We start from the raw sequence: 57,671 nt of genomic DNA, 5'->3' as shown, positions 1-57,671 counted from the left end.
GTCGCCACAACGCCGGGAGGATGATTGCTGATGACTTCTCCCATCGGGAGAAGGTGCCCCGAAGGGGCGGATGAGGGTACGGGGCGAAGCCACAGGCCATGTCTGAAGACAGTGCGTACACGTGTTAGCCAATTGGCATCGCTGAACTCGACCCAGCAACTGGGAGTAGGCGTCGCCGCTCCGTACCCTCACCCCAACTCATCTCCCGCAGGGAGAGGGGCTCAAGCTGCCCTTCTCCCATCGGGAGAAGGTGCCCCGAAGGGGCGGATGAGGGTACGGGGCGAAGCCACAGGCCATGTCTGAAGACAGTGCGTACACGTGTTAGCCAAATGGCAACGCTGAACTCGACCCAGCAAATGGGAGTAGGCGTCGCCGCTCCGTACCCTCACCCCAACTCATCTCCCGCAGGAGAGGGGCGATAAACCTCACGCCCCCTGCAGCGCCTGCTCCAGATCCGCCAGCAAGTCATCGATGTGCTCGATGCCGATCGACAGCCGCACAGTGTCCTCGCTCACCCCTGCATGTTCCAGTTCGGCCGGGCCCAGCTGCCGATGCGTGGTGGACGCCGGGTGCGTCGCCAGCGATTTGGCATCGCCGATATTCACCAGCCGCGTAAACAACTGCAGGGCGTCCAGAAAACGCGCCCCGGCCGCACGCCCGCCGGGCAAGCCAAAGGTGAGCACGCCGGAGCCGTGGCCGCCCAGATATTTCTGCGCCAGCGCATGCTCGGGGTGATCCGGCAGCGCGGCATAGTTGACCCAGGCAACGCGTGCGTGGTGCTGTAGATAGCTTGCAATGGCCAAGGTATTGGCGTTGATGCGCTCCATGCGCAGCGGCAATGTTTCGATACCTTGCAAGATCAGAAACGCATTGAACGGCGACAGCGCCGCACCAGTATTACGCAGCGGCACCACCCGCGCACGCCCGATATACGCTGCCTCGCCCAACGCTTCGGTATAGACCACGCCGTGATAGCTCACATCCGGCTCGTTGAGGCGCGGAAAACGCGCCTTGTGCGCCGCCCACGGAAAGCGCCCGCTGTCCACGATCGCCCCACCGATGCTGTTGCCGTGCCCGCCTAAATACTTGGTCAGCGAATGCACCACGATGTCGGCACCGAAGTCGATCGGCCGCAGCAGCGACGGCGTGGCCACGGTGTTGTCCACGATCAGCGGCACGCCGTGCGCATGCGCCACGGCCGCCACCGCTTCGATATCGGTGATGTTGCCTCGCGGGTTGCCGATCGACTCGACGAACACTGCCTTGGTGCGTTCGTCGATCAACCCGGCGAACGCTTGCGGGTCGCGGTAATCGGCAAAGCGCGTGCTGATGCCGAACTGCGGCAGCGTATGCGCGAACAGATTGTAGGTGCCGCCATACAACGCACTGGAGGACACGATGTTGTCGCCCACCTCGGCGATGGTCTGGATCGCATAGGTCACTGCCGCCTGCCCCGACGCCAGCGCCAACGCGCCGATGCCGCCTTCCAGCGCGGCGACACGCTGTTCCAGCACATCGTTGGTCGGATTCATGATGCGGCTGTAGATGTTGCCGGGCACCTTCAGGTCGAACAGGTCCGCGCCATGCTGGGTATTGTCGAAGGCGTAGGCAACGGTCTGGTAGATCGGCACCGCCACCGCGCGCGTGGTCGGGTCGGGACGATACCCCCCGTGTACGGCGATGGTTTCGGGCTTCCACTGCGGATCGGTCATGGCACGGCTCGCTATCGGACGGAAGCAGCGACGATAGCGAAGACGCGCAAGCAGCGTGCTAACCGCGCGTTATCAGCTCATGCCAAAGCGTTGCCTGGTCGGCTTGTCGGTGCTTTGCGTCCGCGGTGGAACCAAACGCACGATTCGCATATGTACCTTTTAGCAAGCAAACGCCATGCTCCGGGGCCACGAGGCAGGCAGCGGGCGGAGCGCCGCAAGCTGCTGCGGCACGCCCTGGTCAAGGACGTGCCACAGAGCCCATCGAGCCGTTTGATCAGCCCTTGCCGAACTCCAACCGGCCACCCTGTGCACGCACACGCACGGTGTCGCCACTGAGGTACTGCCCCGACAGGATCTGCTGGGCCAGCGGGTTTTCCACCTGCGACTGGATCGCACGCTTGAGCGGGCGGGCGCCGTAGACGGGGTCGAAGCCGACATTGCCGAGCAACTCCAGCGCCGCATCGTCCAGGTCCAGCTTGAGGCCGCGCTCGGCCAGGCGCTTTTCCAACCCATGCAGCTGGATGCGCGCGATCGACTTGATCTGCGCCTTGTCCAGCGGGTGGAACACCACGATGTCGTCCAGCCGGTTGATGAACTCCGGGCGGAAGTGCGCCTGCACCACGCCCATCACCGCCGCCTTCATCTGCGTATAGGCCTCGGCGCTGCCGTCGCCGGACAGCTCCTGGATCTGGTGCGAGCCCAGGTTGGAGGTCATCACGATCACGGTATTGCGGAAGTCCACCGTGCGGCCCTGGCCATCGGTGAGGCGGCCATCGTCGAGCACCTGCAGCAGGATGTTGAAGACATCGGCATGCGCCTTTTCCACCTCGTCCAGCAGGATCAGCGAATACGGGCGACGGCGCACCGCTTCAGTGAGGTAGCCGCCCTCTTCATAGCCCACATAGCCCGGAGGCGCACCGATCAAGCGCGACACCGAGTGCTTTTCCATGAACTCGCTCATGTCGATGCGGATCATCGCTTCGGTGCTGTCGAACAGGAAGTCCGCCAGCGCCTTGCACAACTCGGTCTTGCCCACGCCGGTCGGCCCCAGGAACAGGAACGAGCCACTCGGGCGATTGGGATCGGACAGGCCCGCACGCGAGCGGCGCACCGCGTCGGAGACGACCTTGATGGCCTCGTTCTGGCCAACCACGCGCTGGTGCAGCTCGTCTTCCATGCGCAACAACTTGTCGCGCTCGCCCTCGAGCATCTTGTTGACCGGAATGCCGGTCCAGCGCGACACCACTTCGGCAATTTCTTCGGCCGTGACGCGGTCCTGCACCAGCTTGAAGTCGTGATGTTCGACCTCGTTGGCCAGCGCCATCTGCTTTTCCAGCTGCGGCAGCACGCCGTACTGGATCTCGCTCATCTTGGCGTAGTCCTGGCGCCGTTGTGCGGCTTCCAGCTCCAGCTTGGCGTGCTCGATCTGCTCCTTGACCTTGGTGGTGCCCTGCAGCGCGGCTTTTTCCGACTTCCACAATTCGTTGAGGTCGTAGAACTCGCGTTCGAGCTTGTCGATATCGGTTTCCAGATCGGCCAGACGCTGACGCGAGGCGTCGTCCTTTTCCTTCTTCAGCATCTCGCGCTGGATCTTGAGCTGGATCAGGCGGCGCTCCAGGCGATCGAGCTCTTCCGGCTTGGAGTCGATCTCCATGCGGATGCGCGATGCGGCTTCGTCCATCAAGTCGATGGCCTTGTCCGGCAGCTGGCGGTCGGTGATGTAGCGGTTGGACAGCGTGGCCGCCGCCACGATCGCCGGGTCGGTGATTTCGACCCCGTGGTGCACGGCGTAGCGCTCTTTGAGGCCACGCAGGATGGCGATGGTGTCTTCCACCGTCGGCTCGCCCACGAACACTTTCTGGAAACGCCGCTCCAGCGCCGCGTCCTTTTCGATGTATTTGCGGTATTCGTCCAGCGTGGTGGCGCCGATGCAATGCAGCTCGCCGCGCGCCAGCGCCGGCTTGAGCATGTTGCCGGCATCCATCGCACCATCGGCTTTGCCTGCGCCCACCATGGTGTGCAGCTCATCGATGAACAGGATGATCTGGCCTTCGTTCTTGGACAGGTCGCTGAGCACCGCCTTCAGGCGTTCTTCGAATTCGCCACGGAATTTGGCACCGGCAATCAGCGCACCCATGTCCAGCGACAGCACGCGCTTGCCGCGCAGGCCTTCGGGCACTTCGCCATTGATGATGCGCTGGGCCAGGCCTTCGACAATGGCGGTCTTGCCCACACCGGGTTCGCCGATCAGCACCGGGTTGTTCTTGGTGCGGCGCTGCAACACTTGAATGGTGCGGCGGATTTCTTCGTCGCGGCCGATCACCGGATCGAGCTTGCCGCTCTCCGCACGCGCGGTCAGGTCGATGGTGTATTTTTCCAGCGCCTGGCGCTGTTCCTCGGCGTTTTCCGATTGCACGGTTTCGCCGCCGCGCAGCCTGTCGATAGCCGCTTCGATCTTCTTCTTGTCGCCACCGGCCGCGCGCAACGCTACGCCCAGCGGGCTGGCATCGTCGGCGGCGGCCAGCACGAACCATTCGCTGGCGATGAAGGCATCGCCATGTTGCTGGGCCAGCTTGTCGGTCTGGTTGAGCAGGCGATTGAGATCGTTGCCGATCGACAGGTTGCCTTCCTGCCCGGAGACCTTGGGCAGCGTGTCCAGCGCCTCGCCAAGACGCTCGCGCAGCAGCGGCACGTTGACGCCGGCCTGCGACAGCAGCGGGCGCGTGCTGCCGCCGCTCTGCTCGAGCAGCGCCGCCAGCACGTGCACCGGTTCGATGATGTTGTGGTCGCGGCCCACAGCCAGCGACTGCGCGTCGGCCAGCGCCTGCTGGAACCGCGAGGTGAGCTTGTCCATCCGCATGGGAAATCCTCTGAACAGGTGGCCGGCGACGCCGGCGATACCGTGCAGATGCGGTTGCCGAGCGGGGTTTCAAGGCTTACCGGTGCCGAAGCCGGGCAGCGGACACGCCAGTGCCGCCCCAGCAAGCGTTACGAAGGCGGTGCGCGCAGACGCTTTCGGCCGCGCTGACGCCTCGGCGACATCGTGGGTGACCAGCACCAGGGTGAAGCCATGCTGCCGCCAGAGCTGCACGATCAGCTGCTGCATTTCGATACGGGTCAATGCATCCAGCGCCCCCAAACGGTTCGTCCAGCAGCAACAGCCGCGGCCGATGCACCAACGCGCGGGCCAGCGCCACGCGCCGACGTAGGTGGCAGGTCGCGATGCGGTCACTCGGCCGCACTGCACGCTATGCAATCGGGCGTTGACCGCGAAGCCGGCTCAAGCGCCACTGGCGATACGGCATGCCGTTTACCAGCGACACGAGCATCAAACACCCAGTGTTCAGGTGGTTAGTCGATCGCGACTTGCATCGCATGCAATGGCTGCCTATGCGCGCTCTCCACGGCGCGCTGCACAAGCATGGCACACACGGCGATAATGCACGGATGGATGCGCCCAACCCCTGGTACCTCTATCTGCTGCAGTGCCGGAACGGCAGCTATTACGCCGGGATCACCAACGATCTGGAACGGCGTTTCCAGGCGCATCTGCGTGGCACCGGTGCACGCTACACGCGGGCCAATCCGCCGCTGCATATCCTGGCGAGCCACCCCTACCCGGACCGCGCCAGCGCCTCGCGTGCGGAGTGCGTACTCAAGCGCCAGCCGCGTGCACGCAAGCTGGCATGGTTGCTGGCGCAGCCGCCATGCAGCGCCGGGTCACACCCTGCTGACACCCCGATCACGCCCGCCTAGCCGCCCGCTTTCTATGCTGTGACGCCATTGGGCGACCGGAGCAGCGCATGCATCATCAGCTCTATTACTGGACCGGCCTGCAAGGCCGCGGCGAGTTTGTGCGCCTGGCACTGGAATATGCAGGCGCCAGCTACACCGACGTGGCGCGCGTTGACGGCGACGAGGCAATGAACACGTTTCTGGAAGGCCAGCACGCTGGCGCGCAGCCGTTCGCGCCGCCGTTTTTGCGTGCGGGCGATGTGGTGGTCGCGCAGGTCGCAGCGATCCTGCACTTCATCGGCCCGCAATTGCGGCTGGTACCCGATGACGAAGCATCACGTTTGCAGGCACTGCAGTTGCAACTGACCATTGCCGACCTGGTGGCCGAAGTGCACGACGCCCATCACCCGATCGCCACTGGCCTGTATTACGAAGACCAACAGGCCGAAGCGGCCAAACGTGCGCAGGATCTGCGCGACAACCGCCTGCCCAAATTTCTGGGTTATTTCGAGCAGGTGCTGCAACAGGCCGGCGGCACGCATGTCCTTGGCACGCATTCGTATGTGGACCTTTCGCTGTTTCAGCTGGTCAGCGGATTGGACTACATGTTCCCCAAACGCATGGCGACGCTATCGAAGGACGTGCCAGGATTGAAGGCCTTGCAGCAGCGCGTGGCCGAGCGCCCGCGGATCGCAGCGTATCTGGCATCGGAGCGCCGGGTGGCGTTCAACACCAACGGTATTTTTCGCCACTATCCGGAGTTGGATGCGGCCTGAGCAGCGCGGCCGGCCTCAGACGATACGCCTCGATTGGTCCTTTGCGGGACTACGGTCGCCAGGGTCTAGGTTGCGAATCGTTCTTGCCGCACATTGGGTGCTGCCGTGAACTGCACGCGATGTTGGCCACGCCCCTGCGCTTCCAGACATCCAACATCCAAGGCCGCACACACGTGCGGCCTTCATCATGGCCATCGCTCGAAAACACCCGCCTCACCGGCCCTGCAACAACGCCGTGCGAATGCGCTGCAACTGCGCCTTCACGGCCGCGGCCTGGCTTGGCCCCAATCGCAGCAGCGCTTTTTGCCCGACCGATGCAGACTCCAGCGCCGGATCTACGAAAAGATAACGGCCACGCGCATCGCGCACCACGGCGATGGGCTGGCCCGGCTCGGGCGTCCGCAACAGATGGTCGACCACATCGATCACGCGGTCGTTGAAGTAACGGTCCGGCGCGCCCAGGTTGGCATACGCCTGCTGAAACAACGGGTAGAAGCGTACATAGCTGCGCACCATGGCCTGCGCGTCCACGCCGGTAAATGCGGCGACATACGGCGCGTAGCGTGCTGCATTGGCCTGGTCGATCACGCTGCGATCAGCTGCGCTGGAGACCTGTAATTCGCCTGGTAGCGGCTGCAGTACCGACGCGCGACGGCTGATGCTGGGCTGGGTGAGGTTATCGATCATCACCACCACGCGTTCGATCAGATGCGTCCGCAGCACGATCGACAGCGCGTCGTCGTGGCGTACCAGCGCCAGCAGCGCCTGCCACGCGGCATCGTCGCTCTGTGCCAATGCAGGAATCGCAGCGTCCGCGGCATCGGCCGATAACGTCTGCACCGGGTGGCGCGGTTCGGCGGGCGGCGGCGGCGATGGAGCGACAGCGGCAGCCACCGCGCTTGCGGTCCGGCTGATCGGCGCAGGCATTACGCCAGGTGGATCGGATGGCCCGCGGAAGAGCCACCAGGCAGCGCCGGCAATCAGCGGCACTGCCAACAGCCACGGCCAGCGCGACGACTTCGTTTGCATCATGGAACTCCTGACATCGACAACATCCACGGTGTGACCATGAGATGGTGCGGTGGTTCCATCGATGCGACACCGCAGCGTATTCATTGACCGCGCATGACGACCCAATACGGCGTTAGGCAAGTAATACGCGCCAATTCGGCACAAGCCGGCTGACCAGCGCGGGGACATCCGGCCCTCACGCGCCCGTATCGCCGCCTGCTCACCTCATCCGTAACGAACCACTGCCGCTTCAAACGAAGCGGCACTGCAGGCTCGCTCAATTGTCGAAGCCCAACCGCGCATTCACCCACGCCGCCACGATTGCGGCTGCGGCTTGATCGGCCTGTGTTGCAGGCAAGTGCTTTTCGCGTACCAGCCACGCGGCCGTGTCCGCACGCACCTTGGGCAACAGCGTGCGCACCGCCTTGCGGTCTGCGGCTGGCCACTGGCTGTCATCGCCACTCCAGGCCGCAACTGCCTTGTCCGGGTCATTGCCGTAGCGCTTGCGCAGGGCCGGCTGCAGATACAGCAGCGGCGACACCGATGCGCGCAGCGCAATGATTTTCCACTCGGCGTAGCTGGCATAGCGCATGGTGCCGGCGTCCTTGCTCAAGGCCTCGATCAAGGAATCGAACCCCTTGTCCAGCTGCTTCCAGCTGGACAGCGCGAATAGCCCGCCCGGCGGTTCGCAGATCGGCGCAAACCCGTCGCGGGTCGAGCCGTACAAAGGGCCGAATGCGTCATAGGCCGGCTCGCCCACCGCCGCGAAGATGAAGCAGTGCACGTAAGGCCGGTGATCGCTGTTGTCGCGCTCGATCCACATGCGTAGCAGGGTCAATACACGCTCCTGCTGTGGCGTGGCTGGCGAGCCGGCAGCGTCATCGAGCAACGATGCCGCAAAATCGTCGGCCTTGCGCAATGCCTTGCGCGCACTGTCGAAGCGCGCAGTTGCCACTGCGGCCTCCACACCGGCAGCAGGGACGAACTGATGCAGATACGCCAGCCATGCCGATGCCAGCGGCGTGTCGTAGCCCTGCAGCTGCCGCGCGGCCTCGGCAGGACTTGCAGGGATGCGGGCGACGATGCGGTCCTGCGTCTGTTGCTGCGCCGTGAGCGCCTTGGCCAGGACCTCGGCCCTGGTGGTGAGGCTGCGCTGCAGGCACTCGTCCGGCTTGGCATCCTGCGCGCAGGCATTGCGCTGGCGCAGCCAGGCGCGCTGTTGCTCGCGCAGGCTGGCCACTGTCGCGCGTGGCGCGGTATGCATCAACGCCTGGTAGCTCTCGTCCAGCTGCTCGTCCAGCAGACCAAGCGCCGGCACCGCGCACACCCGTTTTTCAACGGGCGTCGTCGCCTGCTTGCAGTCGAACGAGGCCGCCCACGCACCGCCGGTGCTCAGCACCAGCGCACCGCCAAGCATCAGCCCAACTGCATGCACCCGATGACTCATTGCACTGCCTGCTTGCGTGCCGGCAGCAGCGACAACAACAGCAAGGTCACCGCCAGCGCCACATAGGCGCCGACGAACTGCCAGCTGATCACCCGCGCCAGGCCTTGCAGCGACCACGGCAGATAGATGCCGCCACGCGGGTCCACCGAATGGATCAAACCGAACAGGGTCAGCCCCGCCGCCACCAGCAAGAACACTGCGCCGCGTCGCAGCCGGCCATCGATCATCGCCGTCACCGTGGCGATCCACAGCATCGCGGTGATGATGAACCCATTGCCCAGTGCGAAGATCACTGCCAGCTCCGGCAGCCCATGGCCATCCAGCTTGGTGGTCAGCGCCACCAGTTGCTCTGGCGCGATCCAGCCCGGCGCCTTGATGGTCAGCAGGTACGCAACCGACGGCAAAAAGCCCAGCACCATCGCGCCGGCGTGCTGTTTGGGCGTGGCCTGAAATGCCTGCGTGGTGATGTCGATCGAGACATACACAATGATCGGCGCCAGCACTGCCAGCGGTAGCCATTGCACCAGCCCGCTGATCACCCCGAGCATGCCACCAATACCGATGAACACCCCCGTCAGCAGCGTGTAGCCGGAGCGCGCGCCCATGTGCTTGTACGCAGGCTGGCCGATGTAGGGCGTGGTCTGCGCCACACCGCCGCAGACGCCGGCCACCAGCGTGGCCAGGGCCTCCACCAGCAGGATGTCGCGGGTGCGGTAATCGTCGCCGGCTGCGCGCGCGCTTTCGCTGACGTTGATGCCGCCCACCACCATCAACAAGCCGAACGGCAACAGCAACGGCAGGTAGGCCACCGTCGCCGGCAAGCCTTCAATAAAGCCCAGGTTCGGCAGCGGCAGCACGATTTGCGGCGGATTCCACGCTGGCACGGCAAAACCGGGCGCACCCAATCCGGCCAGGCCGAGCCCGTAATACAGCGCGGTACCGATCACGAACGCCACCAGCACACCGGGCAACTTGGTCGGCAGGCGGCCCTTGGCCAGCAGCACGTACAGCAACAGGCCCAGGGTGACGAAGCCGGCCACCGGCGAGCGCAGGGTTTCCAGCAGCGGCAACAGGCCCATCAGCACCAGCGCGATGCCGGCGATCGAACCGAGCAAGGCCGCACGCGGCAGCGCGCGCGTCACTGCTTCGCCCACGAACGACAGCACCAGCTTGAGCAGGCCCATCACCACCAACGCAGCCATGCCCAGTTTCCAGGTGGCGATCGCTGCCGTCTGCGGGTCCAGCCCCTGCGCCTTGAAACCGGCAAACGCCGGGCCGAGCACCAGCAGCGCCATGCCGATGCTGGTGGGCGCATCCAGACCCAGCGGCATGGCGGTGACGTCGTCGCGCCCGGTCCGTGCGGCCAGCCGCCGCGCCATCAAGGTATAGAGCAGATTGCCCACCAGCACGCCGAACGCGGTGCCCGGGAACATGCGCCCGAACACCACTTCGGACGGGAACTGGAAGATGCCGACCAAGGCCATCGCGATGAAGCCGAGGATGGAAAGATTGTCGACCACCAGGCCGAAGAAGCCATTGAGATCGCCAGCGACGAACCAGCGCGGCGAGGCCGCAGGACGCGAAGAAGGAGCCGACATGAGAACCAGGAGGCGTGGGGGTCGGCCGATGGTAGCCGCTGCACCGCGGGCGCGACAGCGGCGCGGTGGATCAGAGCGTGTCGTTGCGCGATGGCATCGGGCTGCCCGCTGGCAGACGGCTCGGTCACGCTGCCACGCGCTACTTCATCGCCGCATCGACATCGATCCAGCCCACGCTCTCGCTGCGCCCGGCGCTGCGATACCGCACCTGCAGCCGCGCCCCATCCGCGCTGACGTCCAGTGCATCGGCCCGATCGCCGCGCACCAGATAGCGCTTGGTGGCAGTCGCCGTAGGCGTGGCGTACAACGGCAGGCGGGCCACCCGCACGTGCAACTGCACCGGCATCGGTGCCTCCAGCGTCGTGCCGATCTCGCTGGCCACCTTGACGCCGCGCGGGTCGTAGGTTGGCCACACCGACACCGGCATGCCATCGTCGCTCCCCGTGTCCAGCAGCGACTGGATCTGCGGCGACTCGATCCGCTGCTGCGTCCGGGCCACATACAACCGCCCATCGGACGTGTAGCGATACACATCTGCGTACCACATCGGCCCGCTGCGGCAGGAACTGATCAAGCTGCGCTGCCGTGTGTCCGTGACCAGGTTGAAAAACCCCTCGCACTGCACCGCCGGGCGCGTGGGCGCGGTCAGCGCACGAAAACGGCGTTGCGCCGGGTCGAATACAAACACCAGCACCGCCTCGTTGACCTGGCCGAGCATCGCCGACACCGCAAGATCCGGGTGCCCGTCGAAATTGTAGTCATCGCTGCGCAGCTGCGCGCCGCCTTCGCCATCGTCCACAGTTGCGTCCAACCACTGCTCGGCACCGCCTGGGGCCAGCACCACATGCAGGCGCTGGCCGACCAGGGTTGCGGTCGCCTGCGTCTTCGCATCCAGCGTCAATCGCACACGCGTGTCGTCTGCAGCGGCGGCGAACGACAGCCCGACCAACACGGCAAACAGCAGCGCGCGTGTGCTGCGCAGGGGTAAAGAGTGGAAAGAGGTCAAGCGCATGCGGATTCGACCCGAAACGGTGGGCAAGTGGTCGCGAACGCGGGTTGTCTGCACACGCAATGCGCGCAAAAGGCGGGTTACGCGCAGCATCCGCAGATCGCAGCGGACGACAGCATCGGATTCGGTGAAAGCACCGGCCTGGCAGTGGTCAAGCCCACACCACTGCTCAGAACGACACCTCGACCGCCTGCCGCGACCACAACACCGACTGGTGTCCGGTCGCCTGCTTCCAGGCCAGCCGGATCGCCTCGATATCGTTACGCCGCTGCGGGGTGTCTTCGTGCAGGATCACCAGCACCTTGGTACCCAACCGGTTCGGCTCCTTGGCACCACGGAACAACCACTGGCCGTAGGCATCGAACACGGTCAGCCCATCCGGAAAGCGCGGGGTCACTTCCTTGTCCAGAAACGCACGCCACTGGGTTTCGTCGATGGTGCGGGTCTGCGGGCGATCGGCCGGGCCGGTTTCTTCGCCCACGCCGAAATACAGCTCGCTGCGCACCCACCCACGCGCCGCCGCTGGCCGCGCCGCATCGCCCTGCAGGCTGGCTGTGGTCGAGGTCGGCGTGCCGCCGGGCGTGGTGGCGCAGGCAGACAACGCCAGCATGGCGGCAAGCAGGCAGGACGGCAGCAACTTCATCGACTTCTCCACAACGGGTCTGGGATAGGACAGGGCAGGAACCGGGCTGACCCAGGCTCATGCACGGCAGATATCAGCTCATGCCGGCGTGCGCGCACTGCGCCATCTCGCGCCGGCCTGAACAACGCGATAATATCTCTCTATCCGGATGAATGTGGACAATCCGACCCCTTTGCGCCCCTGCCCGGCCGGATGCCAACCGCGCGGCGCGTGTCGTTCGCAGTTGCAGGAGACCAGCATGACCCGCCCCACCCTTTCGGTTATCGGCCTGGCCATCGCCGCCGCGCTTAGCGCCAACGCGCAGGCCCAGCAGGCCGACCCCGGCGCCACCACCCTGGACACCGTGATCGTTACCGGCACCCGCGCCAGCGACCGCACCGTGCTGGAATCGACCGTGCCGGTGGACGTGCTTACCGCCGAAGACATCCGCAAGGCGGGCGTGGTCAATGGCGAACTGGGCAGCGCGCTGCAGGCGCTGCTGCCCTCGTTCAATTTCCCGCGCCAGTCCAACTCCGGCGGCGCCGACCACATCCGCGCCGCGCAATTGCGCGGACTCTCGCCCGATCAGGTCCTGGTGCTGGTCAACGGCAAGCGCCGTCACACCTCGGCGCTGGTCAATACCGACAGCAAGATCGGCAAGGGCACCACGCCGGTGGATTTCAATTCCATCCCGATCAACGCGATCAAGCGCATTGAGGTGCTGCGCGACGGCGCCGGCGCGCAATACGGCTCCGACGCCATTGCCGGCGTGATCAACGTGATCCTGGACGACAACCCCGAGCGCGGCGAACTGGAAGCCAGCTTCGGTGCGTACAACACCGATGTGGAGCCGATCAACCGCCGCGTCACCGACGGCCAGACCAGCTATGCCAGCGCCAAGGTCGGCTCGCTGCTGGGCGATGACGGCGGCTTTTTCAAGGTGGGCCTGGAGCTGAAGAACCGTGAAGCCACCAACCGCGCCGGCTTCGACCAGATTCCCGCATTCGAAGAACAGACCCCGGCCAATCTGGCCCTGGCCGGCCGGCGCAACTACGTACTCGGCGATGGCGCCACCAAGGGCCTGAACGCCTGGCTCAACACCAAGATTCCCTTCAGCGCCAACGGCGAGTTCTACGCCTTCGGCACCTACAACCAGCGCGACACCGAAGGCGCCAATTACTTCCGTTACCCCGATAGCAGCGCCAACTGGCGCGAGATCTACCCCAACGGCTACCGCCCGATTTCCGAAGGCGAAAACCGCGACCTGCAGATCGTTGCCGGCGCCCGTGGGCAGTGGGGCAACTGGGACTACGACGCCAGCGTCAACTACGGCCGCAACGACTTCACCTACCGGCTGCGCAACTCGCTCAATGCATCGCTCGGTCCGGGCAGCACCACTGCGTTCAAGACCGGCGATTTCGCTTTCGCACAGACCGTGGGCAACGTCGATCTGACCCGCGTCTTCGATGTCGCCGGCGCCACCCACACCTTCGGCACCGGCGCCGAGTTCCGCCGCGAGCAATACCGCACCCATGCCGGCGACCCGGCCAGCTACGCCGCCGGCCCGTTCACCGACCGCCCCACCGGCTCGCAGGCCGGCGGCGGGCTCACTCCCCAGGACGAAGCCGACCTGTCGCGCAACGTGGCCAGCGCCTACGCCAGCGTGTCCAGCCAGTTTGGCGACAAGTTCTCCACCGACCTGGCTGGCCGCTACGAGCATTACCAGGACTTCGGCAGCCAATGGACCGGCAAGCTGGCGGCGCGGTATGCGTTCGCCCCGGCGTTCGCGCTGCGCGGGGCGGTCTCCAATAACGTACGCGCGCCCTCGCTCAGCCAGATCGGCTACGAAGCCACCTCCACCGGCTACGACGCCGCCGGCCGCCTCACCCAGGGTCGCCTGCTGTCGGTCAACAACCCCATTGCCCGCGGGCTCGGCGCCACCGACCTGAAGCCGGAAAAATCGCTCAATTACAGCCTGGGCTTCACCAGCAGGCTGGGCGATCACTTCGACCTGTCATTGGACTTCTTCCAGATCGATATCGACGACCGCATCGCCTTGTCCGAGGACATCACAGGCGATGCGCTGACCAGCTTCGTGCAGCAGAACTTCGGCGTCACCGGCGTGCAGAGCGCCAGCTATTTCCTCAACGCCGCCGACACCCGTACCCGCGGCGCCGAGCTGGTCGCCAACTGGCGCCAGTACGCCTTCGGTGGCGACCTGCTGCTCACCGGCACCTACAGCTACGCCAAGACCGAACTGGAAAACATCATCGCCACCCCGGCGCAGCTGCTCGCCTTGAACCCGGAGTACGTGCTGTTCGGCGTGGAAGAAAGCAACACGCTCACCGACGCCGCACCGCGCACGCGCGCCGCGCTTGCCGCCAACTGGAGCAACGAGCACTGGAACCTGCAGACGCGCGTCAACCGCTACGGCAGCGCGACGCGCGTGTTCGATTTCGGCGGCGGCTTCGTGCCGCGCCAGACCTATGGCGCCGAATGGCAGCTGGACCTGGAAGCCGAATATCACTTGGGCACGCAGTGGACGCTGGCCATCGGCGGGCAGAACATCCTGGACAACTATTCGGACCGCTCCATCGACGATATCGCCTACTTCGGCAACCTGCCCTACGACGTGCTGTCGCCGATCGGCAGTAATGGCGCGTATTGGTATGGGCGGGTGCGGTATTCGTTCTGAGCAACAGCGAAGCGTTCCAAAGCCCCTCTCCTGCGGGGAGAGAAGGCACGGCTTGCGCGCCACTGGCGCGCGTGCCTTGGAGCGCCCGCGCCGCCAGCGCGGACCGGGGCGCGGAGCGGGGGTTGGGGTGAGGGTACGGAGCGAAGCCCTCGTGGCGTTCCAACTGCACGAGGCTTCGCTCGTACCCTCATCCGCCCCTATGGGGCACCTTCTCCCGACGGGAGAAGGACAGGCAGTCGTACGTGCCTGACCAGTACTCCCCGGCACTGCATAACCTGAATATCACACTGCCTTGCGCACACTAGCGCGATGGCAGACGTGCACTCCCCCCTTCCGTCGCCGCCATTGCTGGACGATGCCTGCGCATTGTTTCTGGACGTGGACGGTACCCTCATCGACTTTGCCGACAGCCCCGAGGCTGTGCGGCTCCTGCCCGAGGTCCGCGCGACCATCGAGCAACTGAGCGATCGCCTCAACGGCGCGGTGGCGCTGGTCAGCGGCAGGCCGCTGTCGCAACTGGACGCCTTGTTCGCGCCGCTGCGGCTGCCCGCCGCCGGCCTGCACGGACACGAATTGCGCAGCGACATCGCCGCACGCGCCGCCATGCCGCAGGACACCTCCGAATTTCTGCACGGCCTGCACCAACGCGCCGCCGCACTCACGCATCGACACCCGGGCGTGCTGGTCGAAGACAAGGGCGTCAGCGTCGCGCTGCACTGGCGCGCGCAGCCGCAGGCCGGCCCCGAGGTCCTCGCGTTCGCGCAGCAGGAGATCGCCCAGCTGTCCGGCTACCGGCTGCAGCCTGGCGACCACGTGGTCGAATTCGTGCCCGAAGGCAGCAACAAGGGCCTGGCGGTCGAGCAGCTGATGCAGCACGGCGCCTTCGCCGGCCGCACGCCGGTGTTCGTGGGCGACGATCTCACCGACGAATTCGGCTTCGACGCGGCCAACCGGCTTGGCGGCTGGAGCGTACTGGTGGGCGATCGCCCGCAGACCAGCGCGCGCTTCCGCGTCGATGGCACCGCCGACGTACACGCGTGGTTGCAGCGCAACGCACGCCACCGCTGACCACAGCGCACCTTCTCTCTTCAACAGGATCCTTTGCACTCCATGACCGAGCCAAACCTGGATCTGGGCGTCATCGGCAATTGCAGCTTCGGTGCATTGGTCGATCGGCAGGCACGTGTGGTGTGGAGTTGCCTGCCGGCCTTCGACGGCGACCCGGCCTTTTGCACACTGCTTTCTCCCAAAACCGAAGGCGGCGATTTTGCCGTGGAACTGGAAGACTTCGTCAGCAGCGAGCAGCACTACCTGCCCAATACCGCGGTGCTGCGTACCGTCTTGCGCGATAGCCACGGCGGCGAAGTGGAAGTCATCGACTTCGCACCGCGCTGGCGTAACAACGGGCGTTTCTATCGGCCGGTGAGCATCATCCGGCAGATTCGCCCGCTGGCCGGCAACCCGCGCATCATTGTGCGCGCACGCCCGCTGGCCGACTGGGGCGGCCGCACGCCGGACACCACCTGGGGCAGCAACCACATCCGCTGGATGTTGCCGGAATTCGCCCTGCGCCTGACCACCGATGTGCCGGTACGGTTCGTGCGCGATGGTTTGCCGTTCGTGCTCAGCCACCCCGTCAGCCTGGTGCTGGGCGTGGATGAATCGCTGACCCGTTCGCTCACCGGCTATGTGCAGGAGGCGCAGGAACGCACTGAAGAATACTGGCGCGAATGGGTGCGCTATCTGTCCATTCCGCTGGACTGGCAGGAAGCGGTGATCCGCAGCGCAATCACGCTGAAGTTGTGCCAGTACGAAGACAGCGGCGCGATCATCGCCGCCATGACCACTTCGATTCCGGAGGCGCCGAATACGCCGCGCAACTGGGATTACCGGTATTGCTGGCTACGCGATGCCGCCTTCGTGGTGCGTGCGCTCAATCGCCTGGGCGCCACCCGCACGATGGAGCAGTTCATCGGCTATATCTTCAACATCGCCACCGCCGACGGCACCATGCAGCCGCTGTACGGCATCGGCTTCGAGTCGCAGCTGGAAGAACACGAAGTCGACACCATGGACGGCTACCGCGGCATGGGCCCGGTGCGGCGCGGCAATCTGGCCTGGATCCAGCAGCAGCACGATGTCTATGGCAGCGTGGTGCTGGCTTCGACACAGTTATTCTTCGACCTGCGTTTGAAGGACCAGGGCGATGCCGACACCTTCCGCCGGCTCGAGCCGCTGGGCGAGCGCGCTTACGCATTGCACAACGTGCCCGATGCTGGCCTGTGGGAGTTCCGCGGACGCGCCGAAGTGCACACCTATACCGCCGCGATGTGCTGGGCCGCCTGCGACCGCCTGTCCAAGATCGCCGATCGGCTGGTGCTGCCCGAGCGCGTGACGTACTGGCGCGAACGTGCCCACAGCATCCGCGAGCGGGTGCTGACCGAAGCCTGGAGCGATGAACACGGCCATTTCACCGACACGCTCGGTGGCCATCGGCTGGATGCATCGTTGCTGCTGCTGGCCGACATCGGCATCGTGGCCAACGACGACAGCCGCTTCGTGCGCACGGTCGAAGCGGTCGGCCGCGTGCTCAAGCATGGCGACGCACTGTACCGCTACATCGCACCGGATGACTTCGGTGAGCCGGAAACCAGCTTCACCATCTGCACGTTCTGGTACATCGATGCGCTGGCCGCGATCGGGCGCAAGGACGAGGCACGTGAATTGTTCGAGCGCATCCTTGCGCGCCGCAATCACCTGGGCTTGCTCTCGGAAGATTTATCGTTTGAAGACGGCGAAGCCTGGGGCAATTTTCCCCAGACCTATTCGCACGTTGGTTTGATCATCGCAGCGATGCGCTTGTCGCGGAGCTGGCAGGAGGCGTCATGAGTCGTTTGGTGGTGGTATCCAATCGTGTTGCAGTGCCCGGCGAAAACCGCGCAGGCGGCCTGGCCGTTGGCTTGTTGGCCGCGCTCAAGGAGCGCGGCGGCATGTGGTTCGGCTGGAGCGGCAAGACCGCGCGCGGCGACAGCGGCGGCATGCACGAGCAGACCGAGGGCGACATCACCTTCGTCACCATGGACCTCAACAAGCGCGATATCGACTCGTACTACAACGGCTTCGCCAATCGCACGTTGTGGCCGTTGCTGCACTTCCGTCTTGACCTGGTGGATTACGACCGTGCCAAGCGCGAAGGCTATCTGCGCGTCAATCGCCTGTTTGCGGAAAAACTCGCGCCGCTGCTGAAAGACAGCGATACCCTGTGGATCCACGATTACCACATGATCCCGCTGGGCGCGATGCTGCGCGAGCTGGGAGTGGGCTGCAAGATGGGCTTCTTCCTGCACGTGCCGATGCCCTCGGCGGACCTGGTGCAGGCCATGCCGGATCACGCGCGCTTGTTCAGCACCTTCTACGCCTACGATCTGGTCGGCTTCCAGACCCAGCGCGATGCCGAGCGGTTCAAGGCGTATGTGCGCCTGTTCGGTGGTGGACGCATTCTGGAAGGCGATCTGGTCGAAGGCCCGGGCGGGCGTCGCTTCACCGCGTCCTCGTTCCCGATCGGCATCGACACCGAGTTGATCGCCACCCAGGCGAAGGCGTCTGTCGGCAAGCAGGCCGTGCGCGATCTTCGCGAAAGTTTGCGCGGGCGGCAGCTGGCGATCGGTGTGGACCGCCTGGATTATTCCAAAGGCCTGCCGGAACGTTTCCAGGGTTTCGAACGCTACCTGGAGCGTTATCCGGATCAATCCGGCAGCCTCACCTATCTACAGATTGCGCCGGTATCGCGCGGCGATGTGGCCGAATATCGTCAGCTGCGCGGGCAACTGGAACAGATCGCCGGCCATATCAATGGTGGACATGCGGGTCCGGACTGGACGCCGTTGCGCTACGTCAACCAGAACTTCAGCCACGCCACCCTGACCGGCTTTTATCGCGCGGCGTCGGTGGGCTTGGTCACACCGCTGCGCGATGGCATGAATCTGGTCGCCAAGGAATTCGTGGCGGCGCAGGATCCGGAAAACCCGGGCGTCTTGGTGCTGTCGTTGCTGGCCGGTGCGGCCGACGAAATGAAAGAAGCGCTGTTGGTCAATCCACACGATCTGGATGGTGTGGCGGATGCAATCGCGACCGCGGCCAGCATGCCGCTGGCAACACGCATCGAACGCTGGCACGCGATGATGGATCACCTGCGCAAGAACAACATCAACCATTGGCGTCAGCGCTATCTGCAGGCACTCGCAGACGTTTAGGCCTCGCCAATCAGGAGGCTGAGTGCATGTCGCTCTCCCTCCGGGACAACGTGTGCAAAGCCGATGTACGCACTTCCTTTTCCCTCCGGGAAACGTGCGCAATCTCGCCGCATGCACTTGCTTCTCCCTCAGGGAGAAGGTGCCCGAAGGGCGGATGAGGGACGTTTGCCGGGATTTCCGCAGGCGCGCCCGGTTGCTGCAAATTCCACAGTGCCAGCGACAGCAATTGTTGCGTTGATCACTCTTTCAGTTGCCAACGCGCATCAGTCGGAACTGTCAGCGTACTTCGCCGCGCTGCTCAACTTCCACGCCAATTCAGTGCATCCGAGCAGCAGGTTGGAATGATGGTTCCTGTTCCATCACGGACACGCGGCGCGTAGAGTTCTAAAATATTCAGATGAGTAGCGCTGAGGACCCTGGGAGGGGCTGCGCGTTCATATCCAAGGTCGCCGGCAACCTGTCGCGCGACATCTCTCCCTCCACGACTCGTCGCCCATTGCGGCCCCGAGTCCTTCCTGACATCTCAAAATGACTGATCAATCCTCAAAACGTGGGCTAGGCACCTGGTTGCTGGTGGCCTATGCAGTGGTGATCGCCGTGCTCGGTGCGGTGCTTGCCTACGAAGGCGGCCGCCTGGTGGCTGTCGGCGGCTCCTGGTACTACCTGTTGGCAGGCATCGGCCTGTTCCTGGCGGGCGCATTGCTGGCGCTGGGCAAGCGCACCGGCCTGTGGCTGTTTGGCGCAACGCTGGCCGCCACCATCGCCTGGGCACTGTGGGAAGTGGGCCTGGATGGCTGGGGCCTGGTCCCGCGTCTGGCCTGGATGTCGGTAGTGGGTCTGGTGTTGCTGCCGTTCTGGGGCGTGGCGCGTCGACGCATGCAGCCGTTGTCCGGCGCCGGCTATGTCGTGGTGACAGGCGTACTGCCGATCCTGGGCGCCGCCCTGATCCTGTGGCCGCTGTTTGTGCCGCGCAATGTGGAGCTGGCCGACGCATCCAGGCAGCCGGCGGATACTGCCACCGCCTTCAGCCGCGGCACCGTGCCCAGCCCGGACGGCAACGTCGCGGCCAATCACGACGCCAGCAACTGGACCGCCTATGCCGGCTCCAACCTGTCCAACCATTACACCCCCGGCGCACAGATCACCCCGGACAACGTCAAGAACCTCAAGATTGCCTGGGAATTCCATACCGGCGATCTCAAGCCGGCCGGCTCCAAGCTGGGCTATGCCTTCCAGAACACCCCGCTCAAGATCGGCGAGCTGCTGTATATCTGCACGCCCACCCAGAAGGTGATCGCGGTGGAAGCGGCCAACGGCAGGGAGCGCTGGCGCTTCGACCCGCAGACCAACCCCAAGGCGATGGCCGGCGTCGCTGCCACCACCTGCCGCGGCGTGTCGTACTACCAGGCGCCGGAAGGCACTGCCGAGTGCCCGACACGGATCTTCTGGCCGATGGTCGATGGTCGCCTCGGCGCGCTGGATGCGCAGACCGGCAAGCTGTGCACCAGCTTCGGCAATAACGGCTATGTGGACCTCAATGCCGGCACCGGCAACACCAAGCCGGGCTTCGTCGGCCCGACCTCGCCGCCGGTGGTGATGCGCGGCGTGGTGATCCAGCCGACCGGCCAGGTCCGTGACGGTCAGGAAGGCGATGCGCCGTCGGGCGTGGTGCGCGGTTTCGATGCGCTCACCGGCCAGCTGCGTTGGGCCTGGGACCTGGGCAACCCGGCAATCACCGCCGAGCCGCCGGCCGGGCAGACCTATACCCGCTCCACCCCGAACGTGTGGTCGCTGATGGCCGCCGACGATGAGTTGGGCCTGGTCTACCTGCCCACCGGCAATGCCTCCGGCGACTTCTTCGGCAAGAGCCGTACCCCGCAGGACGAGGAATACACCGCCTCGTTGGTTGCCGTGGATGCGGCCACCGGCAAGGAACGCTGGCACTTCCGCACCGTCAATCACGACCTGTGGGATTACGACATCGGCCCGCAGCCCAATCTGGTGGATTGGCCGGTGGCTGGCGGCGGCACCCGTCCTGCGGTGATCCAGGCCACCAAGTCCGGCCAGGTATTCGTGCTGGACCGTGCCACCGGCGCGCCGCTGATGCCGGTCAAGCAGATGGCCGTGCCGCAGGGCACCGATCATGGCGACTGGACCGCTGCCACCCAGCCGATTTCGCCGGGCATGCCCAACACCGTGGGTGCGCCGAGCCGTGAGGTCGAAACCATCATCGAATCCGATGCCTGGGGCATGACCCCGTTCGACCAGCTGGCCTGCCGTATCCAGTTCAAGCAGTTGCGCTACGAAGGCATGTTCACCCCGCCGACGTTGCAAGGCTCGCTGGCATTCACCGGCAACCACGGCGGCATCAACTGGGGCGGTGTCTCGGTCGATCTGCAGCGCGGCATCATGGTGATGAACAGCAATCGCCTGCCCTACACCCTGGAGGTCTATACCCGCGAAAAAATGAATGAGCTGGGCGTGGTGTCGGTGTTCGACGGCAAGAGCAAGACGCCGGGCTACATGGCGCAGAAGGGCCTGGCCTACGGCGCCCGCAAGGAACCGTGGATGTCGCCGCTCAACACCCCGTGCGTGGCACCGCCGTGGGGCTACATCGCCGGCGTGGACCTGCGCACCCAGCAGGTGCTGTGGCGCCGTCCACTGGGCACAGGTTACGACCAGGGCCCGATGGGCATCCCGTCCAAGACCAAGTTCGAGATCGGCACGCCCAACAACAGCGGCTCGCTGACCACCGCTGGCGGCGTGACCTTCATCGGCGCGACCCTGGACGATTTCATGCGCGGCTTCGACACCCGCACCGGCAAGCAGGTCTGGGAAACCCGCGTACCGGCTGGCCCGCAAGCGGCACCGCTGAGCTACACCATCGATGGCAAGCAATACATCGTGGCCGCCGTGGGTGGACACGACCGCATGGAAACCAAGTCCGGCGACAGCGTGATCGCCTGGGCATTGCCGGACGATGCGCAGGCCAAGCCGGCGAAGTAATCGCCAGCCCGCGCGTGCAATGACACAACAGACCGGCCGTCGCAAGATGGCCGGTCTGTTGTGGGCGCGGACTGCCGATCGGGCGGATTGCCGTTACGTGGTGGCGCGGGACATGAGGCATGCAGCCGGCATCCGGGCTCCGGCCGCACGCCTGACTTGCGCGGTGTCGCGCCCGTCGATGCACAGGTGTGTCGAACTACGGTTTGACTGACGGGGCCATCTACATCGCACGAGCCTTGCCGGCTTGCGTCGTTCCGAAGTTCTTCGGCTCGATGTTTTTCAATTGCGCCTGCTGCGGTTCCCGAGACTCGGTGCACTGCCGTAGCGATGGGTTGTGCCCGCTTCGTTTTCAGTGCGAACCCGACGACCGGCGGCGGTGTAACGCGCGCCAGTCGCTGCCACCAGAGCAGAGAGGGGCAAACCGGTCATGCGCATTCCAGCGGTGAGTGCTTGGCTGGTCAGCTCACGCCAGAATTCACGCAGAATTTACAACTACACCAATTGCGTCCGGCCGTCGGCAAGTGACTCAACCGCTTTTTACCCCCCAACTGAAACCGCTTCCAAATCAAGGGCATCGGCGTTCCCGGACACTTGAGTCACACATTCCGACGAAAGGTGATTTCACGCCATCATGATTCGGGCTCATCCGCCGATACACCATTGCAGCCCACCCCTGCCGCACACCCTTCCCCTATCCCTGAACACACGTTGGATTCAGCCTATGTTGCCTTCACACGATGCCGCACCCGTTTCCCGCCCATCGGCGGCGGCAAACGTTGCGCGTACCACCTGGAATGCATGGATGCCCGCTCTGGCACACCTCGGGCTGCTGGCCTTGCTGACGTTCTATGCCGCCACGCTGATGCCCGGCGGCGTCGCTGGCGCCGTTGCGAAGCTGTGCCCGGCCCTGCTGGTGCTCGGCGCGGCCAGCGTTGGCCTGTGGTGGTGGGCACGTCGTCGCAACAGTGCACAGCTGCAGCAGGCAGTGACTGCGGTCGCGGCGCTGGGCGATGGCCGCTTCCAGCGCCTGAACCTGCGCACCGCCTCCGGCGAGTTCGCACCGCTGCTGCAGACCTTGCAGGCGACCCAAGACAAACTGGCTATCCGCATCGACGTGATGGAACAAGGCCTGCGCCATGGGCAGTTCGTGATCAAGGCACTCGACGACCTGGACACCATGATCCGCATCGCCGACGACGACGGCCAGGTGCTGTTCGCCAATCGCAAATTGCTGGCGATGCTCAAACTGATCGAACCGGATGTGCAGAGCTTCCGCCCCAGCTTCCATGCCGAAGGCTTCGTTGGCGGCAGCATCGGCGACATTTATCCGGACAGCCAGGCCGCCATCGACCGCATGCGCGCCTTGAATGCCTCCAAGGCCGTGCGCGCGCCGTTCTTCGGCCGACAGATCGACTTCGTCTACAGCCCGATCATCGCTGCTGACGGCACCAAGCTGGGCAACATCGCGCAGTGGATGGACGTCACCGCGCAGGTCAACGCCGAGGAGGCGCTGATCCAGATCATCGACGCGGCATCGGCCGGCGATTTCAGCCGCCGCATGCAGGTCGACGGCATGGACGGGGTGCTGTTGTCGCTGGCGCAAGGCATCAACCGCATCTACGACTCGGTGGAAACTCACCTGGCCGCGTTGGCGCGCGTCATCAGCGCAATGGCCGAAGGCGACCTTACCCAGCGTGTGGACGGCGATGCGCACGGCATCTTCGCGCGCTTGCGCGACGACACCAACCAGACCGTCACCCGTCTGACCGAAATCATCGGCGGCATCCAGACCGCATCGGACACCATCCGTCAGGCTGCGGTGGAAATCGCCGCCGGCAATACCGACCTCTCCGAACGCACCGAGCAGCAGGCGGCCAATCTGGAAGAAACCGCAAGCTCGATGGAAGAACTCACCTCCACCGTGAAGCAGAACGCCGAGAGCGCACTGCAGGCCAATCGCCTGGTGGTGGGCACCGGCGAGGTTGCGCAGAGCGGCGGCCAGGTGATGGACGATGTGGTGGCCACCATGAGCCAGATCAGCACCGCCTCGCGCAAGATCGGCGAGATCATCGGCGTCATCGACGGCATCGCGTTCCAGACCAATATCCTGGCGCTCAACGCCGCGGTGGAAGCTGCACGTGCCGGCGAACAGGGTCGCGGTTTTGCCGTGGTGGCCTCGGAAGTACGCGCCCTGGCGCGGCGTTCGGCCGATGCGGCCAAGGAAATCAAGACGCTGATCGCCGACTCCACCGACAAGGTGGAACTGGGCTCGGGCCTGGTGCATCGCGCTGGCGCGACCATGCGCGAGATCGTCGGCTCGGTCAAACACGTCACCGACATCATGAGCGAGATCACCGCCGCCAGCGCCGAGCAGTCCAGCGGCATCGAGCAGGTCAACCGCACCGTGGCGCAGCTGGACGAAGTGACCCAACGCAATGCCGCGCTGGTGGAAGAAGCCACCGCCGCTGCACGCAGCCTGGAAGAACAGGCCGTGGAGCTGGCCGATGCGGTCTCGATCTTCCGCCTGCAGCCTGCGCACAGCAGCAACTCGAACGTGGTGCGCGCAAGTTTTGGCAACGCGGCGGCGTAAGCGGCCGATGCACCGAATCGGGAATAGCCAACGCGGCACTGGCTTGCCGAGCTAAGCGCTAGTCGAGAAATCGCTCGCGCTGCTCCGGGCTGGGCAACATGCAATGCTCGGTGCGACCGAACCAGCGGTAGCGATTGCGGGCGATCAAGCGATAACCGATATCGCGCACGCTGCGTGGCGGCACGCGTAGCAACGCGGCCAGCCGCCAAACGCCGCCGAGCCCGGCAAGCACGCGCACGATTGCATCGCTATCGGTCCAGGCACCGCCGGCATCCACCAGCAGGAACGATAACGGGTCGTCCGGGTCCAGACCGTGCTGCAGCAGCAGCGCGCGCCCGGCCTGGCCCTGCATGGCGGCGAAGCGATAACGCCCGCGTCGATCGTGGCGCAGCAGAAACTTGACCCAGCCACTGCACAACAGGCACACGCCATCGAACACGATGGTTGCGGGCCTCGCGCCTGGCTTGCCGCCGGGTGGCGCAACACCAGGCGGCTCCGAATGAGACGGCTCCACTTGTGCGCCTTCAATGCGCGGTGAATCAACGCAGTTCAAGCCAGCCCTCGTAGCGAATGAAGGCGCCCACCAGCGGCAAGCGCACATCGACCAGAAATCCATAGCGCCAGGCATCGGCATGCTCGCGGCAACGCACCTGCTCGAACCAGCGCGCTGGCATCTGCCGCTGCTGTACCCAGTGCACTGCGCGGACCGGTGCGGGCAACCGCGCGAAGGCCTCCCGCCCGAGCACCTGGGCAAACAGCGGCGTGCTCAGGGCGCGATCCAGGCCAGCGTGGCCATGCGTCCGCTGCGGCGATCGCGACGATGCGAGAAGAAGCGCTGCGGATCGGAAATGGTGCACAACCCGCCGCCATGGATGGCGCCGACCGGCACACCGGCATGCGCCAGGCGCTGCCGTGCGAGCGCATACAGATCCACCCGCCAATGCCCCGGACGCGTGGCGACAAACGCGTGTTGCGCCTGTGCATCGTGCGCGACAAAGGCGTTGAACACGTCCTCGCCGATTTCATAGACCTGCGGCCCCGCCGCCGGCCCCAGCCAGGCCATCAGCTGTTGCGGTGGCGTGCGCATCGCGGCCACGCTGCGCTCCAGCACGCCGTCGGCCAGCCCGCGCCAACCGGCATGCGCGGCGGCGATCTCGCTGCCATCGACCGCCACGAACACCACCGGCAGGCAGTCGGCGGTGAGGATCGCCAACACCACGCCGGGCACCGCCGTCACCGCCGCATCGGCAATCGGTTCGTGCACGCCCGGCGGCAGAGTGCCTGCCCTGTCCGTTGGCGCGGGCACAGCGGGCGGTGCGTCCAGCCGCGCAACCTCCACGCCGTGCACCTGGCGCAGCCAGTGCGGCGGGCTCGGCAATGCCAGTGCGTCGTCCAACAGCGCCCGGTTGCGCTCCACCTGCGCGGGCACATCGCCGTCGGCGCTGCTGCGGTTACCAAGGTTCAGCGTGTCGAACGGCGCCAGCGAGCCGCCAAGGCCATGCCGCAGCGTGGTCAGCGCGTGGATGCGTGGCGGCGCCGGCCAGTCGGCGGGCAGGATGAAGGGCGCGGCCACGGCCACCTCAGCGGCGTGCCAGCTCGGCGGCGCGTGCGCTGTCTTCGCGCAAGGCGGTCATCAGGCGCTGCAGATCGGCCGGCACCGGCGCGCTGGCGCGCACCGGCTCGCCACTGACCGGATGCACGAACTCCAGGGTTTCGGCATGCAGCGCCTGGCGCTTGAAGGTACGCAATTCGTGCACCAGCTCGTCGGTGGCGCCCTTGGGCAGCTTGAGCGCGCCGCCGTACAGCGGGTCGCCGACGATGGGCGACTTCAGATGCGCCATATGCACGCGGATCTGATGGGTGCGCCCGGTTTCCAGACGGCATTCCAGCGCGGTGTGCGCGCGGAAGCGCTCGCGCAGGCGGTAATGGGTCACCGCATCGCGGCCATCGTCGCGCACCGCCATTTTCAGCCGATCGCGCGGGTGGCGGTCGATCGGCGCATTGGCGGTGCCACCGGAGACCAGCGCGCCGACCACCACCGCCAGATACTGGCGATGCACGTCGCGCGCGGACAGCTGCTCCACCAGCGCGGTCTGCGCCTGCACGGTGCGCGCCACCACCATCACGCCGCTGGTGTCCTTGTCCAGGCGATGCACCACGCCGGCGCGCGGCACCGACGCCAGCGCCGGGTCGCGGAACAGCAGTGCGTTGACCAGCGTCCCATCCGGATTGCCGGCACCCGGATGCACCACCAGGCCGGCCGGCTTGTCGATCACCAGTACCTGCTCGTCTTCGTACAGCACGCTCAGCGGGATGTCCTGCGGCGCGGCGTGGGTCTGGGTTTCCAGCACCACCTGCACCTGCACGCTCTCGCCGCCACGCAAGGTGTCGCGCGGGCGCGCCATGGCGCCATCCAGCAGCGCGTCGCCGGACTTGATCCACTCCGACAGCCGCGAGCGCGAGAATTCGGGAAACAGCTCGGCCAGCACCGCGTCGAAACGGCGCCCGGCGGCGTTGTCGGGCACGATCGCCTGGCGGATGGACGGGTCGAGGGGTTCGGCAGATGGGTCGGACATGGACACAGGCACTCAGGCAAAAGCGGGAATTTGGGGGTCCGGGCGGCGGGAGTCAGTCGCCGGACAGGCCACTAGGCTATCATCGCGCTCTCGTTTTCCTGATGCGTCCTGCCCAGACCCATGATCCGACGGTCCACGTTTTCCGCGCCTGCGCGCCTCATTGCCCTGATGCTGGTCATGGCGTTCGTCGTCACCGGCTGCCACCGCGGCGCCAAGGACAAGAATCCAGACGAAGGCATGCCGGTCGAACAGCTCTACGGCAAGGGCCACAATTTGATGGAGAAAGGCAACTGGGCCGGCGCCGAAGCCAGCTACAAGCGCCTGATCGCCCAGTACCCGTATGGGCCGTACACCGAGCAGGCGATGATCGAAACCGCCTACGCGCAGTACAAGGCCGGCAAGCACGACGACACGGTGTCCAGCGTCGACCGCTTCATCCGGACCTACCCGACCCACCGCAACATCTCCTACCTGTATTACCTGCGCGGGCTGGCCAACAGCAACCGCGACACGGTGTTCCTGCGCCGCGTGTGGTCGCTGGACCCGAGCCGCCGCGACCTGTCCTCGCCGCAGCAGGCCTACAACGACTTCAACACCGTCACCGACCGCTACCCGAACAGCCGCTACGCGCCGGACGCGCGCAAGCGGATGATCGAACTGCGCGACGTGTTTGCCCAGCACGAGCTGGACAACGCGCTGTACTACCTGCGTCGCAACGCATGGGTGTCGGCGGCTGGCCGTGCCAATTACCTGCTGGAAACCTATCCGCAGAGCGCCTATCAATACGACGCCGTTGCGGTGCTGGCCGAGGCCTATACGCACCTGGGCAACAAGACCCTGGCGGCCGACGCACGCCGCGTGCTGGAACTCAACAGCCCGCAGCACCCGTGGCTGACCGGCAACTGGCCGAAGTATCCGTGGGCCATCCGCAAGCTCAACCCGTTTGCCGGCGAAAAATCTGCCGCCACCGGTCAGCGCAATGCACAGATGAGCCGCGACTGAGGCATCAGGCGCAGCGCATTCCAAAAAAGAGGCCGCAAGGCCTCTTTTTTGTTTAGCGATGGTGAGGCGGCACGGTGGGCTGCAGGGGCACTGACTGAGGCTGCAGCTGCAGTAACAGCAACAGCATGCGTCCACCTGCGCCTGCATCTTGAACAACCCTGACCTCCCCGCCCAGCGCGCTGCTGCCGGACCCGGCGCGCATCCAGGACCCGGCGCCAGGTCACCGAATGCCCAGTATCCGCTGCCTATACTGACTTGAAACCCTTCGAGCCCAGCCAAGGAGGCCGCATGTCTCGTGCCATCGTCCCGTTGCTGCTCATGCTGTTGCTGGCGACACTGGCGACAACAGCCACCGCAGCCCCCATCGTCTACGGCGTCGACGCCCACGACAATCGCCCCGGCTATCCCATGACTCAGGCCGAGGCACGCTTCAAGCTGCTGGCCGCGCGCAACCTGCGCAGCTACCGGTTCGATGTCGACCCGCGCGATTACGCAACGCTGGATACGCTGGTCCCGTTGGCACGCAAGTACGGCATCACCTTGCGTCCGATGGTTTACCCGATATCGCGCGAGATCGGCTACCAACTAATGTCCGAGACAACTACGCCGGCGTGGTGGCCGAGGTGAACGTCTACGAGTTACTGGACCAGACCAGCATCCAGGGCGCCGAAGGCCACTTTGGCCTGATGTACGACCTGGCACGGCCAAAACCGACCCTGGACCTGCCCACCCGTTTCGCTCAACCGCCAGCGACCGCGGCGGCAGCCGGCAACTGACCGGAGTCGCCAGCTACTGCCCGGAATAACCATTGGTGATGGGATAGCGCCGCTCGCGCCCGAATGCACGCCGCGACACCTTCGGCCCGGGTGCGGACTGATGGCGCTTCCATTCGTTGAGCCGCACCAGCCGCAGCACATGCTCCACCGTCTCGGCGGCGTAACCGGCGGCGACGATGTCATCGCGCGACTGCTCCTGGTCGACGTAGCGGTACAGGATGCCGTCGAGCACATCGTAGGGCGGCAGCGAATCCTGGTCGGTCTGGTTGTCGCGCAACTCGGCCGACGGCGGGCGTGAGATGACCGCCGGCGGAATCACCGGCGCGCCGCCCACGGTGTTGCGCCACTTGGCCAGGCCGAACACCTCCGTCTTGTACAGATCCTTGAGCGGGGCATAGCCGCCGCACATGTCGCCGTAGATGGTGGCGTAGCCCACCGCGTATTCGCTCTTGTTGCCGGTGGTCAGCACCAGCCCGCCGAACTTGTTGGACAAGGCCATCAGGAGCACGCCGCGGCTGCGCGACTGCAGGTTTTCTTCGGTGATATCCGGCTGAGTGCCTGCGAACATCGGCCCCAATGCACCGAGCAAGCCTTCGAAGGCCGGCTCGATCGCGATGGTTTCCAGCTTGACGCCCAGCGCGCGGCATTGCTCCTCGGCCAGATCGTTGGAGAGGTTTGCGGTGTAACGCGACGGCAGGCGCACCGCAGTGACGTTGTCGCCGCCCAGCGCATCGACCGCCATCGCCAGCACCAGTGCCGAGTCGATGCCGCCGGACAGGCCCAACCACACCTTGCTGAAACCGTTCTTGCGGCAGTAGTCCTGCAGCCCGCGCACCACCGCACGCCACGCCAGTGCGTCCATGCTCTCATCGCCGTCGTCCACCCACACCACCGGGGTGAAGCTGCGTTCGCCGGCGGCGTAGTCCACCACCAGCCACTGGTCCACGAAGGCGGCGGCGGCCGGATGCACGGTGCCGTCGCCATCGGCCACTACCGATGCGCCGTCGAACACCAGCGCGTCCTGCCCGCCGACGACGTTGAGATAGGCAATCGCCGCCCCGCTCTCACGCGTGCGTTCGGCCAGCAGAGCGTCGCGCTGCGCATGCTTGCCACGCTCATATGGCGATGCATTGGGAACCAGCACCAGCTCGGCGCCAGCCTGCACGGTGTTGGCCAACGGCTCGGCGAACCACAGGTCTTCGCAGATCACCACGCCCACCTGCACACCCTTGACCGTGACCACGCAGTTGTCGCCGTCCGGGTCCACGTCGAAATAGCGGCGCTCGTCGAACACCGCGTAATTGGGCAATTCGCGCTTGCGGTAAGTCGCCTCGATGCGCCCGTCGCGCAACACGCTGGCGGCGTTGTAGACCACGCTGCCGGCACTCTGCGGCCAGCCGACTACCGCGACAATGCCGCGCGTGCTGGCGGCAATGCGCGCCAGCGCTTGCTCGCAATGGGCGAGAAAACCCGGCCGCAGCAGCAGGTCCTCCGGCGGATACCCGCTGATCGCCAGCTCGGGAAACAGCACGATGTCGGCGTCGAACTCGTCACGCGCTGCTGCGATGTACTCGATGATGCGATCGGTATTCTGCGTCACGGCACCGACCGGGAAGTCGAACTGGGCCATGGCGATGCGGAGCGTCTGGGACATGTCAACGGCCTTGTGCGTGTGTTTTCCGAAGCACGGAAGCGGGAAGGGAGGAACGAGCCGCAAGCAGACCCCGCGCGATCATCTCGCAGACGTCGTCGCCGCTGGCCAGAACTGCATTATTCCAGAAGCGCAGCACCTGGAAGCCCTCGCAGCGCAGGAAGGCATCGCGCGTGGCGTCCGCGCCGGGCAGCAGGTGCTGGCTACCGTCGATTTCGACGATCAACGCCTGGGCGAGGCAGACGAAATCGACGATGTAGGGCCCTACCGGAAACTGACGCCGGAACTTGAAACCGAGCAGGCGTCGATCTCGCAACCGATACCAAAGCGCGCGCTCGGCGGCGGTCATTTCACGACGCAGGTGCTTGGCGAATCCGGTCTTGGCGGCGTGGCGCATGGACATTTCCGGCAGGAGGATGGTCAAGGTGGCTTGCGCCGCCCGGGTGGCGCTATCGGTGTTGATGGCGCTTTTGCGTGGGGGATCGCCGCGTGGGAGGCTGCCCTCACCCCTGCCCCTCTCCCGCAAGCGGGAGAGGGGATGTCGCAGCCGGCGGGGGGTTGAACTGCGAAAGTTGCGTGGCCGTGACGTGCTCCGTCGATCAAGCAGGCAACGACCGGCCCGGCATTCCTTAGACCACGATCCAGCAGCATCTCTTGCTGTTGCTCTTGCTGTTGCTCTTGCTGTTGCTCTTGCTGTTGCTCTTGCTGTTGCTCTTGCTGTTGCTCTTGCTGTTGCTCTTGCTGTTGCTCTTGCTGTTGCTCTTGCTGTTGCTCTTGCTCTTGCTGTTGCTGTTGCTCTTGCTGTTGCTCTTGCTCTTGCTCTTGCTCTTGCTCCCTTCTCCCGCCTGCGGGAGAAGGTGCCCGAAGGGCGGATGAGGGGACGCCTCCAAACACCCAAAAAAAAGGCCGCCCGAAGGCGGCCTTTTTCGCACCTGCACGCTTACGCGCGCGCTGGTGCTTACTTCACCAGCGCAGCAATCGCCGCACCCAGATCGCCCGGCGAACGGACGGTCTTGACGCCAGCGGCTTCCATCGCGGCGAACTTGCCTTCGGCAGTACCCTTGCCGCCCGATGCGATCGCACCGGCGTGACCCATGCGCTTGCCGGCCGGGGCCGACGCACCGGCGATGAAGCCGACCACCGGCTTCTTGACGAACTGCTTGATGTACTCGGCACCAGCTTCCTCGGCGTCGCCGCCGATTTCGCCCACCATGATGATGCCTTCGGTCTGCGGGTCTTCGTTGAACAGCTTGAGGCAGTCGACGAAGTTCAGCCCGTTGATCGGGTCGCCACCGATGCCGATGCAGGTGCTCTGGCCCAGGCCCACTTCGGTGGTCTGCTTGACCGCCTCATAGGTCAGCGTGCCCGAACGCGACACGATGCCGATCTTGCCCGGCTTGTGGATGTGGCCCGGCATGATGCCGATCTTGCACTCGCCCGGGGTGATCACGCCGGGGCAGTTCGGCCCGATCAGCACGGTGTCCGGATGCGAGCGGGTCAGCACGTTCTTGACGCGCAGCATGTCCAGCACCGGGATGCCTTCGGTGATGCAGACGATGACCTTGATGCCGGCCGCAGCCGCTTCCAGGATTGCATCGGCCGCATACGGCGGCGGCACGTAGATCACCGACGCATCGGCGCCGGTGCTCTGCACGGCGTCGGCCACGGTGTTGAACACCGGCAGATCGATATGCGTGGTGCCGCCCTTGCCGGGCGTGACGCCGCCGACGACCTGGGTGCCGTACTCGACCATCTGGGTGGCGTGGAAGGTGCCCTGCTGGCCGGTGAAGCCCTGCACGATCACCTTGGTGTTCTTGTTAATCAAAACGGACATGGATAGTTCCTTCGGTGTCGTGAATCAGGCGGCGTTCTTGACAGCTTCAACGACCTTCTTGGCACCGTCGTTGATGTTGTCGGCCGGGATGATGGCCATGCCGCTGTCGCGCAGCAGCTGCTTGCCTTCTTCCACATTGGTGCCTTCCAGGCGCACCACGACCGGAACCTTGACGCCCACTTCCTTGACCGCGGCGATGATGCCTTCGGCAATCATGTCGCAGCGGACGATACCGCCGAAGATGTTGACGAAGATGCCTTCGACCTTGTCCGAAGACAGGATCAGCTTGAACGCTTCGATGACGCGCTGCTTGTTGGCACCGCCGCCCACGTCCAGGAAGTTCGCCGGCTCGCCGCCATTGAGCTTGATGACGTCCATGGTGGCCATGGCCAGGCCTGCGCCGTTGACCATGCAACCGATGTTGCCGTCCATGGTGACGTAGTTGATGTCCAGCTCCGAAGCGGTCACTTCGGTCTCGTCTTCCTGCGTCTTGTCGCGCATGGCGATGAGCTGCTTCTGACGGAACGCGGCGTTGTCGTCGCTGTCGAACTTGCCGTCCAGCGCGTACAGGTTGCCGTCGTCCAGGATCGCCAGCGGGTTGATTTCAACCAGCGCCAGGTCCTTTTCGTTGAACAGCTTGTACAGGTTCACCATGATGCTGGCGAACTGGCCGGCCTGCTTGGCGTTCAGGCCGAGCTTGAAGCCGAAATCGCGGCCATGATAGCCCTGCACGCCTTCGACGAAATCGACGTTGAGCGAGTGGATCAGCTCCGGCGTTTCGGCCGCAACCTGCTCGATCTCCACACCACCCTCGGACGAGGCGATATAGGTGATGGTCTTGGTGCCGCGGTCGACCAGGATCGACAGGTACAGCTCCTTGACGATCTCGCCGGCGGTGGTCACCAGCACCAGGTTGATCGGCAGCTCGACGCCGGCGGTCTGGTAGGTCGACATCTTGGTGCCGAGCATCTTGGCCGCTGCGGCCTTCACATCGTCAGTGGTCTTGCAGAACTTGACGCCGCCAGCCTTACCGCGACCGCCCGCGTGGATCTGCGCTTTCACCATCCAGGGGCCCTTGCCCAGGGAATTGGCGACTTCAACCGCTTCGTCCGGGGTCGCCGCGACCTTGCCGGCCGGAACGGGGATGCCGTACTCGGCAAGCAGCTGTTTTGACTGGTATTCGTGGAAATTCATGCGTCACCGTGGGAAAAGGAAACGACCGCTGCGTGCAACGCAGTCCGCCTAGGCGGCACGTCATAGGACGCGAACGGGCCTCCTATTGTGGCCGACCACGCCGTGCGGCGCAAAATTCGCCGGGTTTGGCCGCCTGATCGCAACGCTTGCGCGCAGGCCGACTCTGTGTACAAACGCTGCCCAGACCGCGCACCTGCCTATACTCGCGGCTCGCTCCAGCGGGGAATTCGGCTTGGCATCCATCGCATCGCTCATCGCCCGGATCCAGTCCGCGCCGCAGCGCGAGCTGTACTTTTTCTCGTTGTACCGGGTGCTGGTGGCCGGCCTGATCGCCGCACTGGTGTTCAGCCCGTTGTCCGACGCCATCCCCGAGCCGCGCTACCCACGCCTGGCCGCCGGCGTGGCGATCGGCTATCTATGCATGGCGATCCCGCTGTTGTTCTGGGGCCGTGGCGAACGCCGCCTCACCCCGACCGTACTGAGCGCGGTGGTGGCCGACATCCTGGCCGCCTCCCTGGCCACGCACGCCCTGCCCGGCGCCAGCGCCGGCATCGCGATGATGCTGCTGTTCAACGTCGCCGCCGCCTCGATCCTGCTGCGGCTGCGCTACGGCATGAGCGTGGCGGTGCTGGCCAGTGCCGCCATCGTGCTCGAATATCTGTGGACGGTGCTCGAAGGCGGCGGCGCCACCCGCCCGCTGGCCGAGCTGGCGATGTTTGCCACCAGCTATGTGGCCGTGGCCTATATCTGCCAGCAGATCGCCTCCCGCGCGCGCAGCAACCAGGTGCTGGCCGAACAACGCGGCGCCCAGGTCGCCAACCTGTACGAGATCAATGAACTGATCATCCGGCGCATGCGCACCGGCGTGCTGGTGGTGGACACCCATAACCACATCTCGCTGGCCAACGAAGCGGCGCTGGCCCTGCTTGGCGATGGCGACCAGCGCAACGCGCCCGCCAACCTGTCGTTGGTGGCGCTGACCCCGGAACTGGCGCGCCGGCTGCAGCGCTGGCGTAGCGGCTGGCGCGAGGAAGAGGCCCCGCTGCAACTGGGCGCGGACCGCCCGGAAGTGCAGCCGCGCTTCGTGCGCCTGCTCGCCGACAGCGACCTGGTGCTGGTGTTCCTGGACGACGCCAGCGTGGTCTCGCGCCGCGCCGAATCGCTGACCTTGTCGGCCATGGGCCGCTTCTCGGCCAGCCTGGCGCACGAGATCCGCAACCCGCTCGCGGCGATCAGCTACGCCTCGCAACTGTTGGAAGAATCGCCGGACATCGGCGATGCCGATCGCCGCCTGCTGCAGATCATCCACCAGCAATGCCAGCGCACCAACGGCATCGTCGAAAGCGTGCTCGCGCTGGCCCGCCGCGAGCGCGCCAGCCCGGACAATCTGGACCTGGCGGCATTCGTGCGCCGCTTCGTGGTGGAGTACCGGCAGACCCTGTCGATGGAAACCGACATTCTGGAAGCCAGCATCCAGGGCAGCTCGGTGCACGCCCTGGTCGACCCCAAGCATCTGCATCAGATCCTCACCGCGCTGGTGCATAACGCACTCAAGTACGGCCGGGTGATGGACGAGCCGGCGCGGGTCAAGCTGCGCGTCGAACGCCTCGAGCGCATGGCGGTGATCGATGTGATCGACCGCGGCCCCGGCATCCCGGAAACCGTGGCCGCACAGCTGTTCCGCCCGTTCTACACCACCTCCGAACACGGCACCGGCCTGGGCCTGTACATCGCCCAGGAACTGTGCCGCGCCAACCAGGCGCGACTGGACTACGTGTCGGTGCCTGGCGGCGGCGCCTGCTTCCGGATCTTGCTGCAGGTGCCCAACGGGTTGCTGGGCAAGTGAGCGGCATCGCAGAGTCATGCCTGCCTTGCGCAGGCCAAGTGCGCAGCGTGTGCCTGCGGCCAGCCGCGACGCGTCGTGCCTTGTCCGAGCGATGCACCGTTGTTTGATCGCGTGAATCGTTAGGCGCCAACGCGCCCCACAATTGTCGGCTGTCATCGCCGTGGGCTATCGTGCGCACCATGAGCGAACCCAAAAGTGCCCTGGTTGTCGATGACGAGCGTGATATCCGCGAGTTGCTTGTTCTCACCCTGGGACGGATGGGCCTGCGCATCAGCACCGCCGCCAACCTGGCCGAAGCGCGCGAGCTGCTGGCCAACAACCCCTACGACCTGTGCCTGACCGACATGCGTTTGCCTGACGGCAACGGCATCGAACTGGTCACCGAAATCTCGAAGCACTACCCGCAAACCCCGGTGGCGATGATCACCGCATTCGGCAGCATGGACCTGGCGGTGGAAGCCTTGAAAGCCGGCGCCTTCGACTTCGTCAGCAAGCCGGTGGACATCGGCGTGCTGCGTGGGCTGGTCAAGCATGCGCTGGAATTGAACAACCGCGACCGCCCCGCCCCGCCACCGCCGCCGCCGGAGCAGGCCAGCCGCCTGCTCGGCGACTCCAGCGCCATGGAGAGCCTGCGCGCCACCATCGGCAAGGTCGCGCGTAGCCAGGCGCCGGTCTACATCGTCGGCGAATCCGGCGTGGGCAAGGAGCTGGTCGCCCGCACCATCCACGAACAGGGCGCACGCGCGGCAGGACCGTTCGTGCCGGTCAACTGCGGTGCCATCCCCGCCGAGCTGATGGAAAGCGAATTCTTCGGCCACAAGAAGGGCAGCTTCACCGGCGCACATGCCGACAAGCCCGGGCTGTTCCAGGCCGCGCATGGCGGCACGCTGTTTCTGGACGAAGTGGCCGAATTGCCGTTGCAGATGCAGGTCAAGCTGCTGCGCGCCATCCAGGAAAAATCGGTGCGCCCGGTCGGCGCCTCCGGCGAATCGCTGGTCGATGTGCGCATCCTCTCGGCCACGCACAAGGACCTGGGCGACCTGGTCTCCGACGGCCGCTTTCGGCACGACTTGTACTACCGCATCAACGTGATCGAACTGCGCGTGCCGCCGCTGCGCGAACGCGGCGGCGACCTGCCGCAACTGGCCGCCGCCATCATCGCGCGCCTGGCGCATAGCCACGGCCGCCCGATTCCGCTGCTGACCCAATCCGCGCTCGACGCGCTGGATCACTACGGCTTCCCCGGCAACGTCCGCGAACTGGAAAACATCCTCGAACGCGCCCTGGCCCTGGCCGAAGACGACCAGATCAGCGCCACCGACCTGCGCCTGCCCGCCCACGGCGGCCACCGCCTCGCTGCCACACCCGGCAGCGCCGCCGTGGAACCGCGCGAAGCCGTCGTCGATATCGACCCCGCCTCGGCCGCCCTGCCCTCGTATATCGAACAACTGGAGCGCGCCGCGATCCAGAAAGCGCTGGAAGAAAACCGCTGGAACAAGACCAGAACCGCCGCGCAGCTGGGCATCACGTTTCGTGCGCTGCGGTACAAGTTGAAGAAGTTGGGGATGGAGTGAGGGGTGGGTGGGGCTAACGGACCTCCCTTCTCCCCTCGGGAGAAGGTGCCCGAAGGGCGGATGAGGGTGCGTCGGCGTAGCCGCCTCAATCTTTTCAAAACTCAGCCAACGAGAGAACAGGGCAACCCCTCAATCCTTCGTCACCCGATTGATCTCAGCCAGGCTGGTCACGCCATGCGCCGCCTTCATCAACGCGGACTGGCGCAAGTCCCGGATGCCGATCTTTTGCGCAGCCTCGGCGATCTGCATCGCGTTACCGCCTTCCAGCACGATCGTACCGATCTCGTCGGTCATCGGCATCACCTGGTAGATACCGGTACGTCCCTTGTAACCTTCGGTGCATTCATCGCAGCCGACCGCCTCATACAGCTCGATGTTTGCGATTTGCTCGGGCGTAAAGCCTTCCGCCAACAGCGCATGCTCCGGCAGGGCCGACTTGCGCTTGCAGTTGTTGCACAACCGCCGCGCCAGGCGCTGCGCGATGACCAGCGTCACCGACGAGGTGATGTTGTACGGCGCAATCCCCATATTCATCAAACGCGCGATGGTCTGCGGCGCATCGTTGGTATGCAGCGTCGACAACACCATGTGACCGGTCTGCGCCGCCTTGATCGCGATCTCGGCCGTCTCCAGGTCGCGGATTTCGCCGACCATGATGATGTCCGGATCCTGGCGCAGGAACGAGCGCAACGCAGCCGCAAACGTCATGCCGCGCTTGACGTTCTGCTGCACCTGATTGACGCCCGGCAAGCGGATTTCAACCGGATCCTCGGCCGTGGAGATATTGCGCGTCTCATCGTTGAGGATACCCAGCGCCGTATACAACGACACCGTCTTGCCCGAACCGGTCGGCCCGGTCACCAGCACCATGCCGTAGGGCTTGTGGATCGCATCCAGGAACAGCTTCTGCTGATCCGCCTCATAGCCCAGCTTCTCGATCCCCAGCTTGGCCGCACTGGCGTCCAGAATACGCAACACCACCTTCTCACCGAACAGGGTCGGCAAGGTACTCACACGGAAGTCGATCTGCTTGGTCTTGGACAGGTTGAGCTTGATGCGCCCATCCTGCGGCACCCGCTTCTCGGCGATGTCCAGCTGCGACATCACCTTCAGGCGCGCCGCGATGCGCTGGCTCAGCTTCACCGGCGCCTTGGCCACGTTCTTCAGTAGCCCATCGATGCGCAACCGCACCCGGTAGTCGTCTTCATACGGCTCGAAATGGATGTCGGAGGCTCCCCGCCGGATCGCATCCACCAGCACCTTGTTGACGAACTTCACCACCGGCGTGTCGTCCCCCTTGGCATCGACCCCGGAATCCCCGCCGGCGCCCATGTCCTCGTCGCCGGTGGAGACGTCCAGATCGCCCATTTCTTCGTCATCGTCCCCCATTGACGAGCCGAACGAAGCGTTATTGGCCTGCCATTGCTCCAAGGTGCGGCGGATCTGATCCTCGTCCACCAGGATCGGCTCGACCACCAGGTTGGTATGGAACTTGATGTCGTCCAGCGCCCGGGTCTGGGTCGGGTTGCTCACCCCCACGAACAACCGATTGCCGCGCTTGAACAGCGGCAGCACCTGATGTTTCTGGAGCAACTCATCACTGACTAACTTCACCGCGTTCTGGCTAGCGTCGAACACAGACACATCCATCAGCGGCATGCCAAACTCCACGGCATTGGCGGCAGCCAGCTGCGCTGCCGATACAAGTTTCTTTTCGGCAAACCACTGAGGAAGCGGAACCTTGGCGGCTGCAGCTTGGTCCATGGCCCCGCGTGCGGCAGATTCATCGAGCGCACCGTCTTGAACCAAGCGGCGGGCCAAGCCGGTAATACCGATAAGGTTGGCAGTGGTAACGGCGTTCATGCGTTTCCTCTATTGGGCCCAATGCTCCGCCAAAGGCGGCCGCTATGTGGCTATTCAAACTAGGATACTAATCGCAGCACTCGCACACGAGCACCTTTCTAACATGAAAAATACCGCATTCAGAATGACTGGGCACGGTGCCAGTGCCAAGCACTCTCAATAATTCCGAGCATATCCTGCCAACTGCGTTCCCAACCAAGCACATCACGTGCTTTGGCACTGGAGGCCACCAGTCGCGCAGGATCGCCGGGGCGCCTACCTACCAACTCGAACGGTACGGGACGACCAACCACCTTCTCAGCAGCCGCGACAATATCCATCACCGAGTAGCCGTGCTCACTGCCCAGGTTGAAATCGTGGGCACCCGGATTGGACTCAAGCAGAGAAACTGCCAGTGCATGGGCCCTGGCTAGGTCTTGTACGTGCACATAATCGCGAATGCATGTTCCGTCAGCCGTAGGGTAGTCGGCGCCAAACACTTTCAGGGGCGGCGCTTGCCCGGCAGCTGCCCTTAGTGCATTCGGAATGAGGTGCGTTTCGTAAGCATGCGCCTCACCGATACCATGCTCGGAAAGAGCACCAGCAGCATTGAAGTAGCGAAGCACTACAGAAGACAGGCCATAAGCCGCCCACGCATCAGAAAGAATACGTTCCACCATTAGTTTACTGGCACCGTAGGGCGTGATCGGATGCATCAATTGCTGCTCATCGATCAGCATCATGGATGATTGCCCGAACACCGCCGCGGTAGAAGAGAACACCAATTTATCCACGCCGCGCCGACGCATCTGCGCCAGGAGGTTTAGCGTGCCAGTCACGTTGTTCTGGTACGTGGGAAGCGGATCGCATACTGATGCGGCTATCAGCGAGGTCGCCGCAAAATGCATCACAACGTCATACTCACGCCTGTCAAAAGCTCGCGCCAACGATGCGTTATCCAGCAAATCCGCCTGAATAAACTCCCCCCATTTGACTGCTTGACGATGACCGGTGGACAGATTGTCCAGCACAGTCACTACATGCCCTTGTTCGGCCAGCCACTGAGACATATGGCTACCGATATACCCTGCCCCGCCACAAACAAGGACACTCCACATCTTGTTCAACTCCATGTGTAATCAAAACACCACGACAATCCGGCCCTGCTCCACCAGCCAAGCCCGGGCATCAGCCGAAAACGGCTCAGCGCTGATCCATACTTAAGACTTGGCTTCTTCGTGGTACTCATCATCCACGTTGATCGACCACAAGCGGCTCTTGTCCACATTGCCGGTCAGTATTTGCTCGGCCGCTTCTTTAGCCGTTAGCATCGAGTGGTCTTGGTTATTATAGCGATGCATGCCGTTGCGGCCCACCAGGAACAGGTTGGGCACCGCGTCCAACGCCGTACGCAACTGATCGAAGCGTGCATACGATTCGCCGAAATAACCTGGGTAGGCTTTGGGCACCCGAATCACCACCGCATCCTGCGCCACAGAAGCGGAAACCAGTCCGATCTGCAACATTTCCCGCTGCGCCAACTGCTGCAAATCGGTATCGGGCATCTTCCAGAGATCATCGGTTTCACGACAAAAGAACTCTAGCCCAATCCACACCATGGACGCATCCTTGACCATATGCGGACTCCAATTATTGAAAATCTGTACGCGCCCCACATTGACGCCTGGCTCCTGGATGTATATCCAGTTGTCACCCAGAGCTCGCGGCAACTCGTTGGCCCGGTATAGCAATCCCACGGTGATGAAATCTCGGTACTGCAAGTTTTCGGCGAGAGCAACAATATCCTCGCCCCAGCTCTGCCGCGAGGCAACCACTAAGTCACGCATAGGCATCGTCGATACCACGTGGCTGCAATCGAGCTTGAAGGCATCCCCCTCCTCGTTCTGCACGGTCACGCTGCGCACCTGCCCCTCATCCACAGCAAGGCCCACGACCTTGTGTTTCATCAGCAGGGTACCGCCGCGCGCTTGGAACACCTGCGCCGCGGTTTCCCACATTTCACCGGGACCATGCTTGGGGTATAGGAAATTCTCGATCAGAGAGGTCTGCGCAACCTTGCCATTCAGACCCAGCATGCCCCGCAGTGCATGTAGCACCGCCTTGGTAACCGACAAGCTCTTGATGCGCTGCGCACCCCATTCGGCACTAATCTGGCTGCAGGGCACACCCCATACCTTCTCGGTATATTCCTTGAAGAACTGGCCATACAGGCGCTGGCCAAATCGGTTGATCAGGAAATCCTCCAGACTCACCTCTGGCTCAATCTTGCGGACCTGCGCGCGCAAATAGCTGAAACCAAACAACACGGACTTGCCCACGCCTAGTTTGCGGAAGCTTTCCACGTTCAACTTCAATGGATAGGAAAATAAGCGCCGGTTAAAATAGATCCGTGATAAGCGGTTTCGTACCAGCATGGCGGTCGGCTCGACCCCATCGGCTAACGCGGCACCAGCCGGCAGTCCTTCGCGCGCTTGGCCTTGGTAGCGCAGGTTCAACGGAACATCGCCCGAGTGTTCGATGGGCATCAGATTGGCCCACCACTGCATCACCCAGTCCGATTTAGAGAAAAAACGATGCCCACCGATGTCGATGCGATTACCGTTGTGGTTGACCGTGCGCGAAATTCCGCCGACACAGCTATCGGCTTCCAGCACCGTTACCTGTACGCCGGACTGCTCAACCAGCTCCAGCGCGGCCGTCAGCCCTGCGGGTCCAGCACCGATGACTACCACATGTTTGCTCATGCTACTTCCCTTCCCCAATGGACCATCCGCGCGCGCGCGGCCGGAACAGAATCAATTTCCGCAGTAAAAAGTTCGATGTAAATGAAAAAATCACCGCAATCAGCCTGGCACTACTCCCCGGAATGCCAAGCCTCTCGATGCCAAACCACATTGCGCCCTGCACAACCAGCAAGCCGAAGCAACCGATCATCACGAAGATCGCAAGCTCTGCTGAGCGCGAATGGAAGCGGCGCGTAGCGAACACCCAACGAACGCTAATGACGTAGGAGACAAGGCTGCCCACCAAGAAGCCAGCAGCCGCAGCACCGTACCAGCCCCAACCGGATCTGGCGAGGAAACCGAAAGTACCCAGGTCCGCCAATAGCGCCACAGCCGAAGCCAACAGATAGCCTCCTCCTTCGCCCCCCCAGCTACGCTGGGTCGTGGTGGCTGCAACGACCTCCACTGCAGAGGGTTCGTTCATGCCTGTCTACCGCCACGCTGCGGCACCCAGTCCGAGCACTTATAAAGGTATTCGGTGGCAATGACGTCGCTTGTGCGCGGATGACGCACCTGCCACCTGCTGCGCACATGCTTTTCCTGGTCGAACGGCAACACGAAGTAATCAGGTGCCGCTAGGTCGCCGTGGCGCGTGCACAGGTACTCCAGACCCGCTTCGCTGATCCGGCAAGGTTCGGGGGCAACCTGCACGTTCGCCATCACCTCACAGATTTCGGCCTGCAATGTCACCGGTTCGACCTGAGCGTTCAGTTCTCTACCAAGCATTGCGGTTTGCCGGTTGAACATCTGTCCGGACAGCTGCTGCGGGCTGTAGTAATTGGCGCGACGCAGCACTAGCCAGGCCGCACGTGGCGAGGCCTCGCTGGCGAACCAAAATACGCTCGCATTCCGCGGGATGCCTTCGCTGAACACTACCGTGCCATAAGCGGATTCCTGGACATGGGTCCACGGGCTGCGCGAATCCCAAACGCTCACGGCGCCGACCAAGGCAAGTAAGGAAAGCACGCCCATCAGCGCTTGCCCCTTCGGCCCGCTGCTGCGGTAGCCCCAGACGGCCAACGCGACCAGCCCTCCGCAGATCAGCGGGTAGGCGAAGATCATCACGTCCTGCCGAACCACTTCCGGATTGCGTCCGGTCATTTCGTACACCGCCCACATCTGTAGCTGGTAGCGCAAGGTGGCCACCGCCATGGCCAAGCTCAACCCTGCAAACAGCAGGTAACGAATTGGGGGGCTCACCCGATTAGCCACATGCGGCCAGACCATATGCAGCGGGATCAGTCCCAGCACGGCCCATGGCAAGGTGCTGCGTGGCACGCTGGCACCGATCACGGCAATGGTGATCACCAGCAAGGGACTAATCCAGCCGCGTCCACCCCGCTGCCATTGGTCCCAAACCAGGAACGGAATTGACGCCGCCGCCAACCAATGCACCACCCACAACACTCGCCATAGTTGCAGGCCGATGGGCAGGATCAGCCTAAGCACATCAGCCAACAGGAAGCTCAAGCCTAAGCCAAGCATGGTGGCGAGCAGTACTGCCTTTGCCAGCCGGCCTAACACCGTGTCGGGGCCACTCCACTGGGCCAGCAGGCTCAGCAAATAGACATCCCCCACTACGATGCACCAGTCGCGCGGCGTCCAGGAGCCTAGAAACACCTGGTCGCCCACGCCATCGATCATGCTGCGCCATTGTGTGTCCATCACCTGCAACAGGCCAGCCAGGGGCCCGGCCTTCAATACTGCAAGAACCAGGACAGGCACCACCAACAGCAATGACCAAAGCCATCGGCGGTCACCCAACACGAGCCAGCACCAAGCCACCAGCACAACGACGATGGCCTGCAGGGGATGCAGCAACCCCGCAGCAGCGAACAAGGCTATAGCCCAAACCAGACGGTCGCGTACCAGCGCCGCAATGGCAAGCAGGCATAGGGCTTCGGCAATGGGTCGCGCGGTCAGGAATGGCTCCGCATACGAAAACATGCTGAAGGCGCCGTAGCCAGTCGGCATGACGATCAGCGCCAGCAGCGCAGGCCAGCGCCAGCGTGCCGGGAACAGCACATGCACACACCAGGCGCTGGCAGCATAGAAGAGCAAGCGGCTGACAAAGGTCAGTACCAAGAAGGCCTTGCCCGGCTCCAGGTGGGCCAATAGCAGCGCTAGCAACCGTGGGAACAGCGTGAAACTGGCTTGGCTACCCGCGACGAAGAACAGGTCACGGTCAAAGATGTCTGGCGACATCAAGCGTAACGCCTGCGCCAAATACAGCGTCGCGTCGTGGCGGATGCCAGTATAAGGCCTGAGATAGACGATCAACGCCAGCGCAAAGCACCAGGGCGCGATCCTGCGCAGCGTCAACATGTGCGAGATCCATATCCAAAACAAGAACCCCGCAAAAGCGGGGTTCTTGCATAGCATCTAGCGCGTCACTCTTGCCACATTACTGGCAGGTGGCAGGACGGTACTTAGCCGGGATTGAACCGCTGCACGTCCAGACGACCTGGCCATTTGCGCTCTTTGCGCCAGTCAAGGTGATATTGCCTGTAGCGGTGCCGCCCAAAGCTTGCCCGGTTGCAGTAATCACGCCACTCGCATAGGTCACGCCAGATACGTACTTAGAAGACTGGGCTTCGATAGGAACAGTCGCCGGCATGGTAGTCGCGGTATCAGCCGCTGCAGCTTCAGCGACAGTGGTACGGGCAGACGAAGCCGCCAGCATGACTTCCGACACACGGGCCTTGATCAGGTAGTCCTGGTAAGCCGGCAGAGCAATGGCGGCCAGGATAGCGATAATCGCGACAACGATCATCAGTTCGATCAGGGTAAAACCTTGTTGCTTCTTCATGAGTACATCCCCTAGAGGTTTATGGAATTGCAGAAATCTCCGGCCTGGGTATTCAGCGCATCCAGGCAGGGCGTGTTGAGCGAGTGGTTGCATGCAGGTTGTATGCCAACCATCAAGGACCAGCTCGTTTTTACTCCCCGGAGCAGATGATGCCAAGCATTTCGCCAGATGGAAGCACAGTTTCTTGCAACTGCGACGACAAAGACGATGTGACGCGACAGGTCACATATTGACCGCTAAGTGACCCCAAACAGGTCAATCGACGTGCAGCAACTTGCAGTGATGTCCTTCCCAGTCAAACACGCTACCATCCACATAAATTCCGGCCTGGGGATGGCTGGAGGGGAGCTCAATATGTCAGTCGCGCGTAGCGCCATCAAGAAGCAATCGGTCGACCGGAACACCAGCCTGCTGCAGACCTTCGTTTGGGAAGGGGCTGACAAGCGTGGCGTGAAAATGAAGGGAGAGCAGACAGCCCGTAACGCCAATATGTTGCGAGCAGAGCTGCGCCGTCAGGGCATCGTGCCCAGCATGGTGAAGCAAAAGCCAAAGCCCCTGTTCGGAGCGGCGGGCAAGAAGATTACCGCCAAAGACATTGCGTTCTTTAGCCGCCAGATGGCGACGATGATGAAGTCAGGCGTTCCTATCGTCAGTTCCCTGGAGATCATCGGCGAGGGACACAAGAACCCACGCATGAAGAAGATGGTCGGCCAGGTCAGGACAGACATTGAGGGGGGATCCTCGCTCTACGAGTCCATCAGCAAACACCCCGTCCAATTTGACGAGCTCTACCGCAACCTTGTCCGCGCGGGTGAAGGTGCCGGTGTGCTGGAGACTGTCCTAGATACGGTCGCCACGTACAAAGAGAACATTGAAGCCCTCAAGGGCAAGATCAAAAAGGCAATGTTCTACCCTGCCATGGTGGTTGCCGTGGCAATCGTTGTAAGTGCGATTTTGCTTATCTTCGTGGTACCTCAGTTCGAAGAGGTATTCAAGAATTTCGGCGCTGAACTACCGGCATTCACTCAGCTTCTCGTCAATGCCTCGCGCTTTATGGTCAGCTATTGGTGGTTGATGCTGATGGTGACAGTTGGATCTATCGTTGGCTTCATCTTTGCCTACAAACGTTCTCCACGGATGCAGCATGCATTGGATCGATTGATCCTCAAGGTCCCCGTGATTGGGCAGATCATGCACAACAGCGCAATTGCACGTTTTGCACGCACTACTGCCGTAACGTTCAAGGCAGGCGTACCTCTCGTCGAGGCACTTGGGATCGTTGCAGGCGCCACCGGCAACAAGGTCTACGAAGAGGCCGTACTGCGGATGCGCGACGACGTATCGGTCGGCTATCCGGTGAACATGGCGATGAAACAAGTGAATCTGTTTCCGCACATGGTGGTGCAGATGACCGCAATTGGCGAAGAAGCAGGCGCTTTGGACACGATGCTGTTCAAGGTAGCTGACTACTTCGAGGAGGAGGTCAACAACGCCGTGGACGCGCTCAGCAGCCTGCTGGAGCCGCTGATCATGGTGTTCATTGGTACCATCGTCGGCGGCATGGTCATCGGCATGTATCTTCCGATCTTCAAACTCGGCGCAGTGGTGGGTTAAGACGTAATGGCATTTCTCGACCAGCATCCCGGTCTCGGCTTTCCTGCCGCGGCCGGACTGGGACTGCTGATCGGCAGCTTCCTGAACGTGGTGATCCTGCGCTTGCCCAAGCGCATGGAGTGGCAGTGGCGGCGCGATGCGCGCGAGATCCTGGAGCTGCCGGACATCTATGAGCCACCGCCGCCGGGGATTGTGGTGGAGCCCTCGCACGACCCGGTCACCGGCGACAAGCTCAAGTGGTGGGAGAACATCCCGCTTTTCAGCTGGCTAATGCTGCGCGGCAAGTCGCGCTACAGCGGCAAGCCGATCTCGATTCAGTACCCCCTGGTGGAGTTGCTGACGTCCATCCTGTGCGTGGCCAGCGTCTGGCGCTTCGGCTTCGGTTGGCAGGGCTTCGGCGCGATCGTTCTGAGCTGCTTTTTGGTGGCGATGTCGGGCATCGACCTGCGCCACAAGCTGCTGCCGGACCAGCTGACCCTACCGCTGATGTGGCTGGGCCTGGTCGGCTCGATGGACAACCTGTACATGCCGGCCAAGCCTGCCCTGCTGGGCGCGGCGGTGGGATATGTCTCGCTGTGGACGGTTTGGTGGCTGTTCAAGCAGCTCACCGGGAAGGAAGGCATGGGCCATGGCGACTTCAAGCTGCTGGCCGCACTCGGTGCCTGGTGCGGGCTGAAAGGCATCCTGCCGATCATCCTGATTTCTTCGCTGGTTGGTGCCATCCTCGGCTCGATCTGGCTGGTGGCCAAGGGCCGCGACCGTGCCACCCCGATCCCGTTCGGCCCCTACCTGGCCATCGCCGGCTGGGTGGTGTTCTTCTGGGGCAACGACCTGGTGGACGGCTACCTGCACTTCGCAGGCCTGCGTTGACAGAGGCACGGCGATGAGTGATTTCATCGTTGGCCTCACTGGCGGCATTGCCTCCGGCAAGAGCGCGCTTGCCGCCGAGTTCGAAAAGCTGGGTGTGCCAGTCATCGATGCCGATGTCGTTGCTCGCCAGGTCGTGGCGCCCGGCCCCATTCTCGATGCCATCGTGGCTTGCTTTGGGCCAGGCATCCTGCTGCCGGACAACACTCTGGACCGGCGAGCCTTGCGCACTATCGTCTTCGCCGATCCCAATCAACGCAAAGCGCTTGAGGCAATCACGCATCCTGTTATCCGTGCAGAGCTGCAGCGGGCGGCACAGGCAGCTGAAGGCCCGTATGCCATCGTTGCGATTCCCTTGCTCACCGAAGCGGGTGGCCGTGCGACCTATCCATGGCTGGATAGCGTCCTAGTGGTCGATGCGCCGGTCGCGCTGCAACATGCCAGACTGATGCGACGCGATGGCAGCACGCCTGAGTTGGCGGATCAGATGATTGCCGCGCAGGCGTCCCGCGAACAGCGTCTGGCGCTTGCAGACGATGTCGTGGTCAATGACGACCAGCCGGCACATCTGGTGCGAGCGGCTCACGATCTGGATGCTCGGTATCGCTGCCGCGCAAGTTAGCTCGTCCTGCCCGCTGTGCGGCATGTTGCACTAGCAAGCTCAGCGAAACACGAGACGCCGCAAGCCACTGCCTAACGATGAAACGCCAACGTCGCGATCACGCCCCGCTGCTGCCCTGGGCGTACGCTCACGCGCCAGCCGTACAGCTCGCATAGCCGGCTGACGATCGACAGGCCGATGCCGCCGCCTTGCGAGTGGCCGGCGTGGGTGCCGCGGTAGCCGCGCTGGAAGAGTTTGGCGGCGTCCTCTTCGCTCAGGCCGGGGCCCGAGTCGATCACTTCCACCGCGTCGCCGCGCACGCGCACGCGCACCTGGCCGTCCTGGGTGTACTTGACGGCGTTGCCGATCAGGTTGCCCAGCGCCACCGACAATGCGGATTCGGGCGCGTCGATGACCAGGTCGCGCTCGCCTTCCAGCAACAGCTCCAGCGGTTTGCCGCCGAGTTGTGCGCGGTGCGAATCGATCAATTGTTCGGCCACCTTGGCGACGTTGCTGCTGCCTTGGCCGCGCTCGTTGCGCGAGAGCAGCAGCAGCGAGCCGATCAGGTCGCTGCATTGCTGTTCGGCGCGCTGGATGCGCTGCAGCCGCTGCAGCACCTTTTCGTCGAGATCGGGTTTGGTGAGCAATAGCTCGGTGGCACCGCGGATCACTGCCAGTGGCGTACGCAGTTCGTGGCTGACGTCGGCATTGAATTCGCGGTCGCGTTGCACGACTTCGGTGAGGCGGGCCGAGTAGTCGTCCAGCGCTTCGGCCAGCTGGCCGACTTCGTCATCCGGGAAATGCGCGGCCAGCGGTTTGGGTTCGCTGGTGCCGCCGCGGTAGGCGCGCAGGCGTGCGGCCAGATCCGACACCGGGCGCATCACCTTTGAGGCTGACCACCAGCCAATCAACAGCGAAAATCCGCTAAAAACCAGCACCGACAGCATCAAGGTGCGTTTGAGCTGGATCTCGCCCTTGAGCGTTTGGGTCATGTCGTAGGCGAGGAAGAACCACTCGCTCGGCGTCTTGCGCACCGCCAGCTTGTACGAATACGCGTTGCCGCTTTCGTCCAGGCCGGTGATGGTGTGGATGCCGTCGGGCAGTTGGTACCACTCCGGCTGTTCCTGGCGCAGCGATTCGAATTTATCGCTTTTGACCACGCGCCCGCGCATCTGCTGCACCGGCAGGTCCGGATTGCGCAGCGGGTCGGAATAGAAGCGCTGCGCAAACGCATCGATATTGCGGTTCATCACGTCTTCGACCAACTGGTTTTCCACGCGCGCGCGTGCCCAGGTGGTGGCGAAGGCGAACAACGTCGTCAGGCAGAAGCCCAACAACACGAACGAGAGAATGATGCGGCTGCGCAGGCGCCGCCGGTAGCGGCCACGCCCACGGGCGGGCCGCGCGCCGTTATTGCTTTCAGGCATCGGGCGAGGCGATGCGGTAGCCGATGCCGTGGCGGGTCTGGATCATCGGCACATCGAAGGGCTTGTCGACCACCGCGCGCAGGCCGTGGATGTGCACGCGCAGCGAGTCGGAATCGGGCAGTTCTTCGCCCCAGACGCGGGTTTCCAGTTCCTGGCGCGTGACCACGGCCGGCGAGGCTTCCATCAGCGACTGCAGGATCTTCAACGCAGTGGGGTTGAGCTGCAGCAGCTTGCCGCGACGACGCACTTCCAGCGTGTCCAGGTTGTATTCCAGATCGCCGGTTTCCAGTACGCGGGTGTGCACGCCCTTGCCGCGACGCGAAAGCGCGTTGAGCCGCACTTCCACTTCCTGCAGCGCAAACGGCTTGATCAGGTAGTCGTCCGCGCCGGAGTCGAAACCGGCCAGCTTGTTGTCCAGCGAGTCGCGCGCGGTGAGCATCAGTACCGGCGTCTGCTTGCGCGCTTCGTTGCGCAGCTTGCGGCAGACTTCGATGCCGTCCATGCCGGGCAGGTTGAGATCCAGCACGATGGCGTCGAACTCGTGCACCACGGCCAGGTGCAGGCCGGTGACGCCGTCTGCGGCGAAATCCACCGTGTGGCCGCGGTCTTCGAGGTAATCGCCCAGATTGGCGGCGATATCGCTGTTGTCTTCAATTACTAGAATTCGCACTGGAACCTCATTCGTTAAGCTGTTTTTAGCGCTGGCGCCGAGAAATTTCGTCTTGACTCACCGTGGTCTGACGGCGCCGCTGGGCGGCCGTCATGCACTGTTTCGTACTCATCTGCGAACCAGTTGCACGCTCGCGCCGGCAAATCAGCCGGCTATCTTCGCTTGCCCTGGTCAAAATTCTGGTGACGAACTCCTGATCGTTGCGAACCGCCGCCAGCTACCCGGCCGCAGTGCCTGGGCGTTGGGCTGCGCTTCGAATACTGCGTCGAGCCGATCAAGCGCCGCACTCACCTTAGCGCGCTCATCCTGACTGATCTCGGAGTACTTCTCGCCTGCGGCAAGGTCGGTACGCACCTGCGCCGCCTGCGGCTTGAACGGCTGGTCCACAGCGAGCACGACCGCCAACGCGTGCTCGGCGAAAAAACACGCCACAAGCAGCAGTCCACCTACACTCCACAGCCTTGCCATGCGACGCCTCCTTGTGCCTGAGCGATTTAACATTTGGCGAATGTAGACGCGAATTTCAACAGCGGCAAGCCGTCCATAAAAAGGCCCAAGTGCGACACCGCACTTGGGCCAAAGGTTCATCCCGATCACCGTCACTGCCGAGAGCGGAGCTACGGTCGGGAGAGGCTAGCCGGGCAAGGATTAGCGTTTCGTTAAAATTTCGATAAAAATGGTAGCCGGCCGATCAACGGATGGACTGCTCCAGGTGCTGAATGATGGCAGCGGCCACGTCTACCCCGCAGACACCCTCGACGCCTTCCAGGCCGGGGGTCGAATTGACCTCAAGCACCAGCGGGCCTCGCTTGGAGCGAATCAGGTCCACCCCTGCCACCGCCAACCCCAGCGCGCGTGCCGAGCGCACGGCGACGTCCTGCTCCTGCTCGGTGGCCTGGGCGACGGCGGCGGTACCGCCCAGGTGCAGGTTGGAACGGAAGTCGCCTTCGGCCGCCTGGCGCCGCATCGCCGCGACCACCTTGTCGCCAACCACGAAACAGCGCAGGTCCGCGCCTTCGGCTTCGCCGATGAATTCCTGCACGATGAAATTGGCGTACAACCCGCGCAGCGCTTCGACCACCCCGCGCGAGGCGCTGGCCTTTTCGGTCAGGATCACCCCGGCGCCCTGGGCGCCCTCGTTCAACTTCACCACATGCGGCGGCGGGCCGAGCATGGAGAGCAGGTCCTGGGTGTCGTCGGGGTTGTCGCCGAACACGGTGACCGGCATGTCGATACCCTGCGCGGCCAGCAGTTGATGCGCCCGCAGCTTGTCGCGCGAGCGCAGGATGGCGTCTGAGGGATTGGGCGTATAGGTGCCCATGAATTCGAGTTGGCGCAGCACCGCGGTGGCATAGCGGGTGACCGAGGCGCCGATCCGCGGGATCACCGCATCGAAGCCGGTGATCGGCTTGCCTTTGTAGTGCAGGCTGAAGCCGTCGGCGGCGATGCGCATGTAACAGCGCAGCGGGTCGAGAATGCGTACGGTGTGGCCACGCTTGCGCCCGGCTTCGATCAGGCGCCGAGTGGAATAGAGTTTGCTGTTGCGGGAAAGAATGGCGATCTTCATCGCGGCAGGCACACGGCGCGGCTTGGACATGGGCGGAGTCTGATGACGAAGTGGCCCAAGTCCGTACCTGGCCTGCCGATGGCGCGTGTGCGCGGGCGGCGGCCCGGCGTTGCACACTGTGATCGGCGGGTTGCGTCGGCCCCGAGAATGAAAGCGCGATGGCGCCTTGGCGGAGCGAAACCACGCAACCGCTGCGCAACCTCACGCAGCCCGATGCTAGCAGGGCGCCCGCGCGACGCTCAAGCGACGGAAGCCCGTTGCGCAGCGCGCATGACGCGGTATCGATACGCAGCTCACGCTCCACCCCACTCGAGCGCTACGTAACCGGCTGCCCGCACCTGATTGCAAGGCAGCGCGGCAGACGCCTTGCAATGCGGTCGCGCAGCGCCACCCTCGAACGTCCCATCCATCGCCCTCACGCCGCCCCCCTGTCTCCGTGACGCGTCTTGCACAGATGGAAACGCAATGCTTGAGTCCCCTCAATGCCGGCGTGCCGGCGCATCCGAGACTCTCCATGCGACGTCCAGCAAGCGCGGCTTATGCCAACCCCTCCCGTATCCGCCAGGGGCGCCCGTTTCCCCGCGGGGCCGTCTTCGACGGCAAGGGCACCAATTTCGCGCTGTTTTCGGCACATGCCACGCGTGTGGAACTGTGCCTGTTCGACGAACACGGTAACGAAACCCGCGTCGACCTTCCCGAGTACACCAACGAGATCTGGCACGGCTATCTGGCCGATGCCAAACCCGGCCAGCGCTACGGCTACCGCGTGCACGGCCCTTACGCACCCACCGAAGGTCACCGCTTCAACCACAACAAGCTGCTGCTGGACCCGTATGCGCGCGAGCTGGAAGGCGAGCTGATCTGGTCCGATGAACTCTACGGTTACACGGTGGGCCACCCCGATGGCGATTTGAGCTTCGACGAGCGCGATAGTGCGCCCTTCATGCCCAAATGCGTGGTGGTCGAAGACACCTACGATTGGGGCGACGACACGCGCCTGCTCAAGCCTTGGAACGAAACCGTCATCTACGAGACCCACGTGCGCGGTTACACCATGCGCAACCCGCAGGTGCCCGAGGCCGTGCGCGGCACCTTTGCCGGCCTGGCGCAACCGCAGGTGCTGCAATACATCAAGGACCTGGGCATCACCGCAGTGGAACTGCTGCCGGTGCATGCATATCTGGACGACCAGCATCTGCTGGACAAAGGGCTACGCAATTACTGGGGCTACAACACCATCGGCTTTTTTGCGCTGAAGTCGCGCTACCTCTCCAGCGGCCATCGCGACGAATTCCGCGACATGGTCAAGGCCATGCACAAGCAGGGCCTGGAAGTGATTCTGGACGTGGTCTACAACCACACCGCCGAAGGCAGCGAATTGGGGCCGACGCTCTCCTTCAAGGGCATCGACAACGCCAGCTACTACCGCCTGGCCGAAGACAAACGCTATTACATCAACGACACCGGCACCGGCAATACGCTCAATCTGAGCAATTCGCGGGTGATCCAGTTCGTCAACGATTCGCTGCGCTATTGGGCCGGCGAAATGCACGTGGACGGCTTCCGTTTCGACCTGGCCACCATTCTTGGCCGCGAACCAAGCGGCTTCGATCAACGTGGCGGCTTCCTGGATGCCTGTAATCAGGATCCGCTGCTGTCGGAGGTCAAGCTGATTGCCGAGCCGTGGGACTGCGGCCCGGGCGGTTATCAGGTTGGTCATTTCCCGCCGGGTTGGTCGGAGTGGAACGACAAGTTCCGCGACAACGCACGCGAATTCTGGAAAGGCGAAGATGGCAAGCTGGCGGAATTTGCAACCCGCTTCACCGGCTCTGCCGATCTGTTCGACCGCCGCGGCCGCCGCCCGTGGGCGTCGGTGAACTTCATCACTGCGCACGACGGCTTCACCCTGCGCGATCTGGTCAGCTACAACGAAAAGCACAACATCGACAACGGCGAAGACAACCGCGATGGCTCGTCAAACGACGGCTCGTGCAATTACGGCGAAGAAGGCGACACCGATAACGCCGAGGTGCTGCAGATCCGCGAGCGGCAGATGAAGAACCTGCTCGCCACACTGCTGCTGTCGCAAGGTACGCCGATGATGCTGGCCGGCGACGAGCGTGCACAGTCGCAAGGCGGCAACAACAACACCTATTGCCAGGACAACGAAATCACCTGGCTGGATTGGGAAAACGACCCGACCGATGGCCGTCTCACCGACTTCGTCAAAGCGCTGACCAGGCTGCGCAAGCGTTACCCGATCCTGTCGCGTGGCCGTTTTCTCAATGGGCAGTACAACGAAGAAGCCGGCCTGCGCGATCTGACCTGGCTCAATCCGGGCGGCATCGAGATGGACGACGCGCATTGGACCGATGCCGGCGCACGCTCGGTCGGCCTGTTGCTGGAAGGCAAGGCGCAGACCTCCGGCGTCAAGGAGCTGGCCAACGACGACACCTTGCTGATCGTGATCAACGCTTACCACGAGGGCGTGACCTTCACCCTGCCCTCCACCGACGAGCCGGTGCACTGGAAGCTGGTGCTGTCGACCGATGAAGCGCTGGAGGTGGACATGATGCCGGCCGGCGCCAGCGAATTCCTGGCACCGCCACGCAGCGTCTCGGTCTTCGAGTGCAAGAGCGACCAGTAAGACGCGAACGTCAATGCGTAAACGATGAGCGACGCTCGCTGCCTACTATCTTCGTAGGCAGCGAGCGTTTTTCGTTTGGCATTCCCCGCCGCGTAATTCGCAGGCGTTTTTGAGTGCGCCGAGGGGTTCAACGGTGATGCCGGCGCGCGTTGATGCACAAAGGGGACGCTGCGCGCACGGCTGCGTTGGATCTCACTGTTGTGCATTGGCCGGATAGAGCGCCGCGCATTGACGATATTCAAGCTTCGGAGGCTTTCGCTTAAATTTTAATGCCGCCTTCCTCAACACTGCTTGAAATTCAGCATTGAATGTGACGCTTAGACACCGGTAGCTGGCGATCAGAAATACAGATGGCAGCCCTTCAACGCCGACAGTCTGTCAACGAACAGCAGGCAGCAGAAAACCGAGAAGCACGCAACCGCGCTGAACATCGATCGACGATAGAGCATCGAATATCGGCTAATACCGCAGACAACAGCCACTTCGGCCGAGCGCCGACCGACGCAAAAAGCATCCAGGCGCTACGGCGCCAAACAATCGCTAAAACATTCACGCTGCGAGGCAGCGCAACTCCAAGGTGCAACCACTAAAACGCCGATCGAACGGCTCAGCCCGGATACAGCGGAAAACGCTTGTCCGGGTGATTGGCCTTCCATTCCTTGTAGGAGCTGGTGCCTTCCCAGGCCTTGAACGCGCGCGGCGTACGGCCACGGCCGGACCAGGTCTCGCCGGAATGCGGAATCCAATACTTGGCGACCACTTCGCCGGTAGAGGACAGCGGGCCTTTGGATTTACCGGTCATCGCCAGCGAGGCAATCTGGGACTTCTGCTTGGCATTGAAACGGCTGCCGAACTGCGTGAGCACCTCGACCACCTGGTCGAAGGCTTCCAGCGTCTGAGCATATTTCAGCTGCGCTTCTTCCTGCTCGAGCTTGCGCAGCTCTTCCAGCAGTTGGGCGCGTGCAGCGGCGGCGGGTGAAGCGGGAGGAACCTGGCGCATTGGCAAAACGTAAGGTTGGGCGGGTCAGCGAGTATTGCCGCTGCGCCGCCCAGCGTAAAGCGCCAGGGCCGTACGAGTCTGCTGGCGCTCAGCGATGGCGCAGCAGCGCGTGCTCGCGGGCCATGGTCAACACCGGGCCGATCCGCCCGGCACGGATCAGCTCGCTGCAGTGCTTGCCGACGAATTCCACCCGCGGCGCCCGGAACCACTGCACCACCCGCTCCAGCTCGCCGGCATTGATCGACCAGGCGTGGCAGACCGCCTCGCCCAGTTCTTCCACCCCGATCAGCCCAAGTTCGCGGATCTGCGCCGGCTCGAGCGCGAACATTTCCAGCACCTTGTCCGCATCGTCCGCTGTGGCAAAGCCGATCCTCGTCTGCTCCGCGAGGCCGGCGCTGTAGGCGATCGACGCCGTCCGCGCAGACTCGGCACGGCGCATGCCCTTGACCAGCGCGCCGACGAGTTGGGAATGAGTGTTCATGCCTGCACTATGTGGCGGGGCCGCGGAAGGCTCAATCGGGATCTCCCTGACTCTGCGCAGGGAAATTCCGGAGCTCTGGGTGTGCTCGCAGGCCTTGCGCCGATCCGGCGGGCTGTCCTGCCAGCACCAGGCGCGATAGCACGCCTGTTACTGTGCCGTGCTATCGCCCGGGTAGAACGCACCGATTGCACCGCCAAGCTGGGAAGCGCCGTCGATGGCGCCGGTCTTTTCCACCGCGCGCAGCCGCGCAGGCCAGGGTTGGTCGGGGTAGCGGGCCAGAAAGGGCAGCAGCCAGGCCAGCTGATGCGCAGACACCGGTTGCTGCGGCCTGCCCGCCAGTTCAGGCAGGCAGGCTGGCGGGGTCGAGCGACGCACGCGCGGCAAACGCGGCAAGTGCCTTCAACGCCCTGGTCTGGCTGGGATCGAGCGGATTCCCTTTGGCCGCAGCGGTTTCTGCCAGCATCACCAAGGGCAATCACGCGAAGTTGGAATAGTCCGCAGCCAGCGTGCCGCGGGCGAGCCCCAGCGGCAGGTAGGCGTAATCGCCTGTTGCGGAGTAGCGCACCTGCTCGGTCAGCGCACGCCGTAGCGCCACGTCCGCCCAGTCGATATCGTCCTGCTGGCCGATCGCCATACCGGTTGCCGCAATGGCCCAGGCAGCCCAGTAATCATGATTGTTGAAATGCGCGAAGGAGGCCTTGCGCCGCGGCGTGTGGTCGGCAATCACCTGCTGGGCGAGCTGCGCCAGCCAGGTGCGGCTTGCCTGCGACAGTTCGAAGCGGTGATTGCTCAAGGCCTGGGTGCGCATGACCACCGCTGCAATGGCAGCCAGCGCCCATTTGCGCTCGGCGATGCCGGTCTTGTAGGCATCAGGGTCGAGCAATGCGCCCGCGTCTGCCCAGCGATCCAGCCCCTGGCCGACGCAGGCCAATGCCGTTGCGGCATCGGTTGCACTGCTGGCCCGCTCAAAGCGTGCAGATGCCGCAACCAGCTGCTGCAGATACGTTCGAATCTGGGTTTGGGTCGCTTGCGTCTGCGCATTTTGCTGCGTCAGCGTGGGCCTGCTCGCATCGAGCCTGTGCGTACTTGCTTTGCAGCAGCAGCCGCCCGGTAAACGGCTTGGCCCACGACACCGGGCAGGCGGCCACTGTTGCCGGTTGCTGCAGCAGCCGTGCAGCCGCGCTGGGCTGTGCCGGCCAGATCGGCGTCACCGCCGCCGCGCTCCCTGCCCATGCGAGCAGCACCGCAAACAGGGATCTCCGAAACATTCCTTTCATCGCCAGACGCGTCATCGCCCACCCGGTCGTACGCGGCGTGGCAACGCACGTGCTTTCAGGCGCACCACGTGCCGCGGCAGGCCACGGTACACCGCAGCCGCATCACCGTCGCGCCGGTCGCCACCCGGCAGCAGTGGCTTCGTTCACCGAACAGAAGAAGCGCTCGCCCTTCTGGGTTGAAACGCGCGTCCGTGCGTAATCGCGCTGGCCCGGCACATGGAAGATCTTGCTGCCATTGCTGGAAATATTGCCTTTGATCCTGCAATGGCTTGGCGCCGATGGTGCAGCCTGGCGTGCGGTTGCTGCCCGTGCCTTCTTGTCGCGCCGGTACTCTGCCGGCACCTGAAACACGCCTTGCCAAATGTTGCGCCGTTGCTGTTGCGCAATGCGCTCGTCTGCACTGAACGCAGTGGCGTATTGCCGATAGGCCACCGCCCAACCGGATCGCACCATCCAGGCATTGACGGACTGCCCCTGCACGAAGCACTCGGCAACGGTGCGGCCATAGCGATCGGTATCTTTGGGCTGGCAGCGCACCGTCTTGTCCAGCAGATAGCCATCCAACGCGGCTGCCGCGCGGCGGCCGCACGGCCAGGCGCTGCCATCATGTGCAGTGCACTGCTGCGCGCTCTCCGGCGCATCGATTCCCCACAGGCGGACGCGCTGTTGCGCGATGGTGACGGTGTCCCCATCGGTCACCGTCGCACGGCCGACCAGCTCTGCAGCATGAAGAGGCGAAACAACCACCACCAACGACAACAACCAAGCTTTCAACAACCTCAACCGCCACTTCCTTTCTAAATCGGCAGACCGCGCTCCGCGTGTCGTGCCTTGTTGCCACTGCAGCCGGCCGGCTTGGTCAAGCGCTCCATCGAACCTGACATCTGCTCCGGCAACCAATGCCAGCGCAAGGGCCGGCACTGTATGCCAATCCACAGGCGCTGCCTATCCCTTCGGCACGATGTCGTGTGCACGCTTCAGGCATGCTCCACCGCGGACCGAACGCCTCGTCAGCGATCCGACGTCCCCCAGATTTTGAGTAGCGCCGCAGTTTGGAGTCCAATTCCCTACCCGAAGGAGATTGGACGTGAAGAAGCGTTTTACTGACGAGCAGGTCATCGGCTTTCTGCGTGAGGCCGAAAGCGGCGTGGCGATCAA

At 63.9% G+C, this 57,671-nt stretch carries 46 protein-coding genes and 4 pseudogenes; 17 read left to right on the top strand and 33 right to left on the bottom strand.

Features of this window, described 5'->3' with window-relative positions; translation table 11 throughout:
* Positions 1-425 precede the first annotated feature (425 nt).
* From A7D16_RS17650 to ssuB, 3 genes and pseudogenes are all read right to left on the bottom strand, one after another.
* Entirely contained in the window at positions 426-1,712 is a 1,287-nt protein-coding gene (locus tag A7D16_RS17650; RefSeq protein WP_064634570.1) for an O-acetylhomoserine aminocarboxypropyltransferase/cysteine synthase family protein, read from the bottom strand.
* A 274-nt stretch (positions 1,713-1,986) separates the two neighbouring features.
* A complete protein-coding gene (clpB, locus tag A7D16_RS17645; RefSeq protein WP_064634569.1) occupies positions 1,987-4,572 on the bottom strand; it encodes an ATP-dependent chaperone ClpB in 2,586 nt (861 codons plus the stop codon).
* A 162-nt stretch (positions 4,573-4,734) separates the two neighbouring features.
* Positions 4,735-4,918, bottom strand: a pseudogene (ssuB, locus tag A7D16_RS21925) (aliphatic sulfonate ABC transporter ATP-binding protein); the annotation flags it as partial.
* A gap of 241 nt (positions 4,919-5,159) precedes the next feature.
* Between ssuB and A7D16_RS17635 the strand changes: the two are divergent.
* Together A7D16_RS17635 and A7D16_RS17630 are read left to right on the top strand one after the other, a co-directional pair.
* Positions 5,160-5,468, top strand: a complete 309-nt coding sequence (locus tag A7D16_RS17635) for a GIY-YIG nuclease family protein (protein ID WP_064634656.1) — start codon at positions 5,160-5,162, stop codon at positions 5,466-5,468.
* A gap of 47 nt (positions 5,469-5,515) precedes the next feature.
* A complete protein-coding gene (locus A7D16_RS17630) occupies positions 5,516-6,223 on the top strand; it encodes a glutathione S-transferase (RefSeq protein ID WP_064634567.1) in 708 nt (235 codons plus the stop codon).
* Between the two features lie 213 nt (positions 6,224-6,436).
* Here A7D16_RS17630 and A7D16_RS17625 read toward each other — a convergent pair whose 3' ends face one another.
* The 5 genes from A7D16_RS17625 to A7D16_RS17605 all read right to left on the bottom strand — a co-directional run bounded on the left by A7D16_RS17625 (position 6,437) and on the right by A7D16_RS17605 (position 11,931).
* Positions 6,437-7,252: a DUF3014 domain-containing protein gene (locus A7D16_RS17625; protein ID WP_064634655.1), complete on the bottom strand. Its 816-nt coding sequence runs from the start codon at positions 7,250-7,252 to the stop codon at positions 6,437-6,439.
* A 259-nt stretch (positions 7,253-7,511) separates the two neighbouring features.
* Positions 7,512-8,681, bottom strand: a complete 1,170-nt coding sequence (locus tag A7D16_RS17620) for a lysozyme inhibitor LprI family protein (protein WP_064634566.1) — start codon at positions 8,679-8,681, stop codon at positions 7,512-7,514.
* Positions 8,678-10,279: a SulP family inorganic anion transporter gene (locus A7D16_RS17615; protein WP_064634565.1), complete on the bottom strand. Its 1,602-nt coding sequence runs from the start codon at positions 10,277-10,279 to the stop codon at positions 8,678-8,680. Before A7D16_RS17615 ends, A7D16_RS17620 begins: the two co-directional genes overlap by 4 nt.
* A gap of 139 nt (positions 10,280-10,418) precedes the next feature.
* Entirely contained in the window at positions 10,419-11,291 is an 873-nt protein-coding gene (locus tag A7D16_RS17610) for an XAC2610-related protein (RefSeq protein ID WP_064634564.1), read from the bottom strand.
* 166 nt (positions 11,292-11,457) lie between these two features.
* A complete protein-coding gene (locus A7D16_RS17605) occupies positions 11,458-11,931 on the bottom strand; it encodes a DUF3574 domain-containing protein (RefSeq protein ID WP_064634563.1) in 474 nt (157 codons plus the stop codon).
* A 238-nt stretch (positions 11,932-12,169) separates the two neighbouring features.
* Here A7D16_RS17605 and A7D16_RS17600 point away from each other — a divergent pair, with 238 nt between their 5' ends.
* The 6 genes from A7D16_RS17600 (at position 12,170) to A7D16_RS17575 (ending at position 24,454) form a co-directional block, all read left to right on the top strand.
* The gene (locus A7D16_RS17600) at positions 12,170-14,605 is read left to right on the top strand and encodes a TonB-dependent receptor plug domain-containing protein (RefSeq protein WP_064634654.1); all 2,436 of its coding nucleotides are present in this window, start codon (positions 12,170-12,172) and stop codon (positions 14,603-14,605) included.
* A 309-nt stretch (positions 14,606-14,914) separates the two neighbouring features.
* Complete coding sequence (otsB, locus tag A7D16_RS17595) at positions 14,915-15,673, top strand: trehalose-phosphatase (RefSeq protein WP_064634562.1); 759 nt, start codon at positions 14,915-14,917, stop codon at positions 15,671-15,673.
* Between the two features lie 42 nt (positions 15,674-15,715).
* The gene (locus tag A7D16_RS17590) at positions 15,716-17,494 is read left to right on the top strand and encodes a glycoside hydrolase family 15 protein (protein WP_064634561.1); all 1,779 of its coding nucleotides are present in this window, start codon (positions 15,716-15,718) and stop codon (positions 17,492-17,494) included.
* On the top strand, positions 17,491-18,858 hold the full coding sequence (gene otsA / locus A7D16_RS17585) for an alpha,alpha-trehalose-phosphate synthase (UDP-forming) (RefSeq protein WP_064634560.1): 1,368 nt from the start codon (positions 17,491-17,493) through the stop codon (positions 18,856-18,858). Before A7D16_RS17590 ends, otsA begins: the two co-directional genes overlap by 4 nt.
* A 567-nt stretch (positions 18,859-19,425) precedes the next feature.
* Positions 19,426-21,864, top strand: coding sequence for a membrane-bound PQQ-dependent dehydrogenase, glucose/quinate/shikimate family (locus tag A7D16_RS17580; protein WP_193395483.1), 2,439 nt, complete (start codon positions 19,426-19,428; stop codon positions 21,862-21,864).
* Positions 21,865-22,585: 721 nt separating this feature from the next.
* The gene (locus A7D16_RS17575) at positions 22,586-24,454 is read left to right on the top strand and encodes a methyl-accepting chemotaxis protein (protein ID WP_064634558.1); all 1,869 of its coding nucleotides are present in this window, start codon (positions 22,586-22,588) and stop codon (positions 24,452-24,454) included.
* Between the two features lie 58 nt (positions 24,455-24,512).
* On the opposite strand, the gene A7D16_RS17570 is transcribed toward A7D16_RS17575, so the two are convergent.
* The 4 genes from A7D16_RS17570 to rluD are packed head-to-tail and all read right to left on the bottom strand — an operon-like array spanning position 24,513 to position 27,030.
* Positions 24,513-24,968: a thiol-disulfide oxidoreductase DCC family protein gene (locus A7D16_RS17570; RefSeq protein ID WP_064634557.1), complete on the bottom strand. Its 456-nt coding sequence runs from the start codon at positions 24,966-24,968 to the stop codon at positions 24,513-24,515.
* Between the two features lie 25 nt (positions 24,969-24,993).
* Positions 24,994-25,224, bottom strand: coding sequence for a DUF4166 domain-containing protein (locus tag A7D16_RS17565; protein WP_193395482.1), 231 nt, complete (start codon positions 25,222-25,224; stop codon positions 24,994-24,996).
* The gene (pgeF, locus tag A7D16_RS17560; RefSeq protein WP_064634555.1) at positions 25,221-26,033 is read right to left on the bottom strand and encodes a peptidoglycan editing factor PgeF; all 813 of its coding nucleotides are present in this window, start codon (positions 26,031-26,033) and stop codon (positions 25,221-25,223) included. The genes A7D16_RS17565 and pgeF overlap by 4 nt, the downstream gene beginning before the upstream one ends.
* A 1-nt stretch (position 26,034) precedes the next feature.
* Positions 26,035-27,030, bottom strand: coding sequence for a 23S rRNA pseudouridine(1911/1915/1917) synthase RluD (gene rluD, locus A7D16_RS17555; protein ID WP_064634554.1), 996 nt, complete (start codon positions 27,028-27,030; stop codon positions 26,035-26,037).
* Between the two features lie 120 nt (positions 27,031-27,150).
* Between rluD and A7D16_RS17550 the strand changes: the two genes are divergently transcribed.
* Both A7D16_RS17550 and A7D16_RS17545 read left to right on the top strand, forming a co-directional pair.
* Positions 27,151-28,032: an outer membrane protein assembly factor BamD gene (locus A7D16_RS17550; protein ID WP_064634553.1), complete on the top strand. Its 882-nt coding sequence runs from the start codon at positions 27,151-27,153 to the stop codon at positions 28,030-28,032.
* 288 nt (positions 28,033-28,320) lie between these two features.
* A pseudogene (locus A7D16_RS17545) lies at positions 28,321-28,808 on the top strand (hypothetical protein).
* A 13-nt stretch (positions 28,809-28,821) separates the two neighbouring features.
* Here the strand turns inward: A7D16_RS17545 and A7D16_RS17540 are convergent.
* The 5 genes from A7D16_RS17540 to sucC all read right to left on the bottom strand — a co-directional run bounded on the left by A7D16_RS17540 (position 28,822) and on the right by sucC (position 33,487).
* Positions 28,822-30,462: an NAD+ synthase gene (locus A7D16_RS17540; RefSeq protein ID WP_064634552.1), complete on the bottom strand. Its 1,641-nt coding sequence runs from the start codon at positions 30,460-30,462 to the stop codon at positions 28,822-28,824.
* Position 30,463: 1 nt separating this feature from the next.
* Positions 30,464-30,856 carry an endonuclease domain-containing protein gene (locus A7D16_RS17535; protein WP_064634653.1) on the bottom strand — a complete coding sequence of 131 codons (393 nt, stop codon included), beginning with the start codon at positions 30,854-30,856 and terminating at the stop codon, positions 30,464-30,466.
* A gap of 232 nt (positions 30,857-31,088) precedes the next feature.
* Complete coding sequence (locus tag A7D16_RS23645; protein ID WP_064634551.1) at positions 31,089-31,349, bottom strand: hypothetical protein; 261 nt, start codon at positions 31,347-31,349, stop codon at positions 31,089-31,091.
* 68 nt (positions 31,350-31,417) lie between these two features.
* Positions 31,418-32,293, bottom strand: coding sequence for a succinate--CoA ligase subunit alpha (gene sucD, locus A7D16_RS17525; RefSeq protein WP_064634550.1), 876 nt, complete (start codon positions 32,291-32,293; stop codon positions 31,418-31,420).
* Positions 32,294-32,317: 24 nt separating this feature from the next.
* Positions 32,318-33,487, bottom strand: a complete 1,170-nt coding sequence (sucC, locus tag A7D16_RS17520; RefSeq protein WP_064634549.1) for an ADP-forming succinate--CoA ligase subunit beta — start codon at positions 33,485-33,487, stop codon at positions 32,318-32,320.
* Positions 33,488-33,719: 232 nt separating this feature from the next.
* On the opposite strand from sucC, the gene A7D16_RS17515 reads away from it, so the two are divergent.
* A complete protein-coding gene (locus A7D16_RS17515) occupies positions 33,720-35,333 on the top strand; it encodes a sensor histidine kinase (protein WP_064634548.1) in 1,614 nt (537 codons plus the stop codon).
* A 179-nt stretch (positions 35,334-35,512) separates the two neighbouring features.
* Entirely contained in the window at positions 35,513-36,907 is a 1,395-nt protein-coding gene (locus tag A7D16_RS17510) for a sigma-54-dependent transcriptional regulator (protein WP_064634547.1), read from the top strand.
* Between the two features lie 129 nt (positions 36,908-37,036).
* Here the strand turns inward: A7D16_RS17510 and pilB are convergent, their stop codons facing one another.
* The 6 genes from pilB to A7D16_RS17480 form a co-directional block, all read right to left on the bottom strand.
* Positions 37,037-38,770, bottom strand: a complete 1,734-nt coding sequence (gene pilB, locus A7D16_RS17505; RefSeq protein WP_064634546.1) for a type IV-A pilus assembly ATPase PilB — start codon at positions 38,768-38,770, stop codon at positions 37,037-37,039.
* A 119-nt stretch (positions 38,771-38,889) separates the two neighbouring features.
* Entirely contained in the window at positions 38,890-39,882 is a 993-nt protein-coding gene (gene galE, locus A7D16_RS17500; protein ID WP_239687036.1) for a UDP-glucose 4-epimerase GalE, read from the bottom strand.
* A gap of 87 nt (positions 39,883-39,969) precedes the next feature.
* The gene (locus A7D16_RS17495; protein WP_064634545.1) at positions 39,970-41,514 is read right to left on the bottom strand and encodes an NAD(P)/FAD-dependent oxidoreductase; all 1,545 of its coding nucleotides are present in this window, start codon (positions 41,512-41,514) and stop codon (positions 39,970-39,972) included.
* Position 41,515: 1 nt separating this feature from the next.
* Positions 41,516-41,977: a GtrA family protein gene (locus tag A7D16_RS17490; protein ID WP_064634544.1), complete on the bottom strand. Its 462-nt coding sequence runs from the start codon at positions 41,975-41,977 to the stop codon at positions 41,516-41,518.
* Positions 41,974-43,878, bottom strand: a complete 1,905-nt coding sequence (locus A7D16_RS17485) for a hypothetical protein (RefSeq protein WP_064634543.1) — start codon at positions 43,876-43,878, stop codon at positions 41,974-41,976. The genes A7D16_RS17490 and A7D16_RS17485 overlap by 4 nt, the downstream gene beginning before the upstream one ends.
* Before the next feature lie 79 nt (positions 43,879-43,957).
* Positions 43,958-44,362, bottom strand: coding sequence for a pilin (locus A7D16_RS17480; RefSeq protein ID WP_064634542.1), 405 nt, complete (start codon positions 44,360-44,362; stop codon positions 43,958-43,960).
* Between the two features lie 354 nt (positions 44,363-44,716).
* Here A7D16_RS17480 and A7D16_RS17475 point away from each other — a divergent pair, with 354 nt between their 5' ends.
* Genes A7D16_RS17475 through coaE form a run of 3 tightly spaced genes read left to right on the top strand, consistent with a single transcriptional unit; the run spans position 44,717 to position 47,465 of the window.
* The gene (locus tag A7D16_RS17475; RefSeq protein WP_064634651.1) at positions 44,717-45,976 is read left to right on the top strand and encodes a type II secretion system F family protein; all 1,260 of its coding nucleotides are present in this window, start codon (positions 44,717-44,719) and stop codon (positions 45,974-45,976) included.
* Between the two features lie 6 nt (positions 45,977-45,982).
* Positions 45,983-46,846: a prepilin peptidase gene (locus A7D16_RS17470; RefSeq protein WP_016849610.1), complete on the top strand. Its 864-nt coding sequence runs from the start codon at positions 45,983-45,985 to the stop codon at positions 46,844-46,846.
* A gap of 13 nt (positions 46,847-46,859) precedes the next feature.
* Positions 46,860-47,465 (top strand): dephospho-CoA kinase, encoded by a 606-nt coding sequence (gene coaE / locus A7D16_RS17465; RefSeq protein WP_064634541.1) that lies wholly within the window; start codon positions 46,860-46,862, stop codon positions 47,463-47,465.
* A 71-nt stretch (positions 47,466-47,536) separates the two neighbouring features.
* Here the strand turns inward: coaE and A7D16_RS17460 are convergent, their stop codons facing one another.
* From A7D16_RS17460 to rimK, 4 genes and pseudogenes are all read right to left on the bottom strand, one after another.
* Positions 47,537-48,871 carry a sensor histidine kinase gene (locus A7D16_RS17460; RefSeq protein ID WP_064634540.1) on the bottom strand — a complete coding sequence of 445 codons (1,335 nt, stop codon included), beginning with the start codon at positions 48,869-48,871 and terminating at the stop codon, positions 47,537-47,539.
* Positions 48,864-49,541, bottom strand: coding sequence for a response regulator transcription factor (locus A7D16_RS17455; protein WP_006448355.1), 678 nt, complete (start codon positions 49,539-49,541; stop codon positions 48,864-48,866). Before A7D16_RS17455 ends, A7D16_RS17460 begins: the two co-directional genes overlap by 8 nt.
* Positions 49,542-49,566: 25 nt before the next feature.
* A pseudogene (locus A7D16_RS17450) lies at positions 49,567-50,042 on the bottom strand (hypothetical protein).
* A gap of 190 nt (positions 50,043-50,232) precedes the next feature.
* Positions 50,233-51,108: a 30S ribosomal protein S6--L-glutamate ligase gene (rimK, locus tag A7D16_RS17445; protein WP_064634650.1), complete on the bottom strand. Its 876-nt coding sequence runs from the start codon at positions 51,106-51,108 to the stop codon at positions 50,233-50,235.
* Between the two features lie 514 nt (positions 51,109-51,622).
* Here rimK and glgX point away from each other — a divergent pair.
* Complete coding sequence (gene glgX, locus A7D16_RS17440; protein ID WP_064634539.1) at positions 51,623-53,755, top strand: glycogen debranching protein GlgX; 2,133 nt, start codon at positions 51,623-51,625, stop codon at positions 53,753-53,755.
* 607 nt (positions 53,756-54,362) lie between these two features.
* Here the strand turns inward: glgX and A7D16_RS17435 are convergent.
* The 6 genes from A7D16_RS17435 to A7D16_RS17420 form a co-directional block, all read right to left on the bottom strand.
* Complete coding sequence (locus A7D16_RS17435) at positions 54,363-54,755, bottom strand: H-NS histone family protein (RefSeq protein ID WP_064634538.1); 393 nt, start codon at positions 54,753-54,755, stop codon at positions 54,363-54,365.
* Positions 54,756-54,843: 88 nt separating this feature from the next.
* A complete protein-coding gene (locus A7D16_RS17430; RefSeq protein WP_064634537.1) occupies positions 54,844-55,236 on the bottom strand; it encodes a hypothetical protein in 393 nt (130 codons plus the stop codon).
* 147 nt (positions 55,237-55,383) lie between these two features.
* A complete protein-coding gene (locus A7D16_RS23555; RefSeq protein ID WP_161945039.1) occupies positions 55,384-55,551 on the bottom strand; it encodes a hypothetical protein in 168 nt (55 codons plus the stop codon).
* Between the two features lie 160 nt (positions 55,552-55,711).
* Positions 55,712-56,167, bottom strand: a complete 456-nt coding sequence (locus A7D16_RS21915; RefSeq protein WP_064634536.1) for an alginate lyase family protein — start codon at positions 56,165-56,167, stop codon at positions 55,712-55,714.
* A gap of 34 nt (positions 56,168-56,201) precedes the next feature.
* A complete protein-coding gene (locus A7D16_RS24170) occupies positions 56,202-56,528 on the bottom strand; it encodes a hypothetical protein (RefSeq protein WP_239687035.1) in 327 nt (108 codons plus the stop codon).
* 87 nt (positions 56,529-56,615) lie between these two features.
* Positions 56,616-57,296 carry a thermonuclease family protein gene (locus A7D16_RS17420; RefSeq protein WP_445082126.1) on the bottom strand — a complete coding sequence of 227 codons (681 nt, stop codon included), beginning with the start codon at positions 57,294-57,296 and terminating at the stop codon, positions 56,616-56,618.
* Positions 57,297-57,600: 304 nt separating this feature from the next.
* Here A7D16_RS17420 and A7D16_RS24530 point away from each other — a divergent pair.
* Positions 57,601-57,671 (top strand): annotated as a pseudogene (locus tag A7D16_RS24530) (transposase); the annotation flags it as partial.

Source organism: Xanthomonas nasturtii (genome assembly GCF_001660815.1).
Classification (GTDB): Bacteria; Pseudomonadota; Gammaproteobacteria; order Xanthomonadales; family Xanthomonadaceae; genus Xanthomonas; species Xanthomonas nasturtii.
The sequence above is the reverse complement of the archived record's forward strand: the minus strand, read 5'-3'. Positions and strand labels throughout refer to the sequence as shown.

What these genes read in the sequence shown, in the direction of transcription:
- A7D16_RS17650 (WP_064634570.1), bottom strand. Translation starts at nt 1,712, where the DNA reads ATGACCGATCCGCAGTGGAAGCCCGAAACCATCGCCGTACACGGGGGG.
- clpB (WP_064634569.1), bottom strand. Translation starts at nt 4,572, where the DNA reads ATGCGGATGGACAAGCTCACCTCGCGGTTCCAGCAGGCGCTGGCCGAC.
- A7D16_RS17635 (WP_064634656.1), top strand. Translation starts at nt 5,160, where the DNA reads ATGGATGCGCCCAACCCCTGGTACCTCTATCTGCTGCAGTGCCGGAAC.
- A7D16_RS17630 (WP_064634567.1), top strand. Translation starts at nt 5,516, where the DNA reads ATGCATCATCAGCTCTATTACTGGACCGGCCTGCAAGGCCGCGGCGAG.
- A7D16_RS17625 (WP_064634655.1), bottom strand. Translation starts at nt 7,252, where the DNA reads ATGCAAACGAAGTCGTCGCGCTGGCCGTGGCTGTTGGCAGTGCCGCTG.
- A7D16_RS17620 (WP_064634566.1), bottom strand. Translation starts at nt 8,681, where the DNA reads ATGAGTCATCGGGTGCATGCAGTTGGGCTGATGCTTGGCGGTGCGCTG.
- A7D16_RS17615 (WP_064634565.1), bottom strand. Translation starts at nt 10,279, where the DNA reads ATGTCGGCTCCTTCTTCGCGTCCTGCGGCCTCGCCGCGCTGGTTCGTC.
- A7D16_RS17610 (WP_064634564.1), bottom strand. Translation starts at nt 11,291, where the DNA reads ATGCGCTTGACCTCTTTCCACTCTTTACCCCTGCGCAGCACACGCGCG.
- A7D16_RS17605 (WP_064634563.1), bottom strand. Translation starts at nt 11,931, where the DNA reads ATGAAGTTGCTGCCGTCCTGCCTGCTTGCCGCCATGCTGGCGTTGTCT.
- A7D16_RS17600 (WP_064634654.1), top strand. Translation starts at nt 12,170, where the DNA reads ATGACCCGCCCCACCCTTTCGGTTATCGGCCTGGCCATCGCCGCCGCG.
- otsB (WP_064634562.1), top strand. Translation starts at nt 14,915, where the DNA reads ATGGCAGACGTGCACTCCCCCCTTCCGTCGCCGCCATTGCTGGACGAT.
- A7D16_RS17590 (WP_064634561.1), top strand. Translation starts at nt 15,716, where the DNA reads ATGACCGAGCCAAACCTGGATCTGGGCGTCATCGGCAATTGCAGCTTC.
- otsA (WP_064634560.1), top strand. Translation starts at nt 17,491, where the DNA reads ATGAGTCGTTTGGTGGTGGTATCCAATCGTGTTGCAGTGCCCGGCGAA.
- A7D16_RS17575 (WP_064634558.1), top strand. Translation starts at nt 22,586, where the DNA reads ATGTTGCCTTCACACGATGCCGCACCCGTTTCCCGCCCATCGGCGGCG.
- rluD (WP_064634554.1), bottom strand. Translation starts at nt 27,030, where the DNA reads ATGTCCGACCCATCTGCCGAACCCCTCGACCCGTCCATCCGCCAGGCG.
- A7D16_RS17550 (WP_064634553.1), top strand. Translation starts at nt 27,151, where the DNA reads ATGATCCGACGGTCCACGTTTTCCGCGCCTGCGCGCCTCATTGCCCTG.
- A7D16_RS17540 (WP_064634552.1), bottom strand. Translation starts at nt 30,462, where the DNA reads ATGTCCCAGACGCTCCGCATCGCCATGGCCCAGTTCGACTTCCCGGTC.
- A7D16_RS17535 (WP_064634653.1), bottom strand. Translation starts at nt 30,856, where the DNA reads ATGCGCCACGCCGCCAAGACCGGATTCGCCAAGCACCTGCGTCGTGAA.
- sucD (WP_064634550.1), bottom strand. Translation starts at nt 32,293, where the DNA reads ATGTCCGTTTTGATTAACAAGAACACCAAGGTGATCGTGCAGGGCTTC.
- sucC (WP_064634549.1), bottom strand. Translation starts at nt 33,487, where the DNA reads ATGAATTTCCACGAATACCAGTCAAAACAGCTGCTTGCCGAGTACGGC.
- A7D16_RS17510 (WP_064634547.1), top strand. Translation starts at nt 35,513, where the DNA reads ATGAGCGAACCCAAAAGTGCCCTGGTTGTCGATGACGAGCGTGATATC.
- pilB (WP_064634546.1), bottom strand. Translation starts at nt 38,770, where the DNA reads ATGAACGCCGTTACCACTGCCAACCTTATCGGTATTACCGGCTTGGCC.
- galE (WP_239687036.1), bottom strand. Translation starts at nt 39,882, where the DNA reads ATGGAGTTGAACAAGATGTGGAGTGTCCTTGTTTGTGGCGGGGCAGGG.
- A7D16_RS17495 (WP_064634545.1), bottom strand. Translation starts at nt 41,514, where the DNA reads ATGAGCAAACATGTGGTAGTCATCGGTGCTGGACCCGCAGGGCTGACG.
- A7D16_RS17490 (WP_064634544.1), bottom strand. Translation starts at nt 41,977, where the DNA reads ATGAACGAACCCTCTGCAGTGGAGGTCGTTGCAGCCACCACGACCCAG.
- A7D16_RS17485 (WP_064634543.1), bottom strand. Translation starts at nt 43,878, where the DNA reads ATGTTGACGCTGCGCAGGATCGCGCCCTGGTGCTTTGCGCTGGCGTTG.
- A7D16_RS17480 (WP_064634542.1), bottom strand. Translation starts at nt 44,362, where the DNA reads ATGAAGAAGCAACAAGGTTTTACCCTGATCGAACTGATGATCGTTGTC.
- A7D16_RS17475 (WP_064634651.1), top strand. Translation starts at nt 44,717, where the DNA reads ATGTCAGTCGCGCGTAGCGCCATCAAGAAGCAATCGGTCGACCGGAAC.
- A7D16_RS17470 (WP_016849610.1), top strand. Translation starts at nt 45,983, where the DNA reads ATGGCATTTCTCGACCAGCATCCCGGTCTCGGCTTTCCTGCCGCGGCC.
- coaE (WP_064634541.1), top strand. Translation starts at nt 46,860, where the DNA reads ATGAGTGATTTCATCGTTGGCCTCACTGGCGGCATTGCCTCCGGCAAG.
- A7D16_RS17460 (WP_064634540.1), bottom strand. Translation starts at nt 48,871, where the DNA reads ATGCCTGAAAGCAATAACGGCGCGCGGCCCGCCCGTGGGCGTGGCCGC.
- rimK (WP_064634650.1), bottom strand. Translation starts at nt 51,108, where the DNA reads ATGAAGATCGCCATTCTTTCCCGCAACAGCAAACTCTATTCCACTCGG.
- glgX (WP_064634539.1), top strand. Translation starts at nt 51,623, where the DNA reads ATGCGACGTCCAGCAAGCGCGGCTTATGCCAACCCCTCCCGTATCCGC.
- A7D16_RS17435 (WP_064634538.1), bottom strand. Translation starts at nt 54,755, where the DNA reads ATGCGCCAGGTTCCTCCCGCTTCACCCGCCGCCGCTGCACGCGCCCAA.
- A7D16_RS17430 (WP_064634537.1), bottom strand. Translation starts at nt 55,236, where the DNA reads ATGAACACTCATTCCCAACTCGTCGGCGCGCTGGTCAAGGGCATGCGC.
- A7D16_RS24170 (WP_239687035.1), bottom strand. Translation starts at nt 56,528, where the DNA reads ATGACGCGTCTGGCGATGAAAGGAATGTTTCGGAGATCCCTGTTTGCG.